General features: G+C 70.4%; 47 protein-coding genes and 1 pseudogene (2 of these 48 cut by a window edge). 14 read left to right on the top strand and 34 right to left on the bottom strand.

Going from position 1 to position 56,769, the window contains the following annotated elements; translation table 11 throughout:
* Together ACIRJP_RS02245 and ACIRJP_RS02240 are read right to left on the bottom strand one after the other, a co-directional pair.
* Positions 1-1,671: the 5' portion of an ATP-dependent Clp protease ATP-binding subunit gene (locus ACIRJP_RS02245; RefSeq protein WP_404167268.1), read on the bottom strand. 876 nt of this gene lie to the left of the window's left edge; only the first 1,671 of its 2,547 coding nucleotides appear in the window; the start codon lies at positions 1,669-1,671; its stop codon lies beyond the left edge, outside the window.
* Between the two features lie 394 nt (positions 1,672-2,065).
* Positions 2,066-2,725: an HAD family hydrolase gene (locus ACIRJP_RS02240; protein ID WP_404167266.1), complete on the bottom strand. Its 660-nt coding sequence runs from the start codon at positions 2,723-2,725 to the stop codon at positions 2,066-2,068.
* Between the two features lie 378 nt (positions 2,726-3,103).
* On the opposite strand from ACIRJP_RS02240, the gene ACIRJP_RS02235 reads away from it, so the two are divergent.
* Positions 3,104-3,823, top strand: coding sequence for a hypothetical protein (locus ACIRJP_RS02235; RefSeq protein WP_404167264.1), 720 nt, complete (start codon positions 3,104-3,106; stop codon positions 3,821-3,823).
* Positions 3,824-4,124: 301 nt separating this feature from the next.
* Here ACIRJP_RS02235 and ACIRJP_RS02230 read toward each other — a convergent pair whose 3' ends face one another.
* Positions 4,125-4,640: a lytic polysaccharide monooxygenase auxiliary activity family 9 protein gene (locus ACIRJP_RS02230; RefSeq protein WP_404167262.1), complete on the bottom strand. Its 516-nt coding sequence runs from the start codon at positions 4,638-4,640 to the stop codon at positions 4,125-4,127.
* Positions 4,641-4,924: 284 nt separating this feature from the next.
* On the opposite strand from ACIRJP_RS02230, the gene ACIRJP_RS02225 reads away from it, so the two are divergent.
* Positions 4,925-5,479: a cupin domain-containing protein gene (locus tag ACIRJP_RS02225; RefSeq protein WP_388664611.1), complete on the top strand. Its 555-nt coding sequence runs from the start codon at positions 4,925-4,927 to the stop codon at positions 5,477-5,479.
* Positions 5,480-5,556: 77 nt separating this feature from the next.
* Here ACIRJP_RS02225 and ACIRJP_RS02220 read toward each other — a convergent pair whose 3' ends face one another.
* Both ACIRJP_RS02220 and ACIRJP_RS02215 read right to left on the bottom strand, forming a co-directional pair.
* On the bottom strand, positions 5,557-6,072 hold the full coding sequence (locus ACIRJP_RS02220; protein WP_404167260.1) for a DinB family protein: 516 nt from the start codon (positions 6,070-6,072) through the stop codon (positions 5,557-5,559).
* Positions 6,073-6,121: 49 nt separating this feature from the next.
* Entirely contained in the window at positions 6,122-6,898 is a 777-nt protein-coding gene (locus ACIRJP_RS02215) for a DUF4389 domain-containing protein (RefSeq protein ID WP_404167258.1), read from the bottom strand.
* Between the two features lie 182 nt (positions 6,899-7,080).
* Between ACIRJP_RS02215 and ACIRJP_RS02210 the strand changes: the two genes are divergently transcribed.
* Positions 7,081-7,749 carry a YoaK family protein gene (locus tag ACIRJP_RS02210; RefSeq protein WP_404167256.1) on the top strand — a complete coding sequence of 223 codons (669 nt, stop codon included), beginning with the start codon at positions 7,081-7,083 and terminating at the stop codon, positions 7,747-7,749.
* A 198-nt stretch (positions 7,750-7,947) separates the two neighbouring features.
* On the opposite strand, the gene rpmG is transcribed toward ACIRJP_RS02210, so the two are convergent.
* Complete coding sequence (gene rpmG / locus ACIRJP_RS02205; RefSeq protein WP_404167254.1) at positions 7,948-8,112, bottom strand: 50S ribosomal protein L33; 165 nt, start codon at positions 8,110-8,112, stop codon at positions 7,948-7,950.
* 391 nt (positions 8,113-8,503) lie between these two features.
* Between rpmG and ACIRJP_RS02200 the strand changes: the two genes are divergently transcribed.
* The gene (locus ACIRJP_RS02200; protein ID WP_404167252.1) at positions 8,504-9,970 is read left to right on the top strand and encodes a PP2C family protein-serine/threonine phosphatase; all 1,467 of its coding nucleotides are present in this window, start codon (positions 8,504-8,506) and stop codon (positions 9,968-9,970) included.
* Between the two features lie 166 nt (positions 9,971-10,136).
* Here ACIRJP_RS02200 and ACIRJP_RS02195 read toward each other — a convergent pair whose 3' ends face one another.
* Positions 10,137-11,636 carry a hypothetical protein gene (locus ACIRJP_RS02195; protein WP_404167250.1) on the bottom strand — a complete coding sequence of 500 codons (1,500 nt, stop codon included), beginning with the start codon at positions 11,634-11,636 and terminating at the stop codon, positions 10,137-10,139.
* Positions 11,637-11,867: 231 nt separating this feature from the next.
* Here ACIRJP_RS02195 and ACIRJP_RS02190 point away from each other — a divergent pair, with 231 nt between their 5' ends.
* Entirely contained in the window at positions 11,868-13,004 is a 1,137-nt protein-coding gene (locus ACIRJP_RS02190; protein ID WP_404167248.1) for an aminoglycoside phosphotransferase family protein, read from the top strand.
* Between the two features lie 65 nt (positions 13,005-13,069).
* On the opposite strand, the gene ACIRJP_RS02185 is transcribed toward ACIRJP_RS02190, so the two are convergent.
* The 6 genes from ACIRJP_RS02185 to ACIRJP_RS02160 all read right to left on the bottom strand — a co-directional run bounded on the left by ACIRJP_RS02185 (position 13,070) and on the right by ACIRJP_RS02160 (position 21,827).
* On the bottom strand, positions 13,070-16,165 hold the full coding sequence (locus ACIRJP_RS02185; protein ID WP_404167246.1) for a ThuA domain-containing protein: 3,096 nt from the start codon (positions 16,163-16,165) through the stop codon (positions 13,070-13,072).
* Between the two features lie 86 nt (positions 16,166-16,251).
* Entirely contained in the window at positions 16,252-17,124 is an 873-nt protein-coding gene (locus ACIRJP_RS02180; RefSeq protein WP_404167244.1) for a sugar phosphate isomerase/epimerase family protein, read from the bottom strand.
* On the bottom strand, positions 17,121-18,329 hold the full coding sequence (locus ACIRJP_RS02175; RefSeq protein WP_404167639.1) for an ABC transporter substrate-binding protein: 1,209 nt from the start codon (positions 18,327-18,329) through the stop codon (positions 17,121-17,123). The genes ACIRJP_RS02180 and ACIRJP_RS02175 overlap by 4 nt, the downstream gene beginning before the upstream one ends.
* Positions 18,330-18,331: 2 nt before the next feature.
* Positions 18,332-19,336: an ABC transporter permease gene (locus ACIRJP_RS02170; protein ID WP_404167242.1), complete on the bottom strand. Its 1,005-nt coding sequence runs from the start codon at positions 19,334-19,336 to the stop codon at positions 18,332-18,334.
* A complete protein-coding gene (locus ACIRJP_RS02165) occupies positions 19,333-20,343 on the bottom strand; it encodes an ABC transporter permease (RefSeq protein WP_404167240.1) in 1,011 nt (336 codons plus the stop codon). Before ACIRJP_RS02165 ends, ACIRJP_RS02170 begins: the two co-directional genes overlap by 4 nt.
* The gene (locus ACIRJP_RS02160; protein ID WP_404167238.1) at positions 20,340-21,827 is read right to left on the bottom strand and encodes a sugar ABC transporter ATP-binding protein; all 1,488 of its coding nucleotides are present in this window, start codon (positions 21,825-21,827) and stop codon (positions 20,340-20,342) included. Before ACIRJP_RS02160 ends, ACIRJP_RS02165 begins: the two co-directional genes overlap by 4 nt.
* Positions 21,828-21,992: 165 nt before the next feature.
* Between ACIRJP_RS02160 and ACIRJP_RS02155 the strand changes: the two genes are divergently transcribed.
* Positions 21,993-23,180, top strand: a complete 1,188-nt coding sequence (locus tag ACIRJP_RS02155; RefSeq protein WP_383713141.1) for an ROK family protein — start codon at positions 21,993-21,995, stop codon at positions 23,178-23,180.
* Positions 23,181-23,227: 47 nt separating this feature from the next.
* Here ACIRJP_RS02155 and ACIRJP_RS02150 read toward each other — a convergent pair whose 3' ends face one another.
* Entirely contained in the window at positions 23,228-23,494 is a 267-nt protein-coding gene (locus tag ACIRJP_RS02150) for a hypothetical protein (RefSeq protein WP_404167236.1), read from the bottom strand.
* Between the two features lie 68 nt (positions 23,495-23,562).
* Entirely contained in the window at positions 23,563-24,894 is a 1,332-nt protein-coding gene (locus ACIRJP_RS02145) for an N-acetylmuramoyl-L-alanine amidase (protein WP_404167234.1), read from the bottom strand.
* A gap of 384 nt (positions 24,895-25,278) precedes the next feature.
* On the opposite strand from ACIRJP_RS02145, the gene ACIRJP_RS02140 reads away from it, so the two are divergent.
* A complete protein-coding gene (locus ACIRJP_RS02140; protein WP_404167232.1) occupies positions 25,279-27,492 on the top strand; it encodes a germacradienol/geosmin synthase in 2,214 nt (737 codons plus the stop codon).
* On the opposite strand, the gene ACIRJP_RS02135 is transcribed toward ACIRJP_RS02140, so the two are convergent.
* Positions 27,468-29,702, bottom strand: a complete 2,235-nt coding sequence (locus tag ACIRJP_RS02135; RefSeq protein WP_404167637.1) for a glycosyl hydrolase family 95 catalytic domain-containing protein — start codon at positions 29,700-29,702, stop codon at positions 27,468-27,470. The two genes, ACIRJP_RS02140 and ACIRJP_RS02135, sit on opposite strands and share 25 nt — an antisense overlap.
* A 307-nt stretch (positions 29,703-30,009) precedes the next feature.
* Positions 30,010-30,510, bottom strand: coding sequence for a hypothetical protein (locus ACIRJP_RS02130; RefSeq protein WP_018550733.1), 501 nt, complete (start codon positions 30,508-30,510; stop codon positions 30,010-30,012).
* On the opposite strand from ACIRJP_RS02130, the gene ACIRJP_RS02125 reads away from it, so the two are divergent.
* Positions 30,509-30,745 carry a hypothetical protein gene (locus ACIRJP_RS02125; RefSeq protein WP_404167230.1) on the top strand — a complete coding sequence of 79 codons (237 nt, stop codon included), beginning with the start codon at positions 30,509-30,511 and terminating at the stop codon, positions 30,743-30,745. The genes ACIRJP_RS02130 and ACIRJP_RS02125 overlap by 2 nt on opposite strands.
* Before the next feature lie 83 nt (positions 30,746-30,828).
* On the opposite strand, the pseudogene ACIRJP_RS02120 reads toward ACIRJP_RS02125, so the two are convergent.
* The 5 genes and pseudogenes from ACIRJP_RS02120 to ACIRJP_RS02100 form a co-directional block, all read right to left on the bottom strand.
* A pseudogene (locus tag ACIRJP_RS02120) lies at positions 30,829-31,070 on the bottom strand (DUF397 domain-containing protein).
* A 102-nt stretch (positions 31,071-31,172) separates the two neighbouring features.
* Entirely contained in the window at positions 31,173-32,339 is a 1,167-nt protein-coding gene (locus ACIRJP_RS02115; RefSeq protein WP_404167228.1) for a thiolase domain-containing protein, read from the bottom strand.
* Entirely contained in the window at positions 32,332-33,384 is a 1,053-nt protein-coding gene (locus ACIRJP_RS02110; protein WP_404167226.1) for a thiolase domain-containing protein, read from the bottom strand. The genes ACIRJP_RS02115 and ACIRJP_RS02110 overlap by 8 nt, the downstream gene beginning before the upstream one ends.
* Positions 33,385-34,329, bottom strand: a complete 945-nt coding sequence (locus tag ACIRJP_RS02105; protein WP_404167224.1) for a Zn-ribbon domain-containing OB-fold protein — start codon at positions 34,327-34,329, stop codon at positions 33,385-33,387.
* A 15-nt stretch (positions 34,330-34,344) separates the two neighbouring features.
* Positions 34,345-35,145 carry a crotonase/enoyl-CoA hydratase family protein gene (locus ACIRJP_RS02100; protein WP_404167222.1) on the bottom strand — a complete coding sequence of 267 codons (801 nt, stop codon included), beginning with the start codon at positions 35,143-35,145 and terminating at the stop codon, positions 34,345-34,347.
* A 167-nt stretch (positions 35,146-35,312) separates the two neighbouring features.
* On the opposite strand from ACIRJP_RS02100, the gene ACIRJP_RS02095 reads away from it, so the two are divergent.
* The 3 genes from ACIRJP_RS02095 (at position 35,313) to ACIRJP_RS02085 (ending at position 39,256) form a co-directional block, all read left to right on the top strand.
* Entirely contained in the window at positions 35,313-36,941 is a 1,629-nt protein-coding gene (locus tag ACIRJP_RS02095; protein WP_404167220.1) for an acyl-CoA synthetase, read from the top strand.
* A gap of 135 nt (positions 36,942-37,076) precedes the next feature.
* Positions 37,077-38,138, top strand: coding sequence for a nitrous oxide reductase family maturation protein NosD (locus ACIRJP_RS02090; RefSeq protein ID WP_404167218.1), 1,062 nt, complete (start codon positions 37,077-37,079; stop codon positions 38,136-38,138).
* A gap of 35 nt (positions 38,139-38,173) precedes the next feature.
* The gene (locus tag ACIRJP_RS02085) at positions 38,174-39,256 is read left to right on the top strand and encodes a methyltransferase (protein WP_404167216.1); all 1,083 of its coding nucleotides are present in this window, start codon (positions 38,174-38,176) and stop codon (positions 39,254-39,256) included.
* A 70-nt stretch (positions 39,257-39,326) separates the two neighbouring features.
* On the opposite strand, the gene ACIRJP_RS02080 is transcribed toward ACIRJP_RS02085, so the two are convergent.
* From ACIRJP_RS02080 to ACIRJP_RS02050, 7 genes are all read right to left on the bottom strand, one after another.
* Positions 39,327-39,659: a TcmI family type II polyketide cyclase gene (locus tag ACIRJP_RS02080; protein WP_356087529.1), complete on the bottom strand. Its 333-nt coding sequence runs from the start codon at positions 39,657-39,659 to the stop codon at positions 39,327-39,329.
* 75 nt (positions 39,660-39,734) lie between these two features.
* Positions 39,735-40,214 (bottom strand): SRPBCC family protein, encoded by a 480-nt coding sequence (locus tag ACIRJP_RS02075; protein ID WP_404167214.1) that lies wholly within the window; start codon positions 40,212-40,214, stop codon positions 39,735-39,737.
* A 1-nt stretch (position 40,215) separates the two neighbouring features.
* Positions 40,216-40,473 carry an acyl carrier protein gene (locus tag ACIRJP_RS02070; RefSeq protein ID WP_266734639.1) on the bottom strand — a complete coding sequence of 86 codons (258 nt, stop codon included), beginning with the start codon at positions 40,471-40,473 and terminating at the stop codon, positions 40,216-40,218.
* 15 nt (positions 40,474-40,488) lie between these two features.
* Complete coding sequence (locus ACIRJP_RS02065) at positions 40,489-41,739, bottom strand: beta-ketoacyl synthase N-terminal-like domain-containing protein (protein WP_404167212.1); 1,251 nt, start codon at positions 41,737-41,739, stop codon at positions 40,489-40,491.
* The gene (locus ACIRJP_RS02060; protein ID WP_404167210.1) at positions 41,736-43,004 is read right to left on the bottom strand and encodes a beta-ketoacyl-[acyl-carrier-protein] synthase family protein; all 1,269 of its coding nucleotides are present in this window, start codon (positions 43,002-43,004) and stop codon (positions 41,736-41,738) included. The genes ACIRJP_RS02065 and ACIRJP_RS02060 overlap by 4 nt, the downstream gene beginning before the upstream one ends.
* Positions 43,001-43,435 carry a cupin domain-containing protein gene (locus ACIRJP_RS02055; RefSeq protein ID WP_404167208.1) on the bottom strand — a complete coding sequence of 145 codons (435 nt, stop codon included), beginning with the start codon at positions 43,433-43,435 and terminating at the stop codon, positions 43,001-43,003. Before ACIRJP_RS02055 ends, ACIRJP_RS02060 begins: the two co-directional genes overlap by 4 nt.
* A gap of 75 nt (positions 43,436-43,510) precedes the next feature.
* Positions 43,511-44,632, bottom strand: a complete 1,122-nt coding sequence (locus ACIRJP_RS02050; protein WP_404167206.1) for a SchA/CurD-like domain-containing protein — start codon at positions 44,630-44,632, stop codon at positions 43,511-43,513.
* A 268-nt stretch (positions 44,633-44,900) separates the two neighbouring features.
* Between ACIRJP_RS02050 and ACIRJP_RS02045 the strand changes: the two genes are divergently transcribed.
* On the top strand, positions 44,901-46,529 hold the full coding sequence (locus ACIRJP_RS02045) for an FAD-dependent monooxygenase (protein ID WP_404167204.1): 1,629 nt from the start codon (positions 44,901-44,903) through the stop codon (positions 46,527-46,529).
* A gap of 26 nt (positions 46,530-46,555) precedes the next feature.
* Here ACIRJP_RS02045 and ACIRJP_RS02040 read toward each other — a convergent pair whose 3' ends face one another.
* Positions 46,556-48,079 carry an alpha/beta fold hydrolase gene (locus tag ACIRJP_RS02040; RefSeq protein WP_404167202.1) on the bottom strand — a complete coding sequence of 508 codons (1,524 nt, stop codon included), beginning with the start codon at positions 48,077-48,079 and terminating at the stop codon, positions 46,556-46,558.
* A gap of 172 nt (positions 48,080-48,251) precedes the next feature.
* Here ACIRJP_RS02040 and paaK point away from each other — a divergent pair, with 172 nt between their 5' ends.
* Complete coding sequence (gene paaK, locus ACIRJP_RS02035) at positions 48,252-49,553, top strand: phenylacetate--CoA ligase PaaK (protein WP_404167200.1); 1,302 nt, start codon at positions 48,252-48,254, stop codon at positions 49,551-49,553.
* A gap of 17 nt (positions 49,554-49,570) precedes the next feature.
* Here paaK and ACIRJP_RS02030 read toward each other — a convergent pair whose 3' ends face one another.
* Complete coding sequence (locus ACIRJP_RS02030) at positions 49,571-51,070, bottom strand: acyl-CoA synthetase (protein ID WP_404167198.1); 1,500 nt, start codon at positions 51,068-51,070, stop codon at positions 49,571-49,573.
* A gap of 150 nt (positions 51,071-51,220) precedes the next feature.
* On the opposite strand from ACIRJP_RS02030, the gene ACIRJP_RS02025 reads away from it, so the two are divergent.
* Entirely contained in the window at positions 51,221-53,638 is a 2,418-nt protein-coding gene (locus ACIRJP_RS02025) for a penicillin acylase family protein (protein ID WP_404167196.1), read from the top strand.
* A 69-nt stretch (positions 53,639-53,707) separates the two neighbouring features.
* Here ACIRJP_RS02025 and ACIRJP_RS02020 read toward each other — a convergent pair whose 3' ends face one another.
* The 3 genes in view from ACIRJP_RS02020 to ACIRJP_RS02010 are tightly spaced (at most 60 nt apart) and all read right to left on the bottom strand, a layout consistent with a single transcriptional unit that may run on beyond the window.
* Complete coding sequence (locus ACIRJP_RS02020) at positions 53,708-54,814, bottom strand: calcium:proton antiporter (protein ID WP_404167194.1); 1,107 nt, start codon at positions 54,812-54,814, stop codon at positions 53,708-53,710.
* Between the two features lie 60 nt (positions 54,815-54,874).
* Positions 54,875-56,425 carry an acyl-CoA synthetase gene (locus ACIRJP_RS02015; protein ID WP_404167192.1) on the bottom strand — a complete coding sequence of 517 codons (1,551 nt, stop codon included), beginning with the start codon at positions 56,423-56,425 and terminating at the stop codon, positions 54,875-54,877.
* Positions 56,422-56,769, bottom strand: the final stretch of a protein-coding gene (locus ACIRJP_RS02010) for an NAD(P)H-dependent flavin oxidoreductase (protein ID WP_404167190.1). It continues 762 nt past the right edge of the window; 348 of the gene's 1,110 nt are visible here — the last part of the coding sequence; its start codon lies beyond the right edge, outside the window — the gene reads right to left on this strand; it ends in the stop codon at positions 56,422-56,424. Before ACIRJP_RS02010 ends, ACIRJP_RS02015 begins: the two co-directional genes overlap by 4 nt.

The following is a 56,769-nucleotide window of genomic DNA, read 5'->3' as shown; positions in this document are numbered from 1 at the left end:
GGCGCGGTTGCGGCGCACCGCCTGGGCGATCGCGGTGACCGCCTCGTCCTGGCCGACCACCCGGGAGTGCAGTGCGTCCTCCAGCTTGAGGAGCTTCTCCTTCTCGCTGGCGGTGAGCTGCGTGACCGGGATGCCGGTGCGGCGGGAGACGACATCGGCGATGTCCGCGGTGGTGACGTCGATGACGCCCTCACGGCGTTCCTCGATGCCCGCGAGTTCAGCCTCGGTCTGCGCGATCTGCGTCTTCAGTCCGGAGGCCTTCTCGAAGTCCTCGGACGCGACCGCCTCGTCCTTCTCCCGTTTCAGCTTGGCGAGCCGGTCCTCGCGCGAGACGGCTTCGGTGGACCGGCCGAGCGAACGCAGTCGTACCCTGGCGCCCGCCTGGTCCATGAGGTCGATGGCCTTGTCCGGCAGGAAGCGGTCGCTGATGTAGCGGTCGGACAGCTCGGCCGCCGCCACCAGGGCTTCGTCGACGAAGCGGACCTGGTGGTGGGCCTCGTAGGAGTCCCGCAGGCCCTCCAGGATCTGGATGGTCTCCTCGACCGTCGGCTCGGGCACCATGACGGGCTGGAAGCGGCGCTCCAGGGCGGCGTCCTTCTCGATGTGCTTGCGGTACTCGTCGATGGTCGTCGCGCCGACGACGTGCAGCTCGCCGCGGGCCAGAGCGGGTTTGAGCATGTTGCCCGCGTCCATCGCGCTCTCGCCGGACGCCCCGGCGCCGACCACGGTGTGCAGCTCGTCGATGAACAGGATCGTCGAGTCCGCGGCGGCGCTGACCTCCTCGATGACGTTCTTGAGCCGTTCCTCGAACTGTCCGCGGTACTGGGAGCCCGCCACCAGACCGGAGAGGTCCAGGGCGATCACCCGCTTGTCCTTGAGGGTGCGGGGGACGTCCCCGGCCACGACGCGCTGGGCGATTCCCTCCACGATCGCGGTCTTGCCGACGCCTGGCTCGCCGATCAGTACGGGGTTGTTCTTCGAGCGCCGGGAGAGGACCTCCACGGTCTGCTCGATCTCCTCGGCCCGGCCGACCACGGGGTCGAGTTTCCCGGCCTTCGCCTCTTCGGTCAGGTCCCTTCCGTACTGGTCGAGCGTGGGGGTGTCGCTGGCTTGGCCCGCCCAGGTGCCCTCGGCCCGTGCCGCGTTCTCTGCCTCACGCCGCAGTCTGCCGGTGTCCGTGCCGTAGGAGCCGAGCAGTCTGACCGCGCCGGAATCCGGTGTGTCCAGCAGCGCGCCGAGGATGTGCTCGGGTCCGATGTAGGAGACGCCAGCCGCCTGGGAACGCTCGTAGGCCTGCAGCAGCACGCGCTTGGCGGACGGCGTCAGGCTGGGCTCGGCGGACGGTGTGGTGCTCTCCGCCGGCAGGACTTCCGCGATCCGTTTGGCCAGCTCGTCGGGGTTGGCGCCGGCCTGTTCGAGCAGGGTGCGTGCCGGGTCCACCTGGGTGGCCGCCCACAGCAGATGCTCGGTGTCCAGGTCCCGGCTGCCGTCCTCGGTCGCGCGGGTGGTCGCCCGGCCTATGAGCTCGCGCGCCGATTCGGTCAGCAGCCGCCCGATGGGAACCCGCTGCACCTGCGGCGGTGAGGACGCAGGGGACATCCCGAAGAACCGGTTGAGCAGTTCGTTGAAGGGGTCCGGGCCGCCGAAGGAGCCGAAGGAGGACATGGTCATGGTCACCGTCCAGTGAGTGCGGGTGATGGGAGAGCACGAGCGACAGGCACGCCTGCCGGGACCGCCCTGCGCCGGACACAAACGTGGGTCTCCCTGGGCCCACGGATCATCGCGATTGCCTCGTGGCCCCCGTCGGGCAGGTGATTTCACTAGACCAATGCCCACTGCGTCCCGCAACGGCGCGGACGATCGCGTATCGGCCGCCACCGTCGCGCGGCACACCGCCACGGACTTCCAGGCCCGCTGACGGGCCGGCCGGGTATCCGCCGTTCGGGTGATCCCGGACCGACCGTGCAACACCGCGAGGTCGTCAACTGCCCGAGCTGCCAGGTCTCCGAGGACGACGGGGTGCGTGCGCCGCTGTGGCGCGCTTGAGGACGGGGCCACCCCGTTCTCAGTTGGTGACGGCCGCCAGCAGGCCGGGCAGTTCGCGCATGTCGTCGAAGACGGTGGTGCCCGGCCCCTCCAGCCGCGAGGCGGGGGTGAGACCGCCGTAGTAGCCGAAGGCCCGCATCCCGGCGGCACGCGCCGCCTGGACTCCGTACGCGCTGTCCTCGACCACAGCGCATCGCCCGGGGTCCACTCCCATGGAGCGGGCAGCGTGGAGGAAGAGGTCGGGGGCGGGCTTGCCTGTCGTGACATCGGCGGCGCTGAAGACGTTCGACGCGAAGTGGGGGCTCAGCGAGGTGAGTTCGAGGCTCCTTCCGATGGCTTCGCGATCGCCGTTCGACGCGACGCAGAAGGGTGTGGTGAGAGCGTTCAACGCGTCTGCGATGCCGTCGACAGCGGTCAGTTCGGCATCCAACGCCGCCCGGTACAGATGCTCGTACTTCCGTCGCCAGCCCTTCTCCAGCCGCCGCCCGAGCCGTTGCTCCACGGCTGCCGTGTAGACCTCGCTAGACGAGCCCACGAACTGCTCGATGATCTCGGCCTCCGTGAACGCGCATCCGAGGTCGGCCGTGATCACCTCGTCCACCTTGACGCATATTCGCTCGCTGTCCACGAGAACGCCGTCACAATCGAAGATCACCAGTTCGAAAGGGCTCCGAGTCATGGGTGGCAGCCCAGCTGGGCGGTCCCGGCGCCAGACCACGGGCGACCGACACCCGCGGGCACGTTGACTCGCGGCGTCCAGTTTCGGACATGCAGAGGGTGGCCTTACTCCGTGCCGGAGGGGCCGTGTTCACAAATCCGCGCCCGGCGGTGGCGTCGCATCCGAAGCGTGTTCGCCGACGCTGCGGTCTCCTGTGGGCCGTGCCTGTTGACCATTGCCGTACGGCGCGGGCCGACGAGCCCCGGCTGACGCACCGTCATCGACGCCGCCCCCGCACCCCTCGGACCTGGCACGTTCTATTTCCGGATTTCTACGTTCTTGTCGGTGCCATACGCCACGCTGAACGCATACCGCCCAACACCGGCTTGGAGGCCAGTAGTGGACGCCCAGGACCTCGCGCAGCTCGCCGACAAAGAGTTCGAGCAGATTCTCACCTCGAACATTCACCCGCCCACCAGAGATGCCAGAACATGGGCGGCGATCATTCACCCCGACAATCTGCCGCGCGCCCGGAAGATCCTCACACATGTCCACGAGCGCACCGCGAGCGTTCTGCGCCGCCGGAAGACCGAGCGCGAGGAGTTCCGCGTCGAGTGCTTCGCGCGGGGTGAGGCCGGCAAGCGGGAATGGTTCGCCACCCGGGCCGAATTCGAATCGCTGCGGCGCCGCACCGCGAACTTTCACCAGCGTGTCCAGCGAGCCATCTCCGAGCTGGGCCAGGAGCAGCGGAACGTGAACCGCGCGCAAAGCCTGAGCTCCGGTCAGCAGAGCCGGGAGACGCTCCGTGAACTGGCTGTTGCCGTGCAGCGCCACCAGGCAATCCACGCCCGCGAGGGCGGCGGCGCCGAGCCGGCGGACCACGAGCTGTGGCGGCACCTGGACCGGCTGACCGTGCCCACCGGCCCCGGGCAGGAACCGACGACGCTCCGCACGATGCTCAGCATCTACTGGACCGACGTGCATCCGCTCGATGACGGTCCGGAGCGCCGGACGGGGACCGGGCACATCACCCACAGAGCTCCCGCGGCCCCGCCGCCGGCTCACTGCTGCGTGCCGCATGCCCGGCGCGTCCAAGGCCGGGAGGACCGCACGACATAGCCGCGGGTCCTGCGCTCCCCCGCCGGGCCGGCACGGGACGGATCGGGGATCGTCCGTTCCGCCCCGTGCCGGGGATCCGGCCGGATGCGTCCGGGTCAGGGTGCCTTGTACAGACCCAGCTCCGCCGCATGCCGGCCGGCGCGGGCTTCAAGGATCGGATGAATCGTCCGGCCGGTCACCCGATCCGGAGCTGGACGATGTGACTGCGGAGACCGTCCCGCCTGACGTACGCCCCTGGCGGTACGCCGAGGCCCGCACGAGCGGGTGAGGACCTCGGCGCACCGCCGGCCCGGCTCGCCGGTCAGCCGACGTTCACGTCGACACAGGCGTAGAACGCGTTGGCGGTGTCGGCGATGTTCCACACCGCGAGCACCTTCTGCCTGCCCGTCAGGCCTCCGAAGTCGACCTGGTGGGTGACGGTGGCGCCGGGTTGCGCGCCGTTGTCGTTGAACTCGGCGATCTTCCGGCCACCGGCGAAGTACTGCCAGCTGCTCGTGGCGTGCCGGGCGGTCAGGACCCACTGGAAGGACGCGCTCCGGCCGACCGGGGTGACCTGCCATCCCTTGGAGTCGTGGTCGAGTTCGGCGAACCGGCTGTTGCCGCCGCTGCAACTGGACAGCCCCTTGGGGCCTTCCACGCTCTGCGGCTCGTACTTGATGTCCCCGCAGCTCACGGTCCCGGCGGCGCACTGGGCCTGACGGCTCGGGGGCGACGAGATGTTGCCGTGGGCACTGGCGGAGCCGACCGGAAGGCTCAGGACCAGTACGGGGGCGAGTAAGGCACCGATGACTGCGGCTGTCTTCCTTTTCGCGTGCATGCTTCTCCTTCACGCGAGGCGGCGCCGCACACGAGCAGGCTATGGGGGCCCGCTGGTGGCGGACCGGCCTCTCCGGGGTGGGGCCAAGAGGTGCGAAGGGCCGGCAGGAACCGCTGCCGCGTACGCCCGGGACTCGCGACGTCCGACAGGGCACTGCACTTGGACCAGACCATACCCATCGACGCGTCCACGTCAAGATGCCGGCGCCTCGCCGTCGATCCGGTCCACGGCATAGCCTCGTGATGCGGCACGGTCCGTGCCCGCCCCCGACGAGCAGGAATGCCATGCCCTCCCATGCCACTCCCCCGCCCGGCCCGTCCGGTTCCGCCGGCCGCGATGCCTTCCACCCCGACCTGCCCGGCCATGACGACAGCGGCGACGGCGCGGCCGGCCACGGACTCCCGCTGCACGCCCGGCTCCACCACATCCGTGCCGACGCGCTCGACGGCGACACCGCGCAGACGGGCGGCATGCGCCGGTTCGCCGCGATCAGCGGCAACAGGGTCGGGTCGCGGCGCATCTGGATGGGCCAGACCCATGTGGCGGCGCGAACCGCCTCGTCCAACCATCACCACGGCGACTCCGAGACGGCAATCCATGTGGTCAAGGGACACCCGGAGTTCGTGTTCCTCGACGATTCGAGCGGCACGGCCGAGGAGGTCCGGATCCGCACCTCCCCCGGTGACTACATCTTCGTACCGCCGTTCGTGCCGCACCGCGAGGAGAATCCCAGCGCCGACGAGGAGGCGGTCGTGGTGATCGCCCGCAGCACCCAGGAGGCGATCGTCGTCAATCTCCCGGAGCTGTACGTGCTGGGGGACGAGCCCGACGCCGGATGACGAGCCGACGGGAGTCCGGCACGGCCGCGTACGTTCTCCGCGCACGCCCGGCCGCGCCGGCCCCGCTCGGCGCAGCGTCACCAGCCCGTAGCACCGTCGAGGCGCTCGCGCACCATGTCCGCGTGGCCGGTGTGGCGCGCGTACTCACCGATCATGTGCAGGTGGATCAGCCGGAGCGAGTACTCCTCGCCGCCGTGGACGAAGGTGTCGTCCAGCGAGGCCTTGGCGACGATCTCGTCCGCGAGCCGGCACTCCTCGACGAGACGGGCGTAGTCCTCGGCCGCGCGGGACGGGTCCAGGTCCTCGAAGTCCGCGTCCTTGCCCTTCTCCGGGTCGTACATGAGGTCGAACGACTGACCGGCGAACCGCTCCCGGAACCAGACGCGTTCGACCTTCGCCATGTGGCGGATGAGTCCGAGAAGGGTGAGATTCGACGGCTCCACGGTCTGTTCGGCGAGTTGTTCCCCGGTCAGGCCCGCGCACTTGTGCAGCAGGCAGCTGCGGAACCACGCGAGATAGCCGGTGAGCATCTCGCGCTCCTCGGCCACGAGTGAACCGGATGTGCGCACAACCTCAGGTGCTGTCCATGTCATGACGTGATCATGCCTCGTCCGCGGTGGCACCGGACGGGTTTCAGGGGTTTTACATGCTGCCGGTGGGCTCGTTCGACCAAGTGGTCGTGGTGGACGTGGTGATGGCGGTGGCCACCCCGAGCACCAGGCACAGGATGAGCAGCCCCTTCCCCGCATCGCTCATGACGAGGGGTCGTGTGGCGGTACGTGTCCGCCGCTGCGGTACGGAGAGGTCGTCGTCGCCGAAGAAACCCTTGGGGTAGGCCGGGGTCAGCATCATGGCGTAGGCACCGAAGCGCATTTCGTAGCGGAGCACGGCGGCTGTGGCCTCGAAGAGGGGGCGTGGCATGCGTCCCAGGATCAGAGTGATCAGCCACCAGACGATCGAGACCGCCCACCAGCCGGACATGGCGAGGCTCTGCACGACGGCCGCCGGAATCATCAGGATCAGGCGGAAGAGGACGGCCAGGCGGTTGAGCGCGGTGGGCCGGACCTCGATCCGGACCGGGTAGTCCGGCGGCGGATCGAGGGCGAACGGCGGACAGCGGTCCACGAGCAGCATGCTGCTCGCGCCGACCCGTACCTGGTAGCCGAGGTATCCGGCGAGGAAGCGGAAGACCGGTTCGGGCAGCCGCCCCAGGAACAGTGCGGCGAACCACCCCGCGATGGCGGTCGGCACGGCCGCGATGTAGAGGAGGAACAGCACGATGAAGTGCGGGATCAGGAGAAGCAGCCGTACCAGCACGGTGAGCCGGCGCTGCCGGGGCGGCTCGATGACGTCCAGCGCGGGCAGCCACTCGGCGGCGGCCCATGCCCTCGGGCCCGGACTCCACTGGGCGTCGGCCATGTCGCTCCTCGTCGGCGGGTGATCCGTACGCCGTCGGCTCGTACGACGTCCCCCCACGCTGGGCCGGGCGGGGACGCCCCGCAATCGGCCACGGACCGAACGGGTGCCGCGTGCCGCTCACGGCGCACGGACCGCCGGGCTCATCCATGGCAGCGGTCCGGGGCCGGACCGAGAATGCAGGCGTGTCCACTCCCACGCGTCCCTCCGCCCCGACCCCCCACGCCGGGCTCGGTCCCTGGGGCGAATGGGCCCTGCTGTTCCTGTCGGCCGCTTCCGGTGCGGCCGACGCGTTCGTCTTCATCTGCGTCGGCCAGGTCTTCGCCGGGGTGATGACCGGGAATCTGGTGCTGCTGGGCGCCTCTGCCGCCGGTGGCGGAGAGCAAGGGGTGGCGATGCGGGTGGTCACCGCGCTGGGCGCCTACGCCGTCGGCGTCGGCTGCGGTGCCTGGATGAGCAATCGGTCGCGGTGGTCACTGCCGGTGATGCTGCTGGTGGAGGTGGCCCTGCTGGCGGCGGGGGCCGTGCTGTGGGCGGTCGGGCTGATCACTTCGGGCGGGGACCGGCTGGGCCTGCTGGTGCTCATCGCCGTGGCCATGGGTATCCAGGGCCGGATCCGCGCGACACCCACCAACTACTTCACCGGCACGCTCACCGCCCTCGTCGGCCGGGCGGCCCTGCGGTCTTGGGAGCAGGGGGACCGCTGGGTGGCCGGCCGGTTGGCCGCGGTCGTGGCGGGCGCCGCCGTGACCGCGCTCACCGTACGCCTGTGGCCTGACGCGGCAGCGGCGGTGGCGGTGGTGCCGGCGGCGGGCGCACTGCTCATCGAGTGGGTCCGCAGAGCGGCTTCCTGACGCTGACCTGCGACGATGCCCAGGGAAGAGGAAAGCCCCGGCCGGATCGGGGGAATCCAGCCGGGGCGGCTCAGAGGTGGGCGCGGTGCGCGACATCCACATATAGGTGAACGATAAACCACTGCATCCCGATCCCGGAAACGCGCACCCCGCACTGTGATCCACGGCACGGAATGCGGCTTCCCGACGGATCCGTGCTCAGCGTTCCTCACGGAAGAGCACGTGCTGCCCCACCACGGGGTCGAACTTGCGCAGCACCAGCCGGTCGGGGTCGTTCCGGCGGCTCTTGCGGGTCACGTAGCTCTGCCCCGTTCCTGCCGTCGACCGGAGAGTGACGACGGGACGGGTCTCACTGCGGGCCATGGGCGTCTCCAGACTTCCGTGCCGACCCCACCCTCTCTGGTGAGAATGGGTGTCGTTTTCGTTCTGGTCACTTAACACGGCGAGCCACTGCCGCATTCCCGCCGCACGGCCGGTGGCGCCCCGCATATGCCCCCGACCGGACCGGACGGGCGGCTGCGGGCCGGTGCGCGCGGGCGCACAACCGCCCTCACACACCGGATGACTTGCGCCAACGTCCGTCGATGGCAAGGGCGTTCGACGGATAGGCGTCATGCGCAGCCCGTGACATATGCCAGAAGCAAGAACGTCTCGAGTGTTGCCAAATCCCTTACGGCCTCCCACAGGCTGTGCAACAGTCGTCTTCGGTCCACCTTTCAGACCTGGTCGTGCCGCGCCTGTATCGGAGTACGAGATGCCGTCCCATCTGTCCGCGGACCGCCCCGCCCCACAGCCACCCGAGCGCGACACCCTCGATGCGCTGATCAACCGGACCCTTCGGCTCCGTGGCGATGTGGATGCCGTGCGGCGGGACACGGTGCTGATCGACGAGGAGGACCCGCAGCTGCGCTGGCAGCGGGCGCTCTGTGATCTGGCGGTCCACCATCTCGACGACCTCGGCACACACCTGGGTCAGCTCAAGGAGGGCCTGTCGCCCGGGACCGGGCAGCACCTCGCGGAGACCTCGGGCCTGCCGACGGCGCAGGACGCAGCTGAGAGCGCGCAGGAGCCTTACGACAACCCGAAGCCGGGGTCGCTGATCGGCCGGGTGGGCAGCGCGGAGTGGAATCTGCTCACCGACGACGTCAGCTGGTCCGAGGAACTGTTCCAGATCTTCGGCAGGCCCCCCGCCGCCGGACCGCTCTCGCTCGACGAGTTTCCGTCCACGCTCCTTCCCGAGGACCAGCCCCTGCTCACCGCCCTGGTGACCGACTGCCTGGTGGACGGCAAGCCGATGGACGGCGAGTTCCGCATCACGCGGACCGACGGCCGGGTGCGCACTCTCCACATGATGGGCGAGCCCGTCCTCGATTCGAACGGGTCCACCGCCTCCATGTGGGCGGTGCTGCGCGACGTCAGCGAACTGCGGCGCAGCCAGCAGGCGGTGCGCCGGAGCCACGAATCGCTGCGCAGCCGGGAACACCGGGCACGGACCGAGCATCGCCTGGCGGTCGAGCTCCAGGAGGCAGTGCTCGCCCCGTGGCGTGGCTCACTGCGACTTCCCTCCCAGGGGCCCGGCGCACTCGACATCGCGGCGCACTACCTTCCGTCGGAGTCGAGTTCGCGCATCGGCGGCGACTGGTACGACGCGCTGGAAATGCCGGACAGCAGGACCATGCTCACGGTCGGTGATCTGACCGGTCATGGCATCCAGGCCACCTCGGCCATGGCCATGCTGCTGGGCGCGCTGCGTGGCATGGCCGTGGCCGGCATCGAGCCGGGCGCCCTGATGGGGCATCTCAATGAGCTACTGGAGTCCTCCGTCCAACCCGCTCTCGGCAGCGCGGTGTGCTGCCTTCTGGATCCGTCCACCGGCGCCCTCACCTGGGCGCAGGCCGGACACCCCGCGCCGCTGCTGTTCCGCGACGGAGTGGGGCGTCCGCTGCCCGCGCCGGACGGGGTCCTGCTCGGCGCGGCCTCCGGGGTCGCGTACGAGCAGGACGAAGTGCACCTGCTACCCGGTGACGTGCTGGTGCTGCACACCGACGGGCTGAACCGTCACAGAGACCGGGGTGCGGGCCCGGACGCACTGCTGGCTCTGGCCCCGCGTTTCACGCAGGCCCGTTCGGCACAGGAGTGCCTGCGGACCGTCGTCGCGGAGTTCGGCGGCACCGAACGCCTGGACGACGCCTGCGTGCTGATCGTCCGCATCGGGGCGTAGCGCACCGCTCGACACGTACAGGGCACGGACCAAGCGCGGAACACCGGACACGGCGCGGTACGCAGGAGGGCGTGCCGCCTACGGGTGCGGTGCTGGAACAGGATGGCCGGAAGGCCGGTGGTCGGACGGTCTGTGCTCGGCGGCCCTTCGTCGCGGCGCCCGCAGGTCAGATCTCCGACGACCGCCTGCGCTGCTTGATGATGGAGTTCTGCGGCAGGGAGAGCTTGATCTCCTCTCTCAGGTCCTCGATCTTCGCGTAGCCCGCGAACTGGCCTGTGAGCCGGTACATTTCGCGCAGCCGGTCCCAGGTGCGGTGCGAGGAGGTCTCCCCCATCGTCACCAGGGCGAGCCGTGCGTACCGGTCGGCCTGCTCGGGATCGTCGGCGATGAAGCAGGCCGAGGCGAGCGAGATGTAGTCGAAGATCTTGGACCGCTGGCGTCCGTTGGCCCGGAGCTCCAGCGCCAGTTTGGCGTGGCGCTGCGCCACGATCGCGGCCGACGGATCATGTTCGGCGAGCGTGCGGAAGGCCAGGGCCTGCATGCCGTGCATGTCCGCCTCGTCGAACATCTGCATCCAGCTGGGCGGCGGCACATCGCTCTTGTCCGAGGTGAAGAGTTCCTCGGCCTTGCCGAGGGTGCGCCGCATGGCCTGGCCGCGGCCCATGGATGCCTGCGCCCAGGCCTCGATGGTGTGCAGCATCGCCTGGGTGCGGGGCAGAACCATGTCCCCGGAGCCGGACTTGGCGAGCTCCATCAGGTCCAGGGCGTCGTCGGGACGGCCGAGGTGGACCATCTGACGGGCCGCCCTGGAGAGCGCCTCTCCCGCCCTGGGGCGGTCGCCGCCCTCGCGTGCCGAGTGTGCCGCGATGACGAAGTACTTCTGGGCGGTCGGTTCGAGGCCGATGTCGTGGGACATCCATCCCGCGAGCACCGCGAGGTTGGCCGCGACGCCCCAGAGCCGGCGCTGGAGATGGTCGGGGTGACGGTAGGCGAGCATGCCGCCCACCTCGTTGAGCTGGCCCACCACGGCCTTGCGCTGGAGTCCGCCGCCCCGTGAGGCGTCCCAGGCGCGGAACACCTCGACGGACCGCTCCAGCGCCTCGATCTCGTCCGATCCGATGGGCGCGGCCTCGTACCGGTCGAAACCGGCGGGGTCCGCGTGCAGCGGGTCCTCGATCCGTGGGGCGTCGGCCGCCAGTACGGGGTCGGAGTGCAGCCAGTCGTGCATGGGGCCGGTGATGGTCGATCCTGCGGCGAGCGCGGCGCCCGCGCTCACCAAGCCGCGTCGGTTGAGCATGAGGTCCATTCCCGTGAATTCGGTGAGGACCGCTGCCGTCCGCTCGGGCGCCCACGGCAGTCCGTCGGGATTGTCCTGCGTCCCGGCCTCCTGCCGTTTCCCCACACGCCCGCGTCGGCCGAACCCGAGGTCCTCGATGGTCACGACACGACCGAGTCGCTCGGTGAACAGGGCAGCCAGCACCTTGGGCACGGGATCGCGGGGGGACTCCCCCATGTCGATCCAACGCCTCACCCGCGAGGTGTCGGTGGCCAGTTGCGGGTGGCCCATGGCCGCCGCATTTCTGTTCACCATTCTCGCGAGTTCGCCCTTGGACCAGCCGGCGAGGCCGAACAGGTCGGACAGGCGGGTGTTGGGTTCTCCGGTCACGTCAAGCCCCCAGGTTCTCGGCTGTGTCGACAGTAACCCCCTGTCAGAGGCCTTGCGACAATTCGCCAGGGTTCGCCAGGGTCCGCCAGTTGGTCTGCCACCCGCCTGCCGGTGTCAGGTAGGAAAGCGCCACCCCGCCCGGCAGCCCTAGGTACTCCCCAGGGTGCCGAACGGCCGCCGGCCGGGGCGGTGCACGCAACTTGTCGGCGCACGAAGGGATCTGTCTCGCCCATGTACACAGCATCGTCCTCCGTGACCGCCCCGCCCCGGCCGCTCCGTCCCCTGGGGGCGGGCGGCGGTCCGTACCTCTCGCCGCACGCCGCTCCCCCGGCGCCCGGCACGGTCCGGCCGCGACGGCCGGCCGGGATGGTCGGCCCGCCGCTCAGCGGCCGGCTGGACCTGTCCGGCGCGCAGGGGGCGCAGCTGAGAATGGCGATCGCCTCGGTCCACCGGATCTGCCCCGAGTTCAACCCGGTCCAGGTGCTGCGTCGCAGCGGCCGTTCGGTGCTGCTGGTCGGCTCCACCGGCCGGGCGACCGCGGTCGCCAAGTGTTTACTGGACCACTCCCCCGCGTGGTCGGAGCGGTTCCGTCACGAAATAGGTGCATATCGTGCGTTCGTCCGGCACCGTCCGCCGGTGCGCGTGCCGCGTCTCATCGCGGCCGATCCGGAGAACTGCACCCTGGTGATCGAGCGGATGCCCGGCCGGGTGGCCGCGTTGACCCGGCATCCCTCGGAGGCGCCGCCCCGTGCCGATATCCGGTCCGCGCTGGGCGCGATCAGCGGGATCAACGCCTGGCGGCCGGCACCGGGGCTGTTCGACGCCCCGCTCGACTACGCCTCGCGGATCGCGCGCTATCACGAGCTGGGGCTCTTCACGGACCGGGATCTGGGCGATCTGCAGAAGCTGCTGCACGGCCTGGCGCACGCGGGCGGCCGGCAGGGCATGGGGCAGTTCTGCCACGGTGACGCACTGCTCTCCAACATCCTGCTGTCGCCCACGGGTCCGGTGCTCGTGGACTGGGAACACGCGGGCTGGTATCTGCCCGGCTACGACCTGGCGACGCTCTGGACGGTCCTCGGTGACGCACCGGCGGCGCGACGTCAGATCAGCCAGCTGGCGCAGGCCAACGGACCCGCCGCGCGGGACGCGTTCCTGGTGAACCTGATGCTGGTGCTGACCCGAGAGATCCGTACGTACGAGACGGCCGTCCAGCGGGCCATACGGGATTCGACGGCCTCTGGCGCCGGTCAGGAGCGCCCTGGTGCGCTGTCGTCGAGCGAGGAGCAGCGGCTGTTGCTGCGCCGGCTGCACGACGACTGCGCCATGGCCCGCAGGGCCGTACGTGCCGCGGTCGGCACCCGCTGACCCTGCCAGGGGGGTGCGTGCTGCGGGTCCGGTGCCGACATACCCGACCCGCAGCACGCCGAAGGTCAGGGGCTCTTGAAGTCCACCGCGTCCACGTCGAACGAGTTGTCCTGCGGGGACGTGAAGACGAGGTACAGCTTGTGGGTTCCCTTCAGTTCCTGGACGGGCACGGGCGGGGTTGCCTGGTAGTTGTCCCAGCCGCCCGTATTGGGGACCGGGGTGGTGGCGAGCAGCGGGCCGTCGGCAGAGTCCGCTCGGAGTTCGATCGCGCCGACCCCGTAGGGTGAGGACAGCCGGTAGCTGACCGTGCCGACGCCTTCGACGCTCATCGGGTTGAAGGCGACCCAGTCGCCGTCGGAGACGTCTCCGATCCGCTTGCCGTTCTCCGCTCCTTCCTGGGCGACGACGCGGGTGCCGGACTGGCCGTCGTAGTACTCGGCCTGCTTGTGCTTCGGCTGGAGCACGGCGCGGCCGTAGCCGGTCAGGGCCGAGACGCCGTCGCCGCCCTTGTCGGTGTACTTGGCGTTGAGTACGTAGGTGAGGTCCGCTCCTTCGGGATGGCCGCCCAGATCACCGGTGTCCACGGTGCCCTCGCAGCCGGGGATGTCGGTGGTGGGGTGCTCGTGGTCATCGTGGCCCAGGGCCGGGTTGACGGTGACCTTGGTGCAGTCGACCGGGCCGTCCTCGGGGTCGGAGACCGTGACCTTGTACGGGATCTTGTCGCCGAACTCGATGAGTTTGCCGCTGACGGGGAATTCGATGGTCACCTTGGGTGCCGTATTGCCCGCGGTGACGGGGATGTTGGCGTAGCCGGACTTGCCGGTGGAGTCGGTGACCTTCAGCTGGGCGGCGAAGTCGCCCTTGGCCGTGTAGGTGTGGCTGGGGGACGCCTCCGTGGAGTCGTAGGTACCGTCGCCGTCGAAGTCCCAGGCGTAACTGAGCGCGTCTCCGTCCGGGTCGTTGCTGCCCTCGCTGGAGAAGTCGACCTTCAGTGGCACGGGGCCGTCGGTTGCGGAGGCGGCGGCCTTGGCCACCGGAGCGCGCTGTCCCTGGGCGTAGTCGATGCGGTAGAGCCCGGAATCGTTGTTGCCGCCGCCGAACGAGCTGCCCCATTCGAGGACGTAGAGCGATCCGTCGGGCCCGAAGGTCATGTCCATCGGCTTGTTGAACTTCTGGGTGGAGAGGAAGTCATTGATCTTCAGGAGCTTCTGGTCCTTGTCGAAACGGAATTCCTTGACGTAGTTGCGTGACCACTCGTAGAAGAAGCTCGCGCCCTCGAAGTAGGCGGGGAACTTCGTGGTGGACGGGTTCTTCCCGTCGTAGTGGTAGACGGGGCCGCTCATCGGGGCGGAGCCGCCGCTGCCGACCTCGGGAAATTCCTCGGAGGCTCCGTAGCCGTACCAGATCTCCGGCTGCTGAATGGGCGGGAGATGGGTCAGGCCGGTGTTGTTGGGCGAGGGGTTGACCGGGTTGGCGCAGTCGAACTTGGGGCCGACTTCCTTGTTGTCGGGGTTGTAGGGGGCGTATGCCTGGTTGTTGCCGTGGCAGAACGGCCAGCCGAAGTTGCCGGCCTTCTTGATGACGTTGTACTCGACGAGGCCCTCGGGCCCTCGGTCGGTGGTGGGCAGTCCGCGGTCCGGGCCGTAGTCGGAGGCGTGGACGTAGCCCGTCTTGGGGTCGACGGTGAAGCGGAACGGGTTGCGGAAGCCCATCGCGTAGATCTCGGGGCGGGTCTTGGCGGTGCCGGGGGCGAAGAGGTTGCCCTTGGGGATGGTGTAGCCGCCGGAGTCCTTCGGCTTGATGCGCAGGATCTTGCCGCGCAGGTCGTTCGTGTTGCCCGCTGTTCGGGCGGCGTCCAGCATCTGCTTGCCCTCGCGCCAGTCGAGCGGGGCGTATCCCTGCCAGTTCGGGTCGAGGTTGGGCGGGGTGTCGTCGCCGACGCCGAGGTAGAGAGTGCGGCCGGGGCCGAACTCGACGGCGCCTGCGGTGTGTCCGGGCTCGGGGAAGCTGCGGTCGCGGTAGGCGGGGACGTCGAGGAGCTTCTTCTCGCTGGCGGGGTCGAGGGTGTTGCCCTTGACCGTGAAGCGGGAGAGCCGGTTGACGTCCTCGGTGGTGCCCGCGGGGGCGTAGTAGAGGTAGATCCAGTGGTTCTTCATGAAGTCCGGGTCGAGCTCCATGCCGACCAGGCCGTCCTCGCCGCCGGTGTAGACGTCGAGCTTTCCGGCGGTGGTGGTGGCGTGGGTCGCCGGGTCGTAGATGTTGATCTCGCCGCTGCGCTGGACGTAGAAGACCCGTCCGTCCTTGGCGACGTCGAGTTCCATCGGGTCCGCGGTGTTGTCGTCCAGCGCGACCTTCTCGTAGCCGCTCCAGACGGTGCCGCCGCAGTCGCCGGGCTTGTTGCCGGCGGCCCACCTGACGCCGCCCATGACGTGGGCACGGAAGGCGGCTTCGCTGTACGAGGCGGTGTCGTGGCCCATGGCGGTCGCCCAGACCCGGCCGCCCTCGGTGTTGCGGCACCAGGAGATCGGGTGGTCGGCGCCCATGGCGGAGCCGCCGGGGTTGTACGTGGTCTCGTCGGCGGTGACCAGGACGTGGACGTCGCCGCGGGGGTTCCGGTCGAAGTTGTACCACTCCTCGGGGCGCTCCCAGCGTTCGGGGAGTCCCGCGGTGGAGGGGTGGACGCGGTCGGCGACCTTGGCGGTGCCCTGGAGGACACCGGGTGAGTGGGCGGGCATGTGGACGCCGCCGTTGATGGCCTCGTCCCACCAGGGGAAGGTTTCCTCGATGCCCATGTCGAGGGTGTTGTGGAGGGCGACGACGCCGCCACCGCCACGTACGTAGGCCTGCATCGCCTCGCGCTGGGCGTCGGTGTCCCAGACCATGCCGGAGTTCTGCAGCATGACGACGACGTCGAAGTCCTTGAGCTTCGCCGTGTCGAAGACCGCGGGGTCGGCGGTCTCGACGAGCTCGAAGCCGCCCGCGGCGGCCTCCTCCTTGAACATCTGGATGCCGGCCGGGATGGAGGCGTGCACATAGCCGACGTCACGGGTGAAGAGCAGGGCGCGGAAGGCGGGTGCATTGCCGGTGGTGGCTGCGGACGCGGGCAGTGCGGTCAGCGCTAGGAGCAGTGCGCCCACCAGAGCGATGAACGTACGTGTCATGTCACGGACATGACAGCGCAATCCGTGATGGCTCACGAGCGGGTCCTCTCTGCGGGTTACTGACGGACGAGCGGGCAGGGGGTGGATCACGGGACGGCGCTCAGGGCCTGGCGCAGGAAGGCCAGGCCGTCGGTGGCGATGCTGTCCTGGGTGCCGGCGAGCGGCCGCCAGACCGAGGCTGCGACCGCGATGGCGTCGTTGTGCGCGGTGAACGACTCGATGCAGAGCGGACCCCGGTAGCCGCACGTGGCGAGCGCGGCGAGGAAGCCGGGCCAGTCGAGACTGTCGGCGCCGGGGGTGCCCCGGTCGTTGGCGCACACCTGGACGTGGACCATGCGGCCCGCCGCGCGGTGCACGGCGTCGGGCAGCGAACGTTCCTCGATGTTCTGGTGGTATACGTCGAGCGCGAGGCCGATGGTGCTCTCGGGGAGCCCGGTCAGCGCTTCGAGGGTCTGGTCCACGGTGTTGAGCAGGCTCGTCTCGTACCGGTTGAGGGGTTCCACCGCGAGCCGCACGCCCGCCGCGCGGGCATGCTGGACGACCGGGGCGAGGTTCTCCCGCAACTCCTCGTACGCGGCGGCACGTTCGGCGCGGTCCATCCGCCAGGTGCGGCCCACCGCCGCGTACATGGGTCCGGCGACGGTGGGGGCGCCGAGGGCCTCGGCGGCGTCGACGCACCGGTACAGGTAGTCCTGGGTGACCCGGACGGTCCGCGGTTCGGTGCGGACGAGGTCGCGGCCCGGCGGCATGACGGCGATCACCGCGGCGGGGGCGAGACCGGAGGCGTCGAGGAGCTTGGCCACCGATGCGGGCGCCCAGTCCCGTTCGTTCTCCAACGGGATCTCGACGCAGTCGAAGCCCCACGCGGACAGCTTCGGCAGCACGTCACCGAGCGTTTCGTAGGTCACCGGCGAGTGCCAGATCCACGGGTTGGCACCGATCGGGAAGGCGACGCTCACTTCTTGCCTCCCCATTTCTCCGGGAATCCGGGCAGGTTCTCGCAGCCGCACATCGCGTAGTGCAGGGGCGGCATGCCGGGCTTGTAGTACTGGCCGAGGGTGTCCTGGGTGACGGTGGGCTGCGGGAGCTTCCACTCCTTGGGGACCTGCTGCCCCTTGAGGATCCTCAGTGCGGCAATGACCGGTGTGCGCCACTGGAAGGTGGGGTACGAGGGGGCGATCGCGGTGAGCTTCTTCTCCTTCCATGCCTGGAGGAAGTCCTGCTGGTCCTCGCCGGTGATGGGCGGTACGTCCCGGCCCGCGTCCTCGAAGGCTTCGACGGCGGCGACGGAGGTCGCTCCGGAGTCCATCCAGACACCGTCGATGTCGCCGTTGCGGGTGAGGGCGTCGGTGACGATCGCCTTGGTCTTGGCCGGGTCGCCGTCGGTGAACTTCACGTCCACTACGTCGAGTCCGCTCCTGTCGAACGCGAGCTTCGCCGCGGACCAGCGGGTCTCCAGCACATCGACGCCGGGGGAGATCCGCAGGGCGAGGACCTTCCCCTTGGGCTTCACCTTCCCGACGAGAAAATCGGCGGCGACCGCCCCGTATCCGTAGCCGCCGATCGGGTTGATGAAGGTGACCGCGCAGTCGGTCTCGACGCCCCGGTCGAAGACGATCACCGGCACCTTGCCGCAGGCCTGCTCGACGGCGGGGGTGAGGGTGGCCGTGGTGTTCGGGGAGACGATCAGGGCGTCGCAGTCCCGGCCGGCGAGCTCCTGGATGTCGGAGATCTGTTTGTCGTCCTTGCCCTGCGCGTCGAGAACGGTGAACTCGGTGATCTCCTTGTGGAGTGCGGCCTCGGCCCGCATGTTCTTGAGGCCGACCTGACGCCAGGGGTTGAAGACCCCGGCGTTGGAGAAGCAGAGGTGGATTCCGCCGGAGCCCTCCTTCTTGTACTGACCGGTGTCGACGAGCTCCGGGCGGAGCATCTGCTCCCACGGCTTTCCGGCGGGCCCTTGCGGGGTGACCTCGGCGAGGCCGAGCTGACGGTCGTACTCGGCCCGGTCGAAGAACTCCGACTGCTTGCCGGTGCCCCGGTCGCCCGTGCCGCCGCTCGCTCCGGCAGTGGGCGCGTCAGGCGGTGCGTCGCTGGTGCAGCCCGCGAGCAGGGCCGCACCGAGCAGGGCGGCGACCGGCGCGAGGAGGTGTCCGAGCTTTCGCATACTCATGAGGTTTTCGCTCCCGGGAATCGGTTGCCGCGGCGGCGCAGCCGGGACCAGTCGGCTGCGCCGATGGCGACTGCGGCGATGACGATGACGCCTTGCACGGTCGATTCCAGTGCGCCGGAGACGCCCTGGAGGTTGAGCAGGGTGAACAGTGCCTGGAGCGAGAACGCCCCGGCCATCGCCGCGACGACGGAGCCCCGGCCGCCGCCCAGCACCACGCCGCCCAGGACGACGGCGGTGATCGCTTCGAACTCGTAGCCGCGGCCGGCCTGTGCCGAAACCCCGGAGAACCCGCCGACGAGCACCGCCGCCAGCGCGGCCGCGACGCCGGAGAGTACGAAGGCGATGTTCCGGGCGCGTGCGACCCGGACGCCGGCCAGCGCCGCGGCACGTTCGCTGTCGCCGGTGGCCAGCAGCGTACGGCCGAAGTCGGAACGCATCAGGCGTACGGCCAGCAGTCCCGCGACGACGCAGGCGAGTACGGCCCACGGCAGCCAGCCGAACGCGGTGCCGCGACCGAGCCTGCGAAACTCCGCGGGCAGGGAGCCGTGGGGCGAACCGCCGGTCCAGAAGAAGACGGCGCCTTCGAGGATCAGCATCATGCCGAGCGTGGTGATGAACGACGGCACGCGCAGCAGGGTGGTGATCAGTCCGCTGACGAGTCCGGCGAGGGCTCCGGCGAGCAGCAGGACCGCGGTGACCAGGAGCCAGGGTGCGGCCGGGAACGATCCGTACAGTTCGGCGGCGACGACCACGCCGGCGGTGACGATCGCTCCGACGGAGAGGTCGAACTCGCCGCAGACGATGACCAGGTACTGACCGGCGGCCAGGATGACGAGGGGGGCGGCGCGCTTGACGAAGGCGAGGAGGCGGTCGGGTTCGTAGAAGCCGGGGTCGGTGAGTGCGAGGGCGGCCAGCAGCACCACGAGCAGGAGGTACACGGGTGTGCCGGTCGTGAGGGCGCGTCGTGCGCGGCGGCCGGCCGGCGCCTGGGCGGTGGTCATGCGGTCCGCTCCTTCGGGGTGCGGCGGCCTCGGGCGTAGAGGGCGACGGCCGCGATGATGACGGCGCCCCGGACGACGTTCTTGAAGAACGGGTCCACGGACAGCTGGTTGAAGACGCTGTCGAGCACGGCGAGGACGAGTACTCCGCCGAGGGTGCCCGCCACTCCCCCGCGCCCGCCGGCGAGCGCGGTGCCGCCGAGGACGACGGCGGCGATGGACTCCAGGTCGTAGCGGGCCTCCGTGCCCGCCCAGGGAGCGCCGGCGCCGAGCCGTGCGGCGAGGAAGAGGGCCGCCGCGCCGACACAGAGCGAGCACAGCAGGTGTGCGGTCACGACGGTGCGCCGGGTGCGGACGCCGGAGAGCCGGGCGGCGTGCTCGTCGCCGCCGGTCGCGTACATGTGGTGGCCGAGCCGGGTGCGCCGGGTGATCAGCCAGAGGGCGGCGGCGACCGCGAGGAGGAGGAAGAGGGAGACGGGGACCGGTCCGATCCGGTCGTAGCCGAGGTGCTGGAAGGAGGCGGGAACCTTGCCGGCGGGGCCGGTGTAGTTGTCCTCGATCCAGCCGCGCAGGATGAAGGCGGTGCCGAGGGTGGCGATGAAGGCGTTGACCTTGAGGCCGGTGACGATCAGCCCGTTGGCCAGGCCGACGGTGGCGCTGAGGGCGAGGACGGCGATGACCGCGACGAGCACGCTGCCGCTCTCCATCGTCTCCGCGGCGACGAGGGTGCCCAGGCCGATGAGGTAGACGACGGAGAGGTCGAGCGATCCGGTGAGGATGACGACGGACTGGCCGACGGCCACGAGGCCGAGGGCGACGCAGTTCTGAAGGATCGTCACCACGTTGGTCACGGTCAGGAAGTCCCCGCCGCGGGCCGCGACGGTGATCCAGCCGAGCACGGTGACGGCGAGAGCGGCCAGCCAGACCCCGGCCACCGGGCCGGTGAGGCGGGCCGTCCGGGGCGGGGCGGTGCGGGGCCGGGTTTCGAGGCCGGGCCGGAGTGCGGTCATGCTGCTCCCTCCGTGGCGGGGCCGCCGCCGGTGGCGATGCGCATGACCGCCTCTTCCGTGGCTCCGGCGGGCAGTTCGCCGGCGAGGCGGCCTTCGGACATGACGAGGACGCGGTCGCTCATGCCGATCAGTTCGGGCAGTTCGCAGGAGATGATGAGTACGGCGAGGCCCTCGCCGGCCAGTTCCCGTACCAGGGTGTGGATGGCCGCCTTGGCGCCGACGTCGACGCCTCGGGTCGGTTCGTCGAAGAGAAGCACCCGGGGGGCGGCGGCGAGCCACTTGGCGATGACGACCTTCTGCTGGTTGCCGCCGGACAGGTACTGGACCTGCTGGTCCTCGCTGTGGGCGTGGAGGCGTACGCGCTCCAGCAGCGCGGTCACCTCACGGCGCGCGGCCGGTCCGCCGCGAGCGGGGACCGCGCGGGTCACGAGCAGCGCGTTGTCGGCCACGGACTGGTGCAGTGCGAGGCCCTCTCCCTTGCGGTCCTCGGTGACCAGAGCGATCCCGGCCCGGACGGCTTCCCGGGGGTTCGCCGGGCGCAACGGCTCCCCGCCGACAGTCATGGTGCCCGTGGTGAACGGGGCGGCGCCGAACAGGGCGCGGGCCAGGGAGGTCCGGCCGGAGCCCTGGAGTCCGGCGATGCCGACGACCTCGCCGGCCCGCAGGGTCAGATCGATGCCGCGGATCCTGGAGTTGCCGCCGCCGCGCACCGTGAGCCGCTTCTCGCCGAGCTCTCCCGGCCCGGCCCGGGGCGGGTAGTAGGCGCCGAGCTCCCGTCCCACCATGGCGCGCACCACCGTGTCGGCGTCGGTTTCGCGGGTGGTGAGCGTGGTGACGCGGCGGCCGTCCTTGAGGACGGTGATGCGCTGCGAGAGTTCGAAGACCTCGCGGAGCCGGTGCGAGATGTACAGGATGCCGATTCCGCGGGCGGTCAGGCGGCGCACGAGAGCGCCGAGCCGCTCGACCTCGTGGTCGGCGAGTGCGGCGGTGGGCTCGTCCATCACCAGGATGCGGACGTCCGATGCGAGGGCCTTGACGATCTCCACGGTCTGCCGGCGTGCGACGGACAGCTCGTGGACGGGGGTGCGCGGGGTGATGCCGGTCTCGCCGAGTTCGGCCAGGAGTTCGGCGGTGCGCCGCTCCATGGCGCGCCGGTCGACCAGGCCGTACCTGGTCGGTTCGCGGCCGAGGAAGACGTTCTCGGCGACCGTGCGGTGCGTCAGGAGCGCGAACTCCTGGTGGATGATGCCGACCCCGGCGGCCTGGGCCTGGGCCGGGTGGCTGAAGGAGTGGGCGGTGCCGTCGATGGTGAGGGTCCCCTCGTCGGGTAGGTGCTCGCCCGCGAGGATCTTCATGAGTGTCGACTTCCCGGCGCCGTTCTCCCCCACCAGGGCATGCACTTCCCCGGCTTCGAGGTCGAGCCCCACCCCATCGAGCACACGCACCCCGAGGAAGCTCTTGGACACACCCTGCATCGTCAGCATAGAACTGCTCCTCGCTCAGTGGTCTGCAGAGCAGAGTCGTGACAGGGATTGGGAGTGTCAAGGTCTCAAGCACCTTTGATTTCGGGTTACTTGGCATGCACTTACGCCGATGAACGAACAGTTGATGCCTTGTGAGCAGCGAAAGTCGTCCCTAGGGTGACTGCCATGTCTTCGCCGTCGGATCGCAATTCCGCTGCCGTGTCGCACTCGCCCGGCGAGGTGCTCGCGCTGATCGGTTCGGGTGCGGTCGCCACCCGTGCCGACATCGCCCGGGTGACCGGAATGGCCCGCTCGACCGTCTCCCAGCGAGTGGACGCGTTGATCGCGCACGGTCTCGTGGACGAGGACGCCGACGGCGGCTCCACCGGCGGCCGGCCGCCGAGACGGCTGGCGCTGCGCACCCGCGAGCACGCGGTGGCCGGGGTGGATCTGGGGGCCTCGCACTGCCGCGTGGCGCTGATGGACATCGGCGGGACCACGCTCGCTTCGCACGAGGAACCGCTGCTGATCGGGGACGGCCCGGATTCCGTGCTGCGGCATGTGGAACGCACCGTGCGGGCACTGCTGGAGGAGACGGGCCGGGAGCCGAGGACGCTGCGGTCCATCGGTGTCGGAGTGCCGGGTCCGGTGGAGTTCTCCACCGGCCGTCCGGTCGATCCACCGATCATGCCGGGCTGGCACCAGTACCCGATCCCGGAGTTCTTCGCCTCCCGCTTCGGGGTGCGGGCGCTGGTCGACAACGATGTGAACGTGATGGCTCTGGGCGAGCAGCGGCGCGCGTTCCCGGACTGCCGCTATCTGCTGTACATCAAGGTCGGTACGGGGATCGGCTGCGGGATCGTCGCCGACGGCAAGCTGCACCGGGGCGCGCAGGGGTGCGCGGGCGACATCGGCCATATCCGGGTCGGTGACCTCGACGATCCCTGCCGGTGCGGCAATTCGGGCTGCCTGGAGGCCGTCGCGGGCGGTGCGTCACTGGCGGCGAAGCTGGTAGCGCTGGGGCTGGACGCGACGTCGGGCAGTGACGTCGTGCGCCTGGTGCGGTCCGGGAACCGGGACGCGGTGCGGATGGTGCGGGAGGCCGGGCGGGCGGTGGGCGAGGTCCTTGCCGGTCTGGTGAATTTCTTCAACCCGGACACGGTGGTGATGGGCGGCGCCCTGGCGGCCGTGCACGATCAGTTGCTCGCGGGGGTCCGGGAGGCGGTGTACCGGCGCTCGCATCCGCTGGCCACCCAGTTGCTGCGGATCGAGCCGAGCCGTACCGGCGAGAACGCGGCCGCGGTGGGGGCGGGCATCCTCGCGATCGAGCACGCGCTGTCTCCCGCGCAGGTGAACCGGCTGGTCGCGGGGTGAGCACGGGTGCCCCTCCGCGCGGAGGGGCACCCGTCACGCGTGGGCGGTCACGCCGGAGTCATCAGGTCCCACCGGGCCTCGAACAACACGCACCGGTACTGCGCCCAGCTCCCGTCGGCGACGCCCGCGTCCCCGGCCGCGACACACTCCTGCTGGGTGCCGAACGAGCCGGAGACGTCCCAGCCCTGCGCCCCGGACTCGGAAGCGGCGGCCGAGGCCGTGGCGACGGTGACGGCGGCCGGGGCGACGGTGAGTGCGAGCGCCATGGCGATGCCCGCGGCCGCGGTGGCGGCGGTCCTGGTCGGTTTGTACATGAAGTCCTCCTTCTCGGCTGTACGGATTCCCGGCGTCCCGTCGCCGCTGCGACGGCCCCGGCGCGGTCTCAGCGGGTGCGCACGACGTCCACGTCGGACGCCTTCACGAAGGCGATCCGGTGGCCGATCTGCACCGTCACGTACTTCTCCTCACCGCGGAAGTACGCGTGGTCGAGCGGGTACGAGGAGTCGATGGTCGGCGCGTAGAAGAATCCCGTCGGCGCCTCGCCGCCACCGGGGTAGGACTGCCCGGCCTTGATCTTGTACTGGAGCGGCGCGCCCACCCTCTTGTCCGCGAAGTCCGCGGGGTACTCGGACTTCTCCGGGTACGCGACCCCGTACACCGGGACGTCCGTGCGGCCGGCCTTCGGCCTGACGACGTAGCCGGAGGTCGGGGTGGTGTTGCCGCTGCGGGCCGGGGTCTCGAACCACGCCTTCTGGCCGTACCACCAGATCGCCGTCCAGCCGGGGGCATGGTCCGCGACGACGGCCTGCTGGGTGGCGCTGATCTTGCTGCCCCAGTCGGCGGCGCAGTTCGTGCCGGGCGAGCCGTCGGTGTGGAGGCCGGGGTCGGAGAAGAGGGGCGCGTCGGCGGACGGCGCGGTGTGCAGCGGGACGGCGCTGGAGCCCTGGACCGGCAGGTCGACGCCCTTCTCGCAGTCGCGGAAGGCCTGCTGGTTCTTCTTGAAGTCCGGGCTGAGGGTGATCAGTTCGCTGCTCTTGGGTGCGCTCGGCACGATGGGCTTGCCGAGCAGCTTCATGAAGCGGTTCCAGTCCCAGTACGTGCCCGGGTCCCAGTGCATGTTCCTGGTGCCGGACGCACTGGTGGGCGGCACTCCGTCGTGGCCGATGATGTGCTGGCGGTCGAGCGGTATGTCGTACTTGGCGGCGAGGTAGCGCACCAGCTTGGCGGTCGAACGGTACATCTCGGGGGTGTACCACTTGGCGCCCTCGACGGCGACGCCCTCCTGCTCGATGCCGATGGAGTGGCTGTTGACGTACCAGTTGCCGGCCTGCCAGGCGACGTCCTTGCCCTTGACCATCTGTGTGACATGGCCGTCGCCCGAGCGCACGACATAGTGGGCGGAGGCCTGCTTCAGCGGGTTCTGGAAGATCTTCAGGGTGGTGTCGAAGTCTTCCTCGGTGTCGTGCAGAACGATGAATCTGATCTTGTTGGTGTGCGGCCGGTCCGCGGTGTCGTAGTTCCCGTACGTCTCCTTGTCGGCCGGGTCGCCCGTCTGCTGATAGGCCGCCGGCACCCAGTCGCACGAGAGGCTGCGCGGGCATTCCGGTCGCACCCCGTCCGCACCGGCCTGCGCCACGGGGCTGAGCAGCGCCATGCTCAGTGCGCCGACACCTGTCAGCGCGATTGCGAGTCCGGTCCTCTGCTTGGAGGTCATGACAACCCTTCCTGGAGCCGTGCGTGATGGAGCCGTGCGTGTTCCGATCTCACTGATCCGCTGTGCGCGCACACTCTCCGACCTGAGATGACAGCGCGTCAAGGGATCCGTGGGGGTCGCGGATCGAGCCAGTGGACCAGACCACTGGCAGGGTGTCCGACCTGCGAAGGAAAGTTTCAACCGGGCACCTTGGATGGCCTGTTGTCCCGGTCTCGGACAACGTACGGACGACCGGCGGAGCACACCCAAGACCCGCCCATGCTCATGCCTTTTATGTGACTAATCCCGAATGTGCGTGCCTCGAACGGACGAAGGGTAGTGCTCGCGCCGACACGATCACGTCCGCGCGAGCTCCGCGCGGCGACCCAGAAAGGCCGTACGCACATGGCTCAGCCCTTCACCCTGCCGGACTTCTACGTTCCGCATCCGGCGCGGCTCAACGCCCATGTCGAGGAGGCCCGGGTACACACCAAGGAGTGGGCGCGCAGCATAGGGATGGTGGAGGGTTCGGGCATCTGGGAGGAGAAGGACATCGACTCCCACGACTACGCGCTGCTGTGTGCGTACACCCATCCCGACTGCTCGGCCGAGGCGCTTTCCCTGGTCACCGACTGGTACGTGTGGGTCTTCTTCTTCGACGACCACTTCCTGGAGCTCTTCAAACGCAACCCCGACCGCGAGGGCGCCAAGCGCTATCTGGACCGGTTGCCGGCGTTCATGCCGATGGACCGCGGGGCCCCGATGCCTGAGCCGGCCAATCCGGTCGAGGCGGGGCTGGCCGATCTGTGGACGCGTACGGTGCCAAGCATGTCCGATGCCTGGCGGGCGAGGTTCGCCGTGGCGACGGAGAACCTGCTCAACGAATCGCTGTGGGAGCTCTCCAACATCAACGAGGGGCGCATCGCGAACCCGGTCGAGTACATCGAGATGCGCCGCAAGGTGGGCGGCGCCCCGTGGTCGGCGGGTCTCGTGGAGTACGCGGCGGGCGCCGAGGTCCCCGAGGCGGTGGCCGACGAGCGTGCGCTGCGGGTGCTGCGCGACGCCTTCTCCGACGCCGTGCATCTGCGCAACGACCTCTTCTCGTACCAGCGGGAGGTGGAGGACGAGGGCGAGAACAGCAATGGTGTGCTCGTCCTGGAGCACTTCCTGGGCTGTTCCACGCAGGAGGCCGCCGATGCGGTGAACGACCTTCTGACGTCCCGTCTCCAGCAGTTCGAGAACACCGCGCTCACCGAACTCGGCCCGCTCTGCGCCCAGAAGGGGCTCGGCCCTGCGCTGACCGCGGCGGTACTCGCGTACGTCAAGGGCCTGCAGGACTGGCAGTCCGGCGGCCATGAGTGGCACATGCGCTCCAGCCGCTACATGAACGACGGCGCGGTCGAAGCGGCCACCACCGGCTTCGGGATGGCCGCGGCGTCGATCCGGTTCACCCCGCGCTCGGAGACGGCCCGGCTGCGCAGCCACACCCACGTGCCCCACCAGCGCGTCGGCCCGTCGCTGGTGCCCGAGATCGAACTGCCCTTCGGCACGACGCTCAACCCGCATCTGGCCGGAGCGCGGGTCCGCATCGTCGGCTGGGCGAGCCGGATGGGAATTCTGGAGGCGCAGCCGGGGGTGCCCGGTTCGCACATCTGGGACGAGGCGCGGCTCCTCGCGGCGGATCTGCCACTGTGCGCGGCAGGGCTGCACCCGGACGCCACACCGCAGGAGCTGGACCTCTCCTCGCAGTGGCTGACCTGGGGTACCTACGGCGACGACTGGTTCCCGGTGGTACACGGGCGGGCCCGCGATCTGGCGGGCGCCAAGCTCGCCAACGAGCGGCTGTCGCTGTTCATGCCGCTGGACGGGGCAGGGACACCCGAGCCGGTCAACGCCCTGGAGCGGGGGCTCGCCGATCTCTGGACGCGGACCTCGGCCCCGATGGACGCGAGCGGGCGCCGCGCGTTCCGCACGTCGGTCGAGGACATGACCGCCAGCTGGGTGTGGGAGCTGGCGAACCAGGCGCAGAACCGCATCCCGGACCCGGTGGACTACATCGAGATGCGGCGCATGACCTTCGGCTCCGACCTCACGATGAGCCTGTGCCGACTGGGCCATGGCAGGAAGGTTCCGCCGGAGATCTACCGCAGCGGGCCGCTGCGCTCCCTGGAGAACGCGGCGGCGGACTACGCGTGTCTGCTCAACGACCTGTTCTCGTACCAGAAGGAGATCGAGTTCGAGGGCGAGGTGCACAACGGCGTCCTGGTCGTGCAGAACTTCTTCGGGGTGGACTATCCGACCGGGGTGGCGATCGTGCACGACCTGATGAATTCGCGGCTGAGGCAGTTCCTGCACGTCGCCGAGCAGGAACTCCCGGTGCTCTGCGACGACTTCGGGCTGGACGCAAAGGCCCGTGAGGTCCTGGCCGGGTACGTGCAGGAGCTGAAGCACTGGATCGCGGGCATCCTGATCTGGCACCGGGACTGCCGGCGCTACCGGGAGCAGGATCTGCTGCGCGGCTCCGGCACCCCGTGGCACCTCAGCGGTCCCACGGGGCTCGGTGTGTCGGCGGCGCGGGTGACCGCGCTGTTCGCTCAGCCCTCGGCGGTCAGCGTGTAGCGGCCTCCGGCACGCGCCTTGAAGACCTTCTCGCCGCTCGCGAACAGCGAGCTGCGGACGGTCACTTCGCGGGTGCGGCCCGCCGTGATCACCACACGGCGGGCCTGCCCGGCGGCCCATTCGATGTCGACGGTGAAGCCGCCCCTGGCGCGCAGTCCGCGCACCGATCCGTCCGGCCAGCCCGAGGGGAGTGCGGGGAGGATGTCGACGGTGTCGTGCTGGCTCTGCAGCAGCATTTCGGCGATGCCGGAGGTGGCGCCGAAGTTGCCGTCGATCTGGAAGGGCGGGTGGGTGTCCCAGAGGTTGGGCAGGGTGGAGTTCTTCAGCTGTTCGGCGAGCATCCGGTGGGCGTGGTCACCGTCGCGCAGCCGCGCCCAGAAGTTGATCTTCCACGCCTTCGACCAGCCGGTGCCGCCGTCGCCGCGCGCCCCGAGGGAGACCTCGGCCGCTTCGGCCCACTTGCTGCCGGGTTCGATCTGCCGCCCGGGGTGCAGGGCGAAGAGGTGCGAGACATGGCGGTGGTCGTCGGCCGGGTCGTCGCGGTCGGTCTTCCACTCCTGGAGCTGCCCCCACGACCCGATCCGCAGTCCGGGGTCGAGCCGGCCGAGGGCGGTCTCCAGCCTGCCCCGGAAGGCCGGTGTGTCGCCGAGAGTCCGGGCGGCCTCCAGGGTGTTGGTGAGGAGGTCGTGCACGATCTGCTGGGACATCGCGGCACCGGCGGTGAAGTCGCCGTGCTCGGGTGAGTAGCTGGGGGTGACGACGAGCAGTCCGTCCCGCGGGTCGGTGCGCAGATTGGCCAGCCAGAATTCGGACGCCTCCTTCATCGCCGGGTAGGCGGTGGAGCGCAGGTAGTCGGTGGATCCGCTGAACCGGTAGTGCTCGTACATCTGCTGGGTGAGCCAGGCGGCCGCTTCCGGGAACCAGAAGGCGGTGGACCAGTCGTGGACGCCGGTGAAGCCGTACGGGTTGGTCTCGTTGTGCACCACCCAGCCGGCGGTCCCGAACATCTCCTTCGCCGTCCTGCGCCCGGGGACGCGCATCGCCTCGATGTAGCGGTCGTACGGTGCGGTGGTCTCGGCGAGGTTGGTGACCTCGGCGAGCCAGTAGTTCATCTGCAGATTGATGTTGCTGTGGTAGTCGGCGGACCAGGGCGGGGTGGTCGAGTTGTTCCACACGCCCTGGAGGTTGGCGGGCAGCGAGCCGGCCCGTGAGGAGGCGATCAGCAGATAGCGGCCGTACTGGAAGAACAGCGCCTCCAGGGCCCGGTCGGCGGGGCTCGTCCCGCCCGTGTAGGCGGCGAGCAGCCGGTCGGTGGGCAGGTCGGGCAGTTCCTGGCCGATGTCGAGGACGACCCGGTCGAAGAGAGCGCGGTGGTCGCGCACATGGGTGTCGCGGACCTTCTCGTACGAGGTCCGGGCGGCGAGGTCCACGGCGGCGGTGACCGCGGTGTGCGGGTCCTCGCCCCGGTAGGCGGGGTAGCTGTCGGCGTAGTCGGTGCCCGCGGCGAGGAAGAACCAGGCGCTGTCGGCGCCGGTGACGGTGAGGGTGCCGTCCGTGCCCGCGGTGACTGTGCCGCCGCTGGTCCGGACACGGATCTGGGCCTCGAAGCGCAGACCGTTGTCCTTCAGGGCGCCGCGTACGGTGAGCCGGTCCCGGTCGGCGGTGACGGTGCAGTCGCTGCGGGGCGAGGTGTAGCGCAGGGTGAAGGAGACCTGTCCCGGGCGGTCGGCGCCGAGGCGGCCCGCGATGACCCGGCCCGGGTGGGATACGAAGAACTCCCTTGTGTGCCTGGCCTCTTGGTGGGTGTAGGTCACGGCGGCGAGGGCGTTGCGCAGGTCGAGGGTGCGGCGGTAGGAGGCGTCGGGGGCGGCCGGGGCGTTCGGCAGGTCCAGTCTCAGGTCGCCGAAAACCTGGTAGGCGCCGTAGCCGCGGCGCGGCTGCCCGAGTTCGGCGGCGACGGTGTCCGGACCGAGAGCGCCCTGACTGTCGAGGCGCTGCTGTACGTCGGCGAGGGCGCCGGGTCTGGGAGCGGTCCAGTTCCCGAAGTCGTAGCCCTGGGCGGAGCCGGGGCCGCCGGTCCACAGGGTCTTCTCGTTGAAGGTGAGCTGCTCGGAGGCGAGTGTCCCGAACACGCTCGCGCCGAGGGCACCGCCGCCGATGGGCAGCGACTCGCGCTCCCAGCCCGCGGCCGGCGCGTCGTACCGGAGCATTGGCTCCGCCTGTTTCTTCGAGTCGGCGGCTCCCACCGATTCATCGGAGGTACCGGCAGCAGCAGCCGTGCCGGAAAGGGCAGGGATTCCCAGTGCCAGCGCACCGGTTGCCCCTATTGCTGTCTTCACGGTGGTACGTCGCGTGATCCCGGATGTCATGCGGCCGACGGTAAAGGTCCGACGACTGGCCCGACAAGGAGCATGACAAAGCGGCCTCTTGGACGGAGGCCGCGAGCACTTGGACGGATCTCGGGAGATGCGCCCCGCAGCCGCCCGGTATGTGCGGCTGCCGACGAGCGGTGCGAAGTCAGCCCTGCTGGAAAAGCTCGGCGGGCAGCGGCTTGAGCAGGGTGTACAGGTCGTCGGTGATCGGCCGGTCCCAGCTGGCGATGGTGACCAGCACACCGTCGCTGCGGTCGAACTGGACGCAGGAGATCCGGCTCTCGGAGAGCTTGACGCGGCGCACGATCAGCAGGTTGTCGCCCTGCATGACGGGCATGTCCTCCGTGCCGGTGACCTCGACCGGCTCGTCGTTCTCCAGCGCGAGCAGCAGTTGGGCGACCTCGAACGGGACCTGTCCCTCCTCGGTCTCCCGGGCGGGCGAACCCTCCGGGAGGTTGCCGATGATCATCGCGGGGCCGCGGCCGCCGAACAGGTCGTAGCGCAGGAAGACGCCCTGACAGCTTCCGTCAGGCGCGGGCAGCAGACCCGCGCCGAGGTTTCCGGGCCAGTCCCCCGGGTCCATGGCCAGGACGTCGAAGTCGGGGCCCGCGGGTGTGGCGGCGCTACGGCGGCGGAGGAAGGACATGCAGACATGTTACGTGTCCGGGCTCACCTTGCGGAGCCGGGTCCGCGCAGGCCGGGGCGCCGAAGCCTACGCGGCCCGGCTGCGGGGAGGATTCCGCGGCCGGGGGCCGGCCCCGGCCGCGGTCCGCCCCCGGCTGGGTCCGAAGATCACGTTCACCGCCCGCAGCGACCGCGCCACCCACGGTGTGCGGGCCCCGGCGGCTGCGTTCCGCCCCGCCGTGCCGCCGATCGGGTGATCACGGGTCGAGGGGGCGCGGTCCACAGCCCCGGCCCCCGCCCCCGGTCCCGGAGCCGCGTCATGTCACGTCACGGCGCGCCTTCAGGTGAGATCGAACTCGCCCTCGCGGGCGTTCACCACGAAGCGCGCCATTCGGCCGGGGTGAAGACGATCGACGGGCTGCCGGGTTTCCCCGCGTTGCGCATCGCGATGAATCCCTCGACGAAGGCGATCTGGACGTCCCCTGCGCTCTGACTGCCCGACATCCACTGCGCGTTACTGAGGTCGAGATCCGGCTTGTCCCAGCCCGCGAAGCGGTGCTGGGCCGTGGTGCGCTCCGCCACGTCGGCTCCTCCCACTTGTCGTCCCGGGCCAAAGGGTAGTCACCCCCGGCGGTCCCGGACAGGGCGCGAAGGGGGCTTCCGCCGGCCCGGGACCGACCGGTGTCAGCTGCTGGGCGGCTCGGCTCCGACCAGCCACATGGAGAAGAACTGCGCCCCGCCCCCGTAGGCGTGGCCGAGCGCCTTCCGGGCCCCCGCCACCTGGTGTTCGCCCGCCTGCCCACGTACCTGCAACGCGGCCTCGGCGAAGCGGATCATGCCGGAGGCGCCGATGGGATTGGTGGAGAGCACGCCGCCCGACGGGTTCACCGGCAGGTCGCCGTCGAGTTCGGTGACGCCGGACTCGGTGAGCTTCCAGCCCTCCCCTTCGTCGGCGAAGCCCAGGTTCTCCAGCCACATCGGCTCGTACCAGGAGAAGGGCACATACATCTCCACGGCGTCGATCTCGCGCCGCGGGTCGCTGATGCCCGCCTGCCGGTACACATCGGCGGCGCAGTCGCGGCCCGCCCGCGGCGAGACGAAGTCCTTTCCCGCGAAGAGGGTCGGCTCGCTGCGCATCGCGCCGCCGTGCACCCAGGCGGGCGGTTGCGGCGAACGGGCCGCCCCGGCCCGGTCGGTGAGGACCATCGCGCAGGCCCCGTCGGAGGACGGGCAGGTCTCCGAATAGCGGATCGGGTCCCAGAGCATCGGTGCCGAGCGGACCTTTTCCAGGGTGATGTCGGGGTCGTGGATGTGCGCATAGGGATTCTTGAGTGCGTTGCGGCGGTCCTTGTACGCAACGAGGGATCCCACCGTGTCCGGCGCCCCGGTCCGGCGCATGTACGCCCGTACGTGCGGGGCGAAGAAGCCGCCCGCTCCGGCCAGTAGCGGCTGCTGGAACGGGATGGGCAGCGAGAGCCCCCACATGGCGTTGGACTCGGACTGTTTCTCGAAGGCGAGTGTGAGGACGGTGCGGTGCACCCGCGCGGAGACCAGATTGGCGGCGACCAGCGCGGTGGAACCGCCGACCGAGCCCGCGGTGTGCACCCGGAGCATCGGTTTGCCGACCGCGCCGAGGGCGTCGGCCAGATAGAGCTCCGGCATCATCAGGCCCTCGAAGAAGTCGGGGGCCTTGCCGATGACGACGGCGTCGATGTCCGCCCAGGTCAGGGCCGCGTCCTCCAGTGCACGGACGGCGGCCTCGCGGACGAGTCCGGCGATGGAGACGTCCCGGCGTGCGGCTACGTGCTTCGTCTGGCCGATACCTACGACGGCCACGGGCTCCTCAGGCATGAGCGCTCTCCCCTTCGAGGACGGCGACCAGGTTCTGCTGGAGGCAGGGCCCGGAGGTGGCGTGGGCGAGTGCCCTGTCGGACTCGCCGCGGTGGATGCGGGCAGCGGCCTCGCCGAGGCGGATCAGCCCGGCGGCCATGACGGGGTTGGCGGCGAGCGCGCCGCCGGACGGGTTGACGTCGACGCTTTCGTCGAGTCGGAGCGCCTTGCGCAGCACCACCTCCTGGGAGGTGAACGGGGCGTGCAACTCGGCGGTGTCCACGGGCCGTTCGAAGGCCCCGGCGCGGGTCGCGGCGAGCCGGGTGGACGGTGAGTCGGTCAGCTCCCGCACACCGAGGGAGTGGGCCTCGATGCGGTGGTCGATGCCCCGGATCCAGGCGGGGCGGGGGCACAGGGCCCGTGCGGTGTCACCGGCGGCGAGGATCACGGCGGCGGCGCCGTCGCCGACCGGCGGGCAGTCGCCGGTGCGCAGTGGCCGTACGACGTAGTCGCCGGCCGGGACCGCTCCCGTGAGCTGGGCGTGCGGGTTGTCCGCCGCGGCGGCCCGGCTGCGGTGGGCGATCGCGGCGAGGGCCGTCTCGTCCGTGTCGCCCGCGTCGATCAGCGCCTGGGCCTGGAGGGCGGCGAGCGCCACGGAGTCCGGCCAGAGCGGGCCGACGTAGTACGGGTCGAGCTGGCGGGTGAGGACGTCACGCACCTCGCCGGGCGAGGACTTTCCGTAGGAGTAGACGAGCGCGGTGTCCGCCTGGCCGGTCTGTATCTTCACCCAGGCCTCGTACAGCGCCCAGGCCCCGTCCATCTCCACGTGGGACTCTGAGATCGGCGGGTTGGCGCCGACGCCGTCGAGCGCCATGGTGAAGGAGAAGGCCCGGCCCGCGAGGTAGTCGCTGGAGCCGGAGCAGGTGAAGCCGATGTCGCCGGCCCTGAGCCCGGTCGCGTCGAGGACCTGGTGGAGGACGGGCATCAGTATCTCGACTTCGGAGAGTTCGTCGGTCTGCCGCAGATGGTCGGTCTGCGCGAAGGCGACGATCGCCACGTCTCGCATCTAGAGCAGCTCCTTGTACGCGTCGTAGTCGGCGTCGGGCTCGCCGGTCGGCCGGTAGTGGTCGGGGTGCCGCCCTCCCTCGGTCCAGACGGGTTCGACGCGCAGGCCCATGCGGACCTGGTCGTACGGGATGCCGCCGATCCGGGCGTGCAGGGCGAGGTCCGCGCCGTCGAGCGCGATGTGTGCGTAGACGTAGGGGACTTCGATGTCCAGGTTCTTGGCCTTGATGTTGACGATGCAGAACGTGGTCACGGTGCCGCGCGGGCCGACCTCGACCCGTTCGGTGGTGGCGACGCCGCAGGTGGGGCAGGCGCCGCGGGGCGGTACGTACACCTTGTGGCAGGACGGGCAGCGCTCGCCGACGATGTGCTGCCGGGAGAGTGCGTCGAGGTACGCGCTCTGGGCGCGGCCGGGGGTGTACCGGTAGTCGAGCCGGGCCGGGGTGACGATGCCGGTGACGGGGTCGGTGAACTCCCCGTCGTGCGGGGTCGATTGCCTGGTGTCATCGCCGTCGTACGGCTCGAAGCAGGCGATGTCGGTGATCGCTCCGGTGCGTTCGGCGGCCCAGCGGATCCGTACCCGCATGCCGCTGCGCACGGCGTCGGGGCCGGGGGCGTCGAGGGCGTGCAGCAGTGCGGTGTCGGCGCCGTCGAGCCGGACCAGGACCCAGGCGAATGGGGTGGCGAGGGGCTGGGCGGGACGGGGTGCGGGGTTCCAGGCCCAGGTGGTGACGGTGCCGGTGGCGGCGACCTCGGTCATTTCGCGGATTTCCTCCGCGGTGACAGGGTCGTACTCGACGGGCGGGACCAGGACCTTTCCCCCGGCGGTGCTCACGCCGAGGACGGTGCGTTCGCGCAGTCCGGTGAGGAAGGCGCTCTGGACGGGCCCCAGGGAGCGGGTGAAGGGGAATTCGACCACCAGCGGTGCACTGAGGGTTTCGGGCACGGTTGACTCCTCGGCTCAGGCGCGCCGGTAGACGGGCGGGCGCTTCTCGGCGAAGGCGCGGGCGCCTTCCTTGGCGTCTTCGGTCGCGAACACCGGCCAGCCGCGCTTCAGTTCGGCGGCCAGTCCCTCGGTCTCGGTCATCTCCGCGGTCTCGTACACGGACGCCTTGACGGCTTCGACGGCGAGCGGTCCGCAGGCGTTGATCCGTTCGGCGACGGCGTGGGCCTCCTCCAGCGCCGTGCCGTCGGGGACGACCCGGCCGATCAGCCCGATTCCGGCCGCCTCCTCGGCGCTGTAAGCACGTCCGGTGAGGAGCATTTCGAGCGCGTGCGTCCGGGCGATCTGGCGCGGCAGCCGGACCGTCGACCCGCCGATGGGGAAGAGACCGCGCTGCACCTCGAAGAGCCCGAAGGTGGCGCCCGCCCCGGCGATCCGGATGTCGGTGCCCTGGAGGATCTCGGTGCCGCCCGCGACGCAGTGACCCTCCACGGCGGCGATGACCGGTTTGCGGGGGCGGTGGTGGCGCAGCATCGCCTTCCAGTGCAGATCGGGGTCGGCGGCCATCCGGTCCCGGTACTGTTCGCCCTCCATTCCCTTGCCCGCCAGGGCCTTGAGGTCCATGCCGGCGCAGAAGCAGCCGCCCGCGCCGGTGAGAACCACCGAGCGGATCGTCTCGTCCTCGTCCGCCGCCAGCCAGCCGTCGTAGAGCCCGACCAGCATCGGCAGCGACAGGGCGTTCTTCGCCTCCGGCCTGTTCAGGGTGAGCACCAGTGTGGCGCCCTCGCGCCGCATGACGAGGTGTTCCGTACCACCCATTGTCCGCCTCCCGTCTAAAGACCTAGAACAGGTTGCAGTAGGTGGTGGTCCAGTTCAATAGTTTTCTGACAGCCAGTCAGATTTCCTCGGCGGCACCCCTTCCCAGTTGCGCCTCCCGGCGCTCTAATGACCGCCGAGCCAGTCAGATTCCGGGGTCAGGAGGAACGGTGGAGTACAACCTTGCCGACCTGTTCGAGTCGGTCGTCGACGCGGTCCCGGAACGCGAGGCGCTCGTCTACGTCGACCATCCCGGCACGGGCGCGGAGCGCCGGCTGACGTACGCGGAGCTGGACGCGGCGGCCAACCGCCTGGCCCACCATCTGATCGAGGCTGGCATCACTCCGGGCGAGCATCTGGGGCTGCACCTCTACAACGGGGTGGAGTACCTCCAGACCGTGCTGGCCTGCCTGAAGGCCCGAATCGTTCCCGTCAACGTGAACTACCGTTATGTGGAAGAGGAGTTGATCTACCTCTACCGTGACGCGGATCTGGCCGCGCTGGTCTTCGACGCCGAGTTCGACGAACGGGTGGCGGCCGCCGCACCGAAGGCCCCCGGCCTGCGCCATCTCGTACGGGTGGGGGTGCCGGGGGCGGGGGTGCGCGGCCCGGACGCCGTCGCCTTCACCGATGCCGAGGCGTCCGGCAGCCCGGAGCGCGGTTTCCCGCCGCGGTCACCCGACGACCAGTTCATCATCTACACCGGCGGCACCACCGGAATGCCCAAGGGTGTGATGTGGCGCCAGGAGGACCTATTCTTCTCCGGCCTCGGCGGGGGCGCGCCCACCGGTGAGCCGGTGAAGTCACCGCAGGAGCTGGCCGAGCGGGTCGCCGCGGGCGGTGAGGGGATCACCTTCTTCCCCACTCCGCCGCTGATGCACGGCACCTCGACGCTCACCGCGTTCATCGGTTTCAACTTCGGGCAGCGGGTCGTGGTCCACCGCAAGTTCGTGCCCGAGGAGGTGCTCCGTACGATCGAGAAGGAGAAGGTCACCAGTGTGTCGCTGGTGGGCGACGCGATGCTGCGGCCGCTGATCGACGCACTGAAGGGCCCACTGAAGGGCACCGACTGCTCCGCGATGTTCTCGGTGTCCAGTTCGGGCGCGATCATGTCGGACTCGGTGCGCGCCGAATTCCAGGAACTGGTGCCGACGGTGATGCTGCTGAACAACTTCGGCTCGTCGGAGTCCGGGTTCAACGGCACGGCGACCGCCGACTCCGGGCCGGAGAACGGGTTCCGGCTCCGGGTCAACTCCCGTACGGCGGTAGTCGATCCGGCGACGTACGAGCCGGTGGCTCCGGGTGAGCCGGGACGGATCGCCCAGCGCGGGCACGTGCCGCTCGGCTACTACAACGACCCCGGCAAGACCGCGGAGACCTTCTTCCGGCGGGGCGACGAGCGATGGGTCCTGCTCGGGGACATGGCGACGGTCGACGAGGAGGGCATCGTCACGGTCCTCGGCCGCGGTTCGCAGTGCATCAACACCGGCGGCGAGAAGGTGTACCCCGAGGAGGTCGAGCAGGCGTTGAAGGCCCACCCGGACGTGTACGACGCACTGGTCGCCGCGGTGCCCGACGAACGGTGGGGCAACCGTGTCGCGGCGGTGGTGCAGCTGCGCGAGGGGGCGGCCGAGCCCACGCTCGACGACCTCCAGGCCCACTGCCGGACCCGGCTCGCGGGCTACAAGATCCCCCGCCGGCTGGTGATCACCCACCGGATCCAGCGCTCGCCCAGCGGCAAGGCCGACTACCGGTGGGCCCGCTCGGTCGCCGCACCGCGGCCCGGATCCGGGGAGTGAGGGCGGGTCCGGCCGCGCGGGCGAACCGGGCCCGGTCACCGAGCGGCGGAGCCCGCGTCACCCATTCGGGCACCCTCCGGACCCATCCGCTCACCCTATGTGGCAACAGAGGGAGATCGCCCATAGTTTCGCCTCATGAAGAAACGAAACATCAGGGCTTTTGTCCCGATCCTGGCACTCTCAGCCGCTGGGTGTGGAATGTCCTCCGCCTCGGCCACGGACTCGCACGAGGTCCGTCCGGGCCAGTCGATCCAGAAAGCGGTGGACGCCGCCCAGCCGGGTGACACCATCGTCCTGCTGCCCGGCACGTACCGGGAGAGCGTCCTGGTCAGCAAGCCCGACCTGACCCTGCGCGGCGCCGGCAGCAAGACCGTGATCCGGCCGGCCGAGGCGGGCACGAAGGCCACCGACGCCTGCGCGAAGGCCGGCAGCGGAATCTGCGTCCAGGGCCGGTCGGGCAAGACCGTGGACGGCGTCCGCATCGAATCGCTGACCTTGTCCGGGTTCAAGAAGAACGGCGTCTGGGCCTCCTGGACCGACCGGCTGACCGTCCGCCGGGTCACCTCCGAGCACAACGGTGTCTGGGGCATCGCCCAGGAACGCTCCACCCGCGGCGCGTTCATCGGCAACACCGCCCGTGCCAACGGCGACGCCGGCATCTTCGTCGCGAACACCGTCGACAAGGAGGGCGGCGCCACCGACACCCGGGGCACCGAGGTCCGGGACAACGCGCTGAAGGACAACCGGATCGGATTCACCGCCAGGCGGGTCCGGAACCTGTCGGTCCACGACAACAGCGTCTCCGGCAACTGCACCGGTGTGTTCGTCGTGGGCGACGAAGGAAAGCCGCAGGCCGGCGCCATGACCATCGAGTCCAACGAGATCACCGGCAACAACAAGTTCTGCTCCGCGACCGAACGGCTTTCGGCCCTCCAGGGCTCCGGCCTCGTGCTCACCGGCGCCGCGGACACCAAGGTGCGCTCGAACACCATCCGCGACAACTCCGGCGCCACCCCGATGTCCGGCGGCGTCGTCCTGTTCAAGAGCTTCGTGGGCACGAAGAACAACGGCAACACCATCAGCGGCAACGTCGTGCTCGGTAACAAGCCGGCCGACCTCGCCAATGGGGACACCGGCAAGGGCAACACCTTCGCCGACAACGTCTGCGCCAAGTCCGCACCGGCCGGCATGTGCTGACCGGTGCACCCCCGCACGAGGAGAAGCGAGACAGCATGACCACTGTGAGCCCCACCCCGACCCCCGCCCCCTCCCCCGTACACGCCGCCCTCCCGCACCCCGTCACTCCCCCGCAGCCGGCCATGCAGCTGCGCGAGCTGGTCTTCGGCGCGGCGAGGGCCGCCGCCGTGCGCGCCGCCGCCCGCCTGGGCGTCGCCGACGCGCTGGGCGAGACGCCCGCCACGGCGCAGGAGCTCGCGGCGCTGGTGAAGGCCGAGCCGGCGCCGCTGCGGCGGCTGCTACGCGCTCTGTCCTGCTACGGGATCTTCACCGAGACCCCGGACGGGCAGTTCGCCCACACGGAGATGTCGCGCCTGCTGCGCAAGGACGACCCCAACAGCCTTCGCGACATCTCGCTGTGGTGCACCGAGCCCTGGACCTGGGACGTCTGGCCGCGCCTCGACGACGCGGTGCGCACCGGCAGGAGCGTCTTCGCCGAGGTGCACGGCAAGGGGTTCTTCGACTACCTCCACCAGGAGGCCCACGAGTCCGCGCAGATCTTCAACCGTGCGATGACCACCTCCAGCATGCAGTCCGCGCTGGATGTCGCCGAGCTCCTGGACCTCACCGGGGTGTCCACGGTCGCCGACATCGGCGGCGGCCAGGGGCACGTACTGGCGAGCCTGCTGGAGAAGGACCCCTCGCTGCACGGCACGCTGATGGATCTGCCGGGCGTGGTGGCCCGCGCCGACGCGCGGCTGCGCGACGAGGGCGCGCTCGTCGACCGGACCCGGATCGTCGCCGGGGACTGCCGTGAGGCCATCCCCGTCGATGCCGATCTCTACATCATCAAGAACATCCTGGAGTGGGACGACGAGAGCACCCGCAGGACGCTGCGCAACGTGATCGCGGCGGCCCGGCCGGGCGCCAGGGTCGTCATCATCGAGAACCTGGTCGACGACACCCCCTCGATGCGGTTCACCACCGCGATGGACCTGCTGCTGCTCCTGAACGTGGGCGGCGCGAAGCACACCAGGGAGAGCCTGGTCACCCGGATCTCGGATGCCGGGCTGCTGATCGGCGACGTCGTCGCGGTCAACCCCTACCTGGACGCGTTCGAGTGCGTGGTCCCCGGCTGACCTTCCCTCCCCGGGCATGCGGATCGCCCCGGGCCCGGCCTCTCGGCCGGACCCGGGGCGATCGTCCGTCTCAGGCGGGGGTGCCGCGCTCCCACGTGTAGAACTCGTGGGCCATGGCGTCCTTGGGGCTCCGCCAGGTCTTCGGGTCGTACGCGCTGACGTAGGCGGTGAGCTTGTCGCTGATGTCCCTGAACTCGGGGTGCTCGGTCACCTTCGCGATCTCGGGGCCCGGCGGCTGCTCCGACTCGATCAGGTGCAGATACACGTCGCCGAACTGGAAGAGCTTGCGCCTGGTCACACCGACGAGGTGGGGCAGTTCGCCGCTGTCGGAGGCCGCGAACAGTTCGGCGATGTCCGGCGCCGAACCCGGTGCCATCCGGGCGACGATCAGAGCGTGGTGCATCGGGAGATGCCTTTCTGGTTCGCGGCTCGCCACCCGGCCCGGGGGCGGGGTGGCGGGCCGTGGGCGGACGGCGGGTCAGTTGGCCCCGACCGAGGCGGTGCGGCGCTCCCGGTCGCGCTGCTCGATCTTGTCCCGGATCAGCTCCATCTGGACCTTGGAGTTGCGGTTGATGTTGTCGGTCATCCAGGCGTCGTCGACGGGTGCGTCGGGACGCATCGCGAAGTCCTGGGTCCAGTGCATCTTCGTGCCGCCGGGCACCTCGGAGTACTCCCACCGGATGTTCATGTGCTGGAACGGACCGGGCTCCACACGACGGGCGCGGACCAGGCGCCCACCACGGTCCACGGTCCGCTCGGAGACCCAGCTCCACACCTTGCCGTTCTCGTCGGGGTGCATCGTCAGACGGAAGGTGGTGCTGTCGCCGTCCCGCTCGATGATCTCGACCGCGGCGTACTCACTGAAAAGCCGCGGCCAGTTCTCCAGGTCGTTCGTCACGTCCCAGACCAGGTCCAGGGGGGCGGCGATGGTGATCTCGTTCTCGGTGTGTCCGGACACTTCAGGCTCCTGTCATGAGGCTGTTGTTGACGAGGTCGAGGAATTCCTGCGGGGTCTTGCAACGGTCCGCGTCGGCCGGCAGCGGCCGGCCGTGCCGGTTCTCCAGCACACCGACGATGCCGAGCAGGCCCAGCGAGTCCAGGCCGTACTCGTCGAAGGCCGAACCGGGGCGCTGCTCCATGTCGAGCGGGTCGACGGAGACTCCGGCGCCCTTCTTCATCAGGACGGCGAGTTCCGTGTAGGTCAGTCGGTCGGTCATGAGGACTTCTCCTTCTCACGTTCGGGGGTCGGTGGAGCACCGCAGCACCATCGCGGCGTTCGAGCCCATGAGCCCGCGGCTGAGCACCAGCGCCGTCCGCAGCTCGGCGGGGCGGGCGCAGCCGGTGACGACGTCGAGGTCGTGGCACACCTCGAAGACGTTCGGCGTGGGAGGTATGAGCGCGTTCTCCATGGAGAGCACCGCGGCGGCCGCGTCCAGCACCGGTGCACCGCAGTACGCGCGCCCGATCCCGGTCTTCGGCGCCGTCACGGGGACTCGCTTGCCGTGCGCACCGAGGGCGTCGGCGATCGCCAGGGCCTCGGCCTGGTCGGCCGCGGGTACGCCGAGGGCGTCCGCGAAGACGACGTCGATCTCGTCCGGCGCGCAGTCCGCCTCCCGCAGGGCGCCGATGATCGCCTGGGCGAGGCCCTCCCGGGACTCCTCCCACCTGGCCGCTCCGGTGAACGTGGCGGCGTGCCCGGCGAGTTCGGCCCGTACCCTGGCGCCGCGCCGGCGTGCCGACTGCTCCTCCTCGACCACCAGCATGGCGCCGCCCTCGGCCGGCACGAAGCCGCAGGCGCCCGAGGTGAACGGCCGGTAGGCGCGGGAGGGGTCCTCGACGGTGCTCAGGTCCTCGTACCCGAGCTGGCAGACGACCGAGTAGGGCGCCAGCGGGGCCTCGGCCGCGCCGACCACCACCGCCTCGGCGCCGCCCCGGATCGAACGGGCGGCGTGCGCCAGCGCGTCCAGACCGCCGGCCTCGTCGCTGGCCACGACCGCGCACGGCCCCTTGAAGCCGCCTCGGATCGAGATCTGGCCGGTGCTGGCCGCGTAGAACCAGGCGATGGACTGGTAGGGCCCCACATAGCTGGAGCCCTGTCCCCACAGCCGCTGGAGTTCACGCTGGCCGAACTCTCCGCCGCCGGACCCGGCCGCGGTGACGACCCCGACGTCGAAGGGTGAGTCCTCGTAGTCGGCGCGGCCGAGCCGGGCGTCGTCGAGCGCGATGTCCGCGGCGGCCATCGCGAAGTGCGTGAACTTGTCTGTCTGGACGAGGAAGCGCTCTTCGATCAGTTCGACCGCCTCGAATCCCCGCACCTCGCCCGCGACCCGCAGGGGCAGGTGTTCGCAGCCCTCGCGGGTGACCCGGTCGAGGACGCTCATTCCTTCGTGCGTCCGCTTCCAGAAGGCTTCGGTGTTGTTGCCGTTGGGGGCGACCACACCGATGCCGGTGACGACGGTGCGCCGGGCTTTGCGGGTTCTCATGGTGTCCTCCCACCTGTACGGGTCAGGGCGACCGCGGACTGGAAGCCGCCGAAGCCGCTGCCCACCGAGAGGACACTGCGCAGCTTCATCGGGCGTGCGGTGCGGGGCACGTAGTCGAGGTCGCACTCGGGGTCGGGGGTCTCGTAGTTCGCCGTCGGCGGCACCGTCTGATGCTCCAGGGCGAGTACGCAGGCCGCGATTTCTATCGCCCCGATCGCCCCCAGCGAGTGGCCCACCATGGACTTGATCGAACTCATCGGGATGTCGAAGGCGTGCGCGCCCAGGGCCCGCTTCACGGCGGCCGTCTCGTGCCGGTCGTTCTGCTTGGTGCCCGAGCCGTGCGCGTTGACGTAGTCGATCTGATCGCCGTCCATGCGGGCGTGGCCCAGAGCCCGGTTGATCGCCTCGGCCATCTCCAGGCCCTCGGGGGTCAGCCCGGTCATGTGGTAGGCGTTGCCGAAGGTGGCGTAGCCCGCGATCTCGCAGTACACGGTGGCACCGCGGGCGCGGGCGTGTTCCAGCTCCTCCAGGACGAGGACCGCGCCGCCCTCGCCCATGACGAAGCCGTCGCGGCGTGCGTCGAACGGCCGGGAGGCGTGCTCCGGGTCGTCGTTGTTCGCCGAGGTGGCCTTGATCGCGTCGAAGCACGCCACGGTGATCGGGGTGATCGGTGAGTCGGACGCCCCGGCGACGCACACGTCGACGCGGCCCTCCTCGATGGACTGGAAGGCGTACCCGATCGCGTCGAGGCCGGAGGTGCAGCCCGTGGAGACGGTCTGCACCGGGCCGTGCGCACCGACCTGCTCGGCGACCGCCGAGGCGAGCGAGCTGGGTGAGAACGCCCGCTCCAGGTGCGGGCCGGCCGGCCGGGGGTCGACGTCCCAGCGCGCACCGCTCTCGCTGACCGCGACGTAGTCGTGCTCCAGCCGGGTGGTGCCGCCGACCGCGGTGCCCAGCGACACCCCCATGCGCCAGGGGTCCACCTTCTCCAGGTCGAGGCCCGCGTCACCGAGGGCCTCCCTGGCCGCCACCATCGCGAACTGGATGTAGCGGTCCGACCGGTCGACGGTTGCGGCGTCCAGCCCGTGAGCCGCCGGGTCGAAGTCGCACTCGGCGGCGATCCGGGAGCGGAAGCCGGCCGGGTCGAAGAGCGTGATGCCCCGGGTGGCGGTGCGTCCGTTCGCGAGGAGGTCCCAGAAGGCCGGTGCGCCGATGCCGCCCGGGGCGACGACACCGACGCCGGTGACCGCCACGCGGCGGGTCATGAAGCGGCCTCCGTTCGTTCCGGAGGTGCGACGCGGCCGGCGGATTCGGTGTGCTCGGTGTCGACGTGGCCGAGTTCGGGGCGCGGGGCGAGCGGGCCGAGGTGGAAGACCATGCGGGCCTCGACGTCGCCCACGTTGCGGAATCGGTGGCGTACATGGGGAGGGATCAGCAGGCCCTGGTCGGGCCGCATCCGGTGCGGTTCACCGTCCAGGTCCACTTCCAGCAGCCCGTTCACCACGTACACGAACTCCTCCGAGTACGGGTGGTAGTGCTCGCCGATGCGGTCGCCGGGCTGGACGATCGCCAGCCCCATGAAGCCACTGGTGGCTCCCACCGCTGTCGGGGTGAGCATGGCGCGCAGGTCTCCTCCGCGCCTGCAGTTGGGCTGCGTCTCACTGAGGTCCACGATGCGTGGCCGGTGCATGGTCATGACTGCTTTCCTCCTGGCGCATTGCGCGTTGTAATGACGGGTTGAGCGAGAACCCCCCAGGGGCGGATGCGCGGTTCAGGACTCCATGGCCCGCCGATCTGTGATCAAGGTCATCTCGGACTGCGTGAGGAAGTGCGAGATGCCCTGCTCGTCCGTGGGCACGGCGTTGTTCCCGCCGTCGAGGAGACGCCCGAGCCTTGCCACCTTGCCGGCGCCGTCGATGCCCACCGCCTGGGCGGGCTGGGCGTCGATGGGTTCGACCGCTTCGAGGAGGCGGACGACCACGTCGTCGCGCTGGAAGATGGTGCTGCTGTCGATGATGCTCGCCGGGTCGTCGGCCGCCTCCTCGTCGTGCTCGGCCAGGAGCCGGGCGAGTGCCATGCCGCAGCCCTCCTTGGCCTGGTAGAAGAGCGCGTGCCGGCGGACGTCCTCGGCCTTGTGCCGGCCGGCGGTCACGTGGTGGACGGTGGGGAGCGCCGCCCGGGTGAAGAACATCCGGGCGGAGTCCGGGTCGCTGAGGTCCCGGTCCTGCTCCAGATACGGGTTGATCGCCTCTTCGACGGCCCTGATCTCGGGCTGCCGGGCGACATGGCGCAGGGCGGCGAGCAGGTCGCCCTCGACCTCGACGGCCCGCACGACACGGTTTCCGTGCATGAAGAGCGAGGTACGGCGCAGTCGGGTGTCCTCGTCGACGCGTGCGTTGGGGGAGTCGTAGTCGGCGAGGATCTTGGCCACGATGTCCTCGGTGCCCGGCTTGACGGTGAAGGTGAGCGCGTGGCGCACCACGCCGTCGCCCAGGCGCGGGGACGCCTGGAGGCGGCCCTTGGCCGGCTCGGGTGCCATCTCGAAGGCCTTCCCGGTCTCCCGCAGCACGCTGAACCGCAGCGATCTGGTGTCGCGCACGCAGTTGTGCAGCGGCTGGACCGTGGCGACGTGCTCCTCGCTGTTCACCCAGGCCAGGAACGGGGGTGCGCTGTCCCATTCGCTGGTGATCAGCCACTGAGAGGGGTTCTCGATGGACTGGCACAGCTGGTCGCTGATGTGCCCGGGAACGGACGCCACCTGGTTGCGCAGGTGCTCGTACGCCTCCAGGAACTCCTTCTGGGCACCGTCGTAGAGATCCAGCAGCAGCACGACACGCAGCCGGGAACCGTCGAAGGCGGACTGGGAGATCCGTTCCGAGAGGGTGGTGGTCATCTTTCGATCTCCTTCGAGGACGGTTCGCCGGCCGTGCCGGGTGGCACGCCGTCAACCGTCGGTTGGCGAGTGGATTCGGAGCGGGGACTCTCCCGGCGGATGTGATCGGTCCGCCCCCCGGGCCGCGGGCGTCGTCTCCGTGACCGATCGTGAAACGCTGGTCCGGGTGGCGCGAGATTTATGAACCGTTCAGGTGAGCAGGCGTCCGAACCGCTCTTACCAGGGCATGGAACATTGCATCCGAACAGCGTCCGAGCTGGAGCAACTGATGAACGAGAACGTCGACATTCGCGTACCGGTCCTCATCGTGGGCGGCTCCCTGGTGGGTCTGTCCGCCTCGCTATTCCTCGGCCGGCTCGGGATCGAGCACCTGCTGGTCGAGAAGCACCGGTCCACCTCCACCCACCCGCGCGGCCGCGGCAACAACGTCCGCACGATGGAGGTGTTCCGTGCGGCGGGCGCCGAGGCGGGCATCCGGCGGGCGGCCTCGGTCCTCGCCGACAACCACGGCATCCTGCAGGCCGGTTCACTCACCGGGGACGACCAGGAGTGGCTGTTCAAGGAGATCGACCCGGGGGGCGGGATCGCCCGGTTCAGCCCGACCGGCTGGTGCCTGTGCAGCCAGAACGACCTGGAGCCGGTGTTGGTGGAGCAGGCCCGGGAACAGGGCGGTGACCTGCGGTTCTCCACCGAGATGCAGAGCTTCGACCAGGACCCGTCGGGAGTGGACGCGGCGCTGAAGAACCGGGAGACGGGCGAGCACATCAGTGTGCGCGCGGACTACCTCATCGCGGCCGACGGCCCGCGCAGCCCCATCCGTGAGCAGCTGCGCATCGACCGTACGGGTCCCGGCGACCTGTTCCACAACGTCAGCATCACCTTCCGCTCCCGGCAGCTCGCCGATGTGCTGGGCGACCGGCGGTTCATCGTCTGTTATCTGACCAACCCGGCAGCGGACGGAGCCCTGTTGCCGGTCGACAACAAGAAGGACTGGGTGTTCCACGCGCCGTGGCAGCCCCAACTCGGCGAAACCATGGAGGACTTCACTGACGATCGGTGTGCCGAGCACATCCGTACCGCGGTCGGCGCTCCGGGCATCGACATCGAGATCACCGGGAAGGCGCCGTGGCACGCCGCGGAGCGGGTCGCCGAGCGCTACTCCAGCGGCCGGGTCTTCCTCGCCGGTGACTCGGCGCACGAGATGTCCCCCACCGGCGCGTTCGGCTCCAACACCGGCATCCAGGACGCGCACAACCTGGCGTGGAAGCTCGCCGCCGTGCTGAAGGGCGAGGCGGGCCCCGGTCTGCTGGACACCTACGAGGCGGAGCGGCTGCCGGTGGCGCGGGCGACGAGCCAACGGGCTTCGGCGCGCTCCAGCGAGCACAGTCACCCGGGGTACTCGGCGGCACCGGGCGTCGGCGGCGGGAAGCAGGGCGGCATGCTCAGCGTGGCGCTGGGCTACCGCTACGTCCGCGGCGCGGTGCTGGGCACCGACCCCGAGCAGCCGGTGGTGCCGCAGGGCGTGCAGTTGAACGGTGAACCTGGGAGTCGCGCGCCGCATCTGTGGGTTCATCAGGGCGGTGAGCGCAAGTCCACACTCGATCTCTACGAACACACCCTCGTGCTGCTCACCGACGGTGCGGACGTGGCGTGGCGGCAGGCCGCGGCACGGGTCGCCGACCGGCTCTCGGTGCGGCTCCAGGCGTACGGCATCGGCGCGGGCGCCGATCTGGAGCCGGAGAACGGCGCGGACTGGGCGGAGCTCCACGGCATCACGGCTCAGGGCGCCGTGCTGGTGCGTCCGGACGGCTTCGTGGCCTGGCGGTCGACGGGCCCCGTCGCGGATGCCGAGAGCACCCTGCGCGAGGTCCTGACCACCCTGCTGCACCGCTCCTGACCGGGCCGGCCGCGTCGGCGGCAGGCTCAGGACAGGCCGAACGCCCGTAGCGCCGCGAGGAATTCTTCCGGCCGGTCGGTATGGACGAGGTGTCCGGCGTCGATGGTGACGAACCGGCCGTCCGGTATCCGCCCCGCCAGCCAGGCCAGCCCTTCCTGGGCGATCTGGCTGGTGGGGCCGCCGCCGATGACGAGTGTGGGGGCGGTGATCTTGCCGAGCCGTTCCGCCCAGGCGGGGTCGGGTTCGTTCAGCTGGGCATCGGTCGACGGCACCAGGGCCCAGTCGAAGCCGAGTTCGCCGTCGGGCCGTTCGGCGAGTGGGCGTGGCGGATCGAGCGGGAACGGCGGCGGCATCTCCTCCAGGACGAGCCGGCCGATCAGCCCGGGTTCCCGCTCGGCGAGCAGACAGGCGGCAGCGGCGCCCATGGAGTGGCCGATCACCGTGGCCCCCGCCAGATTGCATGCCTCCAGGAAGGCGTGCAGATCGTCCCGGAACAGCTCGAAGGAGTATCGGCCGGGCCAGTCGCTGAGTCCGTGACCGCGGAAGTCGAAGGCGTACACCCGGTGTTCGCAGGCGAGGCGTTCAGCGACCTCGGTCCAGGTCCCGCTGTTGTCGCAGCGGCCGTGGACGAGCACGACGGGTGGCGCCGCCGGGTCTCCCCACACCCGGTGGGCGAGCCGGGTGCCACCGGCGTGCACGCTGTGCACCTCCGGGTCGAGGAATGCCTCCACCGTACGGACGAAGGCGCCCGGGTCGTCCAGCCAGGGGAAGTGCGCGGCGCCGCGCTGCACGACGAACTCGGCTGCGGGGAAGAGCGCGACCAGTTCGGCGGCGCGGTCCGGGGTCGGTCCACCGTCGTACTCCCCCGCGAGGACGAGCACCGGTGCGGTGACCGCCGCCAGCGCGGCGTTCGTGGTGGGCGGATCGAAGGCGCCGTCCTGGTAATAGACCGAACCGGCCTCGGAGTTGGTCTGTGCGGCCGCCTCGGCGGCATGGGTGCGGGCGGCATCGTCCCAGCGGCCGTAGGCGAACGGCGCGACCGCGGCCCGGACCCGGTCCGAGGCGCGGCCGGCGAGAAAGTCGTCCAGCGCGGCCCGCGCCTGCGCGAACCACGCTTCGTGGCGCCGCAGTTCACTCGCCTCGCGCCAGTCCTGCTCGCTGACGTCGATTCCGACCGCCCGGGTGCCGGGGGTGACGAGTGTGAGCGTACGGATCCGCTCCGGGTGCCTGGCGGCGTAGAGCGCGGCCAGGTCGGCGGAGGCGGAGTGAGCGAGCAGGTCGACGCGTTCCTCGCCGAGGTGTTCACGCAGCGCCTCGACGTCGTCGACCAGCCGGTCGCAGCGGTAGGCCGACGGGTCGTCCGGCACCGCGGAGTCCCCGGTACCGCGCAGATCCGGCACCACGAGCCGGCGGCGGGTACAGAGGCCGCCGAGGTCCCCGAGGTACGCACCGGCCCGCATCGGCCCGCCGGGCAGGCAGATCAGCGGTGCGCCCTTCCCGAGAAGGCGGTAGGCGAGTTCGGTCCCGTCGTATGCGTGGAAGATCGGCATGCCCGCCATCCAAACAGCGCCCGACGGGCGGCGCAGCCGTGTTCGGTATGAGCGAAGCCGCGATGTGGATCAGCCGCGTCGCCCCTCTTGCCATCGGGCGGAACATACTGAATTACTGCTACCGAAAGATCGACCGAATGATCGGTCGTCTGCTCGGAAGAGGGAGATCCCCATGACGTCTGCGCTGGATCAGGCGGAACGGCTGGGCCGGGGCGAACTGGAGGCGCTCCAACTGGAGCGGCTGCGGGCCACGCTGCACCATGCGTACGAGAACGTCGGCCACTACCGGGCCGCGTTCGACCGGGCCGGGCTGCGCCCGGACGACTGCCGTACGCTCGCCGATCTCGCCCGCTTCCCCTTCACGACCAAGGCCGACCTGCGGGACAACTACCCCTTCGGCATGTTCGCCGTGCCCCAGGATCAGGTGCGCCGGATCCACGCGTCCAGCGGGACGACGGGCCGTCCGACCGTCGTCGGTTACACCCAGCGGGACCTGGACACCTGGGCCGACGTCGTCGCCCGCTCCATCCGCGCGGCCGGCGGGCGCCCCGGGCAGAAGGTCCATGTGGCGTACGGGTACGGGCTGTTCACCGGCGGGCTCGGCGCCCACTACGGGGCGGAGCGGCTCGGCTGCACGGTGATTCCCGCCTCGGGGGGCATGACCGCCCGCCAGGTCCAGCTGATCCAGGACTTCCGCCCGGAGATCATCATGGTGACCCCGTCGTACATGCTGACCCTCCTGGACGAGTTCGAACGGCAGGGGGTCGATCCGCGGTCGACCTCCCTGAAGGTCGGCATCTTCGGTGCCGAACCGTGGACGCAGGAGATGCGGCGCGAGATCGAGGAGCGGTTCGCCATCGACGCCGTCGACATCTACGGGCTCTCGGAGGTGATGGGGCCCGGTGTGGCGCAGGAGTGTGTCGAGACGAAGGACGGGCTGCACATCTGGGAGGACCACTTCTATCCCGAGGTCGTCGACCCGTTCACCGGTGAGGTGCTGCCCGAGGGCGAGGAGGGCGAGCTGGTCTTCACCTCGCTCACCAAGGAGGCCATGCCGGTGATCCGCTACCGGACACGGGACCTGACCCGGCTGCTGCCGGGCACGGCCCGGGTGTTCCGGCGGATGGAGAAGGTGACCGGGCGCAGCGACGATCTGGTGATCCTGCGCGGCGTGAACCTCTTCCCGACTCAGATCGAGGAGATCGTGCTGCGCACGCCGGGGGTGGCGCCGCACTTCCAGCTGCGGCTGAGCCGGGAGGGCCGGCTCGACGCGCTGACCGTGCGGGCCGAGGCGCGGGCCGGGGCCACCCCGGAGCAGCGGACGGCGGCCGCGGCGTCGATCACGGCGGCCGTCAAGGACGGGATCGGGGTGTCGGTCGGGGTGGAGATCGTCGATCCCGAGACGCTGGAGCGGTCGGTCGGCAAGTTCCGGCGGATCGTGGACGAGCGCGGCGGGCGTGCGGGCACGTCCTGAGGGCTCCGGGCCGTCCGCTACGCGAACCGGTCGCGCAGCTCCCGCTTGAGGATCTTCCCGCTGGCGTTGCGTGGCAGTTCGTCCACGAAGAGGACCTTCTTCGGGGCCTTGAAATGGGCGAGCCGCTCGCGGGCGTGGTCGATGAGTTCGGCCGCCGTCACATCGCCGCGCAGCACCACGACGGCGGTGACGGCCTCGATCCAGCGCTCGTCGGGCAGTCCGACGACTGCGGCCTCGGCGACGGCGGGGTGGGTGTAGAGGGCGTCCTCGACCTGCCGGGAGGCGACGAGGACGCCGCCGGAGTTGATGACGTCCTTCACCCGGTCGACGACGGTGAGGAAGCCCTCGTCGTCGCGCACCGCGAGGTCGCCGGAGTGGAACCAGCCGTCGCGGAAGGCTTCGGCGGTCTCCTCGGGCTTGTCCCAGTAGCCCTCGCACAACTGGGGTGACCGGTAGACCACCTCGCCGGCCGTGCCGTCGGGGACCTCCTTTCCGTCCTCGTCGACGACCCGGGCCTCGACGAAGAGGACGGGCCTGCCGCAGGAGTCCATCCGGCCCTCGTGCTCGTCCGGTCCGAGGACGGCGGCGAGCGGGCCGATCTCGCTCTGCCCGAAGCAGTTGTAGAAGGCGAGCGCGGGCAGCCGTTCGCGGAGCCGTTCCAGTACGGGCACGGGCATGATCGACGCGCCGTAGTACGCCTTGCGCAGGCCGCCGAGTTCGCGGGTGGCGAAGCCGGGGTGCTGGGAGATGCCGATCCAGACGGTCGGCGGGGCGAAGACGCTGTCGGCCTGCCCCGTCTCGACGAGGTCGAAGATCCGGTCGGCGTCGGGTGCGTCCAGGATGGTGTTCCGCGCCCCGACCGCGAGGTAGGGCAACAGGAAGACATGCATCTGCGCCGAGTGGTAGAGCGGCAGCGAGTGGACCGGCCGGTCGGTGGCGCGCAGATCGAGCGCCGTGATGGCGCTGACGTACTCGTGCACCAGCGCCCCGTGGGTCATCATCGCTCCCTTGGGCTGCGCGGTGGTGCCCGAGGTGTAGAGCAGCTGGACGAGGTCCGTCGCAGCCGGTTCGCGTTCCGGGACGAAGGGGCGCGGGGTGGCGGTCGCCGCCAGCAGGGAGTCCGGTGCGTCGCGCAGCGGGCGTACGGGGAACGCGGCCGGAATCCGGCCGGCGAGGTCCGGGTCGGTGAGGACGAGGGCGCTGCCGGACTGTTCGAGAATGTACGTGAGGTCGTCGCCGGTGAGGTTCTGGTTGACCGGTACGTGGACCAGGCCCGCGCGGGCGCAGCCGAGATAGCCGATCAGATACGCGTCGGAGTTGTGTGCGTAGCAGGCGACCCGGTCGCCGGGGCGCAGTCCGTGCTCGCCGGCGAGCACGGCGGCGGCGGTGCTGACGGCCGTGTCGAGCTCCGCGTACGTCCATGACCTGTCCGCGTACCGCAGGGCGGTGCGCTCCGGGGTGCGCCGGGCGCTTCGGGCCAGGACTCCGTCGACTGTGCTGCTCCGTACACCTGTCATGGCGTGATCCTGTGCGGCCGGAACCCGGGGGTCAAGGGTCCGGATACCGGTGGGGATGTTGACAGGGGTGCGAGCGTGCTGGCTGAGTTGCGCGTGGCGACTCGAACCCTCGGGCAACCGCCTTTCGTACCCGCACAGTTGGGAGGACCGTTGCCACTCCGCAACCGTCTGAGACTTCTTGCGATATCCGGCCTCGCGCTGTTCACCGTTTCGGCGTCGTTGCCGCCCGCCGCGGCCGACGGCCCGCGCTCCCACCGCCCCTCGGGCGGCGGGCTGTCCGCAACGATCCGGTACACCGAGTACGGCATCCCGCACATCGTGGCGAAGGACTACGCGAACCTGGGCTTCGGCAACGGCTGGGCCCAGGCCGCCGACCAGGTGTGCACCCTCGCCGACGGCTTTGTGACGCTGCGCGGCGAGCGGTCCCGGTACTTCGGGCCGGACGCGGCTCCGGACGGATCGCTGTCCGCCGCGACGAAGAACCTCTCCAGCGATCTGTACTTCCGCCGGATCCGCGAGTCCCGCACCCTGGAGAAGCTGCTGAAACAGCCGGCGCCGGCGGGTCAGAGCCGTGATGTCAGGGAGCTGGAGCGCGGCTGGGCGGCCGGTTACAACGCCTGGCTGGCGCAGAACCGGATCGACGACCCGGCCTGCCGGGGCGCCGACTGGGTGCGACCGGTGACGACACTGGACGTGGTGGCGCGCGGCTACGCGCTCTCGGTGCTCGGCGGTCAGGGGCGCGGCATCGACGGCATCACGGGCGCTCAGCCGCCGACCGGGGCGGCGGGGACGCCCGAGGTCCCGTCGCCGGGCGACGCGGCGGATGCGGCCCGGCGGCTGCTGTCGACGCAGAACGCGGACATGGGCTCCAACGCGGTGGCGTTCCGCGGCGACACGACGGCGAACGGGCGGGGTCTGCTGCTGGGCAATCCGCACTACCCGTGGCAGGGCGGGCGGCGCTTCTGGCAGTCCCAGCAGACGATTCCCGGCGAGCTGGACGTGGCGGGCGGCTCGCTGCTCGGCGCGCCGATCGTCTCGATCGGGCACAACGCGAACATCGCGTGGAGCCACACCGTCGCCACCGGCGTCCCGGTCAACCTCCACCAGCTCACCCTCGATCCGGCCGATCCGACCGTGTATCTGGTGGACGGCAGACCCGAGCGGATGACGAAGCGTACGGTCTCGGTCGCGGTGAAGGGCGGCGGTGCGGTGACCCGCACCCAGTGGTCGACCCGGTACGGGCCGGTCATCACCTCGCTCGGTGCCGGGCTGCCGCTGCCCTGGACGGCGACGACCGCGTACGCGCTCAATGACCCCAACGCGGTGAATCTGTGTTTCTCGGACGCCGGTCTCGGCTTCAGCCGGGCGCGCAGCACCGCTGACATCGAGGCGGCGCTGCGTCGTACCCAGGGGCTGCCATGGGTGAACACCATCGCCGCCGATTCGTCCGGGCATTCGTTCTTCTCGCAGTCGCAGGTGCTGCCGAGGATCACGGACGAGCTCGCGGGGCGGTGTTCCACGGCGCTGGGAAGAGCGACGTACCCGGCCTCCGGGCTGGCGGTGCTGGACGGTTCCAGGAGCGACTGCGCGCCCGGGTCGGACCCGGACGCCGTCCAGCCGGGCATCTTCGGGCCGGGCCGGATGCCCACCGTGAAGGACGCCCCGTACGTGGAGAACTCCAACGACAGCGCCTGGCTGACCAACGCCAACTCGCCGCTGACCGGGTACGAGCGGGTGTTCGGCACCATCGGCACCCCCCGCTCGATGCGGACCCGGGGCGCGATCGAGGATGTCTCGGCGATGGCGGCGAAGGGCCGGCTGACGGTGGCCGATCTCCAGGGCCAGCAGTTCGCCAACCGTGCGCCGGCCGGTGATCTGACGGCCGCGGACCTGGCGGCGGCCTGCGGGGCGCTGTCCGGCGGCCGTGCGGCCGGCAGCGACGGCACGGCGGTCGACGTGTCGGCGGCGTGCGTGGTGCTGCGGCGCTGGGACCGGAAGACCGACACCGGCAGCCGGGGGGCGCTGCTCTTCGACCGGTTCTGGCGCAAGGTGACGGCCGCGGTCGCGCAGAGCGAGCTGTGGAAGGTGCCCTTCTCCCCCGCCGATCCGGTCGGTACGCCGAACACGCTGAACACCTCGGCACCCGGCGTCGCCGGGGCTCTCGCCGACACGGTGGCCGAACTGCGGGCCGCCGGGATCGCGCTGGACGCCCCGCTGGGCCGGCACCAGTGGGTGGAACGGAACGGGAAGCGCATCCCGATCGGCGGCGGTACGGAATCGCTCGGCATCTGGAACAAGACGGAGCCTGTGTGGGACGCGGCGTCCGGCGGCTACCAGGAGGTGTCGGCCGGTTCCAGCTACATCCAGGCGGTCGGCTGGGACGGCGGGAAGTGCCCGGTGGCACGCACCCTGCTCACGTACTCGCAGTCCTCCGACCCGGGCTCGGCGCACTACAGCGACCAGACCGAGCTGTACTCGGGTGAGCGGTGGGTGACGTCCCGGTTCTGCGAGAAGGACATCCTGCGCTCGCCGGCGCTGCGGATCGTGCGGGTCCACGAACGCCGGTAGTTCCTCGCGGTGCGATCGGTCCCGGTCCGCCCGCCCGGTGGGGGCGGACCGGGACCGACTCGCGGGGAATCAGGGGCTGATCGCGAGGAAGACGAACGCGGCGAAGATCGAGAGATGGACGCCGCCCTGGAGCAGGGTGGCCCGTCCCGGTACGACGGTCAGCGCGCCGACCACCACGGTGAGGGCGAGCAGCACCATATGGGTGGCGCCGAGGCCGAGATGGAGCGGTCCGTCGAGCCAGACCGAGGCGAGGGCGATCGCCGGGATGGTCAGGCCGATGCTCGCCATCGCCGAGCCGAGGGCGAGATTGAGGCTGGTCTGGACGCGTTCGCGGCGGGCGGCCCGGACCGCCGCCAGGGTCTCCGGCAGCAGCACCAGCAGCGCGATGACGACACCGACCACCGCCTGGGGCATTCCGGCCGCCTCCACCCCGGACTCGATGGTCGGCGATACGGACTTGGCGTCGCCGACGACCGCGACCAGGGCGATCAGCAGCATCACCAGGCTCAGCGCGGTGGCGCCCCGGCCGGGCAGCACCGCGTGGTGCTCGTCCGGTTTGAGCTCGCCCTCGGGTGTGAGGGGCAGGAAGTACTCACGGTGCCGCACCGTCTGCACGGCGACGAACAGTCCGTACAGGAAGAGTGAGGCGACAGCGGCGAAGGTCAGCTGGGCGGTGGAGAACTCGGGGCCCGGTTTGCCGACAGTGAAGGTCGGCAGGACCAGGCTGAGGGTGGCGAGGGTGGCGACGGTCGCGAGGGCGGCCCCGGAGCCCTCGGCGTTGAAGACGACGATGCGGCTGCGGACGGCACCCACGAGCAGCGAAAGGCCGACGATGCCGTTGCAGGTGATCATCACGGCGGCGAAGACGGTGTCCCGGGCGAGCGCCGACGTCTTGGGGCCGCCGTCCACCATCAGCGTGACGATGAGGGCCACTTCGATCACGGTGACGGCGACGGCGAGTACGAGCGAGCCGAACGGTTCGCCGACCCGGTGCGCGATGACCTCGGCGTGGTGCACCGCGGCCAGGACCGCGCCCGCGAGACAGAGCGCGACCACGGCGACGGCGAACGCCGGCAGCTCCCGGCCCCAGCTGAGGACCAGGGCGAGCGCGGCGACGACCGGCACGACCACCGTCCACCGGGTGGCCAGTGTCCGGACCGTCGCGAGCGCGTTCATGTGCCACACCCTGCCAGAGCGGGTACCGGGGCGCTCGTCGGGCGGCGGCCGGGCGGCGGCTCACAGGGCCCGTGAGTGACCCTCCCAGTAGGGGTCGCGCAGCCGCCGCTTGTAGAGCTTGCCGTTGGGGTCCCGGGGCATCACATCGATGAAGTCGATGCTTCTGGGGCGTTTGTACCCGGCAAGGCGCTGTTCGCAGTGGCTCAGGATCGCCGCAGCGAGCTCCTGGCCCGCATCGTGGCCCTCGGCCGGTTCGACCACCGCCTTGACCTCCTCGCCCCAGTCGGGATGCGGGATGCCGAAGACGGCGACGTCGGCGACCGCGGGGTGGCCGAGGAGAGCGCCCTCGATCTCGGCGGGGTAGATGTTGACCCCACCGGAGATGATCATGTCGATCTTGCGGTCGCGGAGGAAGAGGTAGCCGTCCTCGTCGAGGATGCCGAGATCGCCGACGGTGAAGAAGTCGCCGATGCGGTTCTTCCGGGTCTTGGTCTCGTCCTTGTGGTAGCTGAAGCCGCCGGTGTTCATCTTCAGGTAGACGGTGCCGAGCTCGCCGGGCGGCAGCCGGTCGCCGTCGTCGTCGAAGACGGCGAGCTCACTGATCGGCCAGGCCCTGCCGACCGTGCCCGGCTTCTTCAGCCAGTCCTCCGCGGTGGCGAAGGCGCCGCCGCCCTCACTGGCCGCGTAGTACTCCTCGACGCATCTCCCCCACCAGTCGATCATGGCGCGCTTGACGTGGTCGGGGCAGGGCGCGGCACCGTGGATGGCGTGCCGCATGGCCGAGACGTCGTAGCGCCGCTTCACCTCGTCGGGGAGGGCGAGCAGGCGGTGGAACTGGGTCGGGACCATGTGCGTGTGGGTGCAGCGGTGGGTGTCGATGAGCCGCAGCATCTCCTCGGGCGTCCACCGGTCCATCAGGACCAGCGGGTGCCCGATGTGCAGGGACGCGCCCGCGAACTGCAGGACGGCCGTGTGGTAGAGCGGCGAGCAGACCAGGTGGACGTTGCCGTCGAACGGTTTGATGCCGAAGATGCCGAGGAACCCGCCGAGGTGGCTCTCCTCGGGGAGCTTGCCGGAGAGCGGACGGCGGATGCCGCGCGGGCGGCCCGTGGTACCCGAGGTGTAGTTCATGACCCAGCCCAGGGTGCGGTCCTGAGGGGCGTCCTCGGGCTGCCCTTCGAGCAGTTCGGCGTACGGGCGGAAGCCGTCGACCGTGCCCACGGCGTAGCGGTGGCTCGCCGGCAGCTCCGCCTCGTCCGCGGCCTCGGTCGCGGCCTGCGCGAACCGCTCGTGCGCGATGAGCACCTTGGCGCCGGAGTCGGCGACGATCCAGGCGATCTCGGGGCCGACGAAGTGGTGGTTGACGGGTACGAGGTAGAGGCCGGCCTGGGAGGCGGCGAGGTAGGCGGTGAAGAACTCGACGCCGTTGGGCAGCACCACCGCGAACGCGTCGCCGCGCCGCAGCCCGGCCGCGCGCAGTCCGTGGACGAGGCGGTTGGCGGCGGCGTGCAGCCGGCCCGCCGTCCAGCTCTCGCCGTCGGGGGCGGTCAGGACCGCGCGGTGGGGGTCGGCGGTGGCCTGGGCCCAGAAGCCGTTGGGCGGCTGACTCATGAGGCGCTCCGTCCGGCGATGCGGTTGATCCGGTCCACGGCTCGCTCGAAGCCGCTGGTCAGGTCGTCGAAGACGGCCTGCACACTGCGTTCGCTGTTCATCCGGCCGACGATCTGGCCGACGGGGGTGCCGAGCAGCGCGCCGGTCTCGTACTTCTGGATACGCGAGACGGCTTCGGCCACCAGCAGTCCCTGGAGCGGCATGGGAAGGGTGCCGGGCCCGGCCGGGTCGTCCCAGGCGTCGGTCCACTCGGTACGGAGCTGGCGTGCGGGCTTGCCGGTGAGGGCGCGGGAGCGGACGGTGTCGCCGGAGCCGGCGGCGAGGAGTTTGCGGGTCAGGGCGCG

Source organism: Streptomyces sp. NPDC102437 (assembly GCF_044765565.1).
Taxonomy (GTDB): Bacteria; Actinomycetota; Actinomycetes; order Streptomycetales; family Streptomycetaceae; genus Streptomyces.
The sequence above is the reverse complement of the archived record's forward strand: the minus strand, read 5'-3'. Positions and strand labels throughout refer to the sequence as shown.

Coding starts and splice junctions, on each gene's coding strand:
- ACIRJP_RS02145 (WP_404167234.1), bottom strand. CDS start 24,894: ATGACCTCCAAGCAGAGGACCGGACTCGCAATCGCGCTGACAGGTGTC.
- ACIRJP_RS02200 (WP_404167252.1), top strand. CDS start 8,504: ATGCCGTCCCATCTGTCCGCGGACCGCCCCGCCCCACAGCCACCCGAG.
- ACIRJP_RS02050 (WP_404167206.1), bottom strand. CDS start 44,632: ATGACCACCACCCTCTCGGAACGGATCTCCCAGTCCGCCTTCGACGGT.
- ACIRJP_RS02085 (WP_404167216.1), top strand. CDS start 38,174: ATGACCACTGTGAGCCCCACCCCGACCCCCGCCCCCTCCCCCGTACAC.
- ACIRJP_RS02165 (WP_404167240.1), bottom strand. CDS start 20,343: ATGACCGCACTCCGGCCCGGCCTCGAAACCCGGCCCCGCACCGCCCCG.
- ACIRJP_RS02115 (WP_404167228.1), bottom strand. CDS start 32,339: ATGCCTGAGGAGCCCGTGGCCGTCGTAGGTATCGGCCAGACGAAGCAC.
- ACIRJP_RS02135 (WP_404167637.1), bottom strand. CDS start 29,702: ATGCTCCGGTACGACGCGCCGGCCGCGGGCTGGGAGCGCGAGTCGCTG.
- ACIRJP_RS02045 (WP_404167204.1), top strand. CDS start 44,901: ATGAACGAGAACGTCGACATTCGCGTACCGGTCCTCATCGTGGGCGGC.
- ACIRJP_RS02150 (WP_404167236.1), bottom strand. CDS start 23,494: ATGTACAAACCGACCAGGACCGCCGCCACCGCGGCCGCGGGCATCGCC.
- ACIRJP_RS02215 (WP_404167258.1), bottom strand. CDS start 6,898: ATGGCCGACGCCCAGTGGAGTCCGGGCCCGAGGGCATGGGCCGCCGCC.
- ACIRJP_RS02170 (WP_404167242.1), bottom strand. CDS start 19,336: ATGACCACCGCCCAGGCGCCGGCCGGCCGCCGCGCACGACGCGCCCTC.
- ACIRJP_RS02110 (WP_404167226.1), bottom strand. CDS start 33,384: ATGCGAGACGTGGCGATCGTCGCCTTCGCGCAGACCGACCATCTGCGG.
- rpmG (WP_404167254.1), bottom strand. CDS start 8,112: ATGGCCCGCAGTGAGACCCGTCCCGTCGTCACTCTCCGGTCGACGGCA.
- ACIRJP_RS02040 (WP_404167202.1), bottom strand. CDS start 48,079: ATGCCGATCTTCCACGCATACGACGGGACCGAACTCGCCTACCGCCTT.
- ACIRJP_RS02190 (WP_404167248.1), top strand. CDS start 11,868: ATGTACACAGCATCGTCCTCCGTGACCGCCCCGCCCCGGCCGCTCCGT.
- ACIRJP_RS02055 (WP_404167208.1), bottom strand. CDS start 43,435: ATGACCATGCACCGGCCACGCATCGTGGACCTCAGTGAGACGCAGCCC.
- ACIRJP_RS02155 (WP_383713141.1), top strand. CDS start 21,993: ATGTCTTCGCCGTCGGATCGCAATTCCGCTGCCGTGTCGCACTCGCCC.
- ACIRJP_RS02230 (WP_404167262.1), bottom strand. CDS start 4,640: ATGCACGCGAAAAGGAAGACAGCCGCAGTCATCGGTGCCTTACTCGCC.
- ACIRJP_RS02240 (WP_404167266.1), bottom strand. CDS start 2,725: ATGACTCGGAGCCCTTTCGAACTGGTGATCTTCGATTGTGACGGCGTT.
- ACIRJP_RS02225 (WP_388664611.1), top strand. CDS start 4,925: ATGCCCTCCCATGCCACTCCCCCGCCCGGCCCGTCCGGTTCCGCCGGC.
- ACIRJP_RS02015 (WP_404167192.1), bottom strand. CDS start 56,425: ATGAGTCAGCCGCCCAACGGCTTCTGGGCCCAGGCCACCGCCGACCCC.
- ACIRJP_RS02090 (WP_404167218.1), top strand. CDS start 37,077: ATGAAGAAACGAAACATCAGGGCTTTTGTCCCGATCCTGGCACTCTCA.
- ACIRJP_RS02020 (WP_404167194.1), bottom strand. CDS start 54,814: ATGAACGCGCTCGCGACGGTCCGGACACTGGCCACCCGGTGGACGGTG.
- paaK (WP_404167200.1), top strand. CDS start 48,252: ATGACGTCTGCGCTGGATCAGGCGGAACGGCTGGGCCGGGGCGAACTG.
- ACIRJP_RS02140 (WP_404167232.1), top strand. CDS start 25,279: ATGGCTCAGCCCTTCACCCTGCCGGACTTCTACGTTCCGCATCCGGCG.
- ACIRJP_RS02185 (WP_404167246.1), bottom strand. CDS start 16,165: ATGACACGTACGTTCATCGCTCTGGTGGGCGCACTGCTCCTAGCGCTG.
- ACIRJP_RS02030 (WP_404167198.1), bottom strand. CDS start 51,070: ATGACAGGTGTACGGAGCAGCACAGTCGACGGAGTCCTGGCCCGAAGC.
- ACIRJP_RS02065 (WP_404167212.1), bottom strand. CDS start 41,739: ATGAGAACCCGCAAAGCCCGGCGCACCGTCGTCACCGGCATCGGTGTG.
- ACIRJP_RS02060 (WP_404167210.1), bottom strand. CDS start 43,004: ATGACCCGCCGCGTGGCGGTCACCGGCGTCGGTGTCGTCGCCCCGGGC.
- ACIRJP_RS02220 (WP_404167260.1), bottom strand. CDS start 6,072: ATGACATGGACAGCACCTGAGGTTGTGCGCACATCCGGTTCACTCGTG.
- ACIRJP_RS02175 (WP_404167639.1), bottom strand. CDS start 18,329: ATGCGAAAGCTCGGACACCTCCTCGCGCCGGTCGCCGCCCTGCTCGGT.
- ACIRJP_RS02160 (WP_404167238.1), bottom strand. CDS start 21,827: ATGCTGACGATGCAGGGTGTGTCCAAGAGCTTCCTCGGGGTGCGTGTG.
- ACIRJP_RS02125 (WP_404167230.1), top strand. CDS start 30,509: ATGCAGACATGTTACGTGTCCGGGCTCACCTTGCGGAGCCGGGTCCGC.
- ACIRJP_RS02080 (WP_356087529.1), bottom strand. CDS start 39,659: ATGCACCACGCTCTGATCGTCGCCCGGATGGCACCGGGTTCGGCGCCG.
- ACIRJP_RS02100 (WP_404167222.1), bottom strand. CDS start 35,145: ATGGGTGGTACGGAACACCTCGTCATGCGGCGCGAGGGCGCCACACTG.
- ACIRJP_RS02070 (WP_266734639.1), bottom strand. CDS start 40,473: ATGACCGACCGACTGACCTACACGGAACTCGCCGTCCTGATGAAGAAG.
- ACIRJP_RS02130 (WP_018550733.1), bottom strand. CDS start 30,510: ATGTCCTTCCTCCGCCGCCGTAGCGCCGCCACACCCGCGGGCCCCGAC.